Origin of the sequence: Enteractinococcus helveticum (assembly GCF_001657475.1) — a bacterium.
Lineage (GTDB): Bacteria > Actinomycetota > Actinomycetes > Actinomycetales > Micrococcaceae > Yaniella > Yaniella helvetica.
This window is the reverse complement of record NZ_LXEY01000020.1, coordinates 173,014-230,684: the sequence shown is the minus strand read 5'-3', so window position 1 is coordinate 230,684 and position 57,671 is coordinate 173,014. Positions and strand designations below refer to the sequence as shown.

Here is a 57,671-nt window from a genome sequence, read left to right as displayed (position 1 = left end):
GGCGGGTTCTTCTTGGGAGGTCTGGTAGTTTTTGCCCAGGTCCGGGTAGAAGTACTGTTTGCGAGTAAACCGGGATTCCGGTGCGATCGTGCAGTTCAGGGCCAGGCCGAGTTTGATCCCGTAGTCAATACCGGCGGCGTTGATGGTTGGCAGGGTGCCGGGCAGGCCGAGGTCGCCGGCGGTGACATTCGAGTTGGGCTGGTCTCCGAACGCGTTGGTTGCGGTCGAGAACATTTTGGTCTGGGTATTCAGCTCAACGTGGACTTCGAATCCGAGAACGACTTCATACGTTTGCAAGGCTTGTTTCATGATGCTGCTCCTGCCGTGATCTTTTCGACGACGGCGCTAATGCGATACACCAGTTCGTCTGCGTAAGGTGGTGCCGAGATGTGCACGCCGGCCACACTGGCGGCTGGCAAACCGGCCAGGGATGCGCCAACACCTGCGGTGGTCGATTCGTATTCTTCGCCCTGGATCGTTGCGGCTGGTACGGCCAGCGCGTCAACAGTGTTGAAAGCGTGATTGTGCTCGTTGATGATCGCGGTGCGAACACGTTGGGCAGGGCGGAAGTGCGATTCGATCGTGCCGGTGGACAGCATCTGGGTGCCCAATATGACCCGTCGTTTGGTGGCATAGCCAAAGCCTGCACCGCGCGAGGCGGTGATGACGTCTTGGACGGTAGCGTTGGCGGGGGTCACGCGGTTACCGAAACGGATCCCGTCGAATTTGGCCAGGTTGGCCGAGAATTCTGCTGCCCCAATGATGTGGGCGGCCTGGCGAGCCTGGGCCAGGGATTCCAAGGTGACTTCGGTGGTCGTAACTCCGGCGTCTTGTAGCGCACGAACTCCGGCCTGGTAGGCGCTCCAGGCATCATCTGAGACGTTGTCTGGCTGGGTGCCGGTGATGCCAATGGTCACACCGTCTACGCCAGCGTTGGTTCCAAAATCCCATTCGCGCTGCAGGCTGGTGGGGTCCAACTCGTCGGCGCCGACTAACACTTCATGTAGCGCTTTGGCATCTGCGGTGTTGCGTGCAATTGGGGTCACGGTATCCATCGAGGACACCGCGGCTACAAGACCAAAGCGAGAAATGGCACCGTAGGTTGGTTTGACCGCAACAATACCGGTCTCAGCGGCGCTGTGGCGTGCTGTACCTGCGGTGTCAGACACCACGGCAAAGGGGGCTTGGTGGTTGGCCACGGCTTGATGGGCACCGGAGTCGTTGCCCATGCCGAATTCAGCGATCCTGGTCTTGCCCAAAATTGGCAGTCCGGCTTCACGCAAGCGAGTTACTACGGTGGCTTCGTACGGGGAAACCCAGCCTTCCAGGTAGGCCGAGCCTGCAGTAGTTGGCATGTCGGTGGTGACGATCACGTCCGACAGAACCACGGGCACACCGGCAAGCGGGTGGTTGTATTTGCCGGCATCGACGTCGGCAGCAACCGTCAGCGCGTCCTCGCGGTTGACGTGTACAAAGGCATCGGAGGCGGCATCGAGGTGAGCGGTGACGAGCTCGACGGCGGTGGTTTCACCGGCGCGGAGTTGTTCCGCCATCTGGGTGGCGGTTAGCTGTGTGAGACTCATTATTCTCCGTCCAGGATCGCAGGGACCATGAATTGTCCGTCTTGTGCTTGGGGAGCACCGGATAGTGCTTGTTCGTTGGTCAATTCGTTGGCGACCACGTCGGCGCGGAGCACGTTGTTGACGGGCAGCGGATTGACGGTTTCGGCAAGCTGATCATCAGTGGTAACCTCCAGCGATTCGATGATCGGATCAAATTCTGCCGCCAGTTGTGCGCGCTCTTCCTCCGTCAGGGCTATGTGCGCGGTCGCTGCTATGTTGTCAACCATGAATCTCCTTTACTCGAAGTTGTTGAGTTTAACGGGTAGATGTACACCATAAATGTTTCATGTCCTTCTGGGTCATCCGTATAACCGGCGGTGTACAGGTTCCAGTCGCGTTCCGGTGCCCGATGAAATCCCATGGCCTCGTACATGGCTTGGGCCGAGGTCATTGTTGTCATGGTCGTGATCGCCACTTGGTGTAGTCCTTGGGCTTGTGCCTGATCTAAAACGAATTGCACCAGGGCACGCCCGATGCCGCGACCCTGGTATTGGGGTGCTACGGCCAGCATGCGGAATTCACCTTCGTTATCGTAGGCCACCTGAGAGTGCTCTGACCCCGGTGTCACAATATTGACTGCTCCGGCGACTTGACCGTCGACGTCAGCAACATACAGTTCGTGCTGGCGGGCCGCCATGTCCACGAGGATTTGTGCATATTCATCGTCGGGCGCCACGTGACCGGCGGTCACATATGCTGCCGTGGTCAGTTCGCCAATGGCCGGATAATCGTCGGGTGTTGCAGGGCGGATGGTTACCAACGAACGGTCTCCAACTGTTGCTTTAGGCTCTCGACACGGTCGAGCGGTCCGGTTGCCGTGACGGTGACGTTTGTCTCGTTGGCGGTGAAATCCACATGGAAGTCTGCGATGACCAGCCCATCACCCGAACGTGGGAATCGCTGGGACTGTTCGGCGATCCATCCGGCACCATCGGCCGTTTCTACGCTGCCGGTGAGCTGGGTGCGACCCACCGGGTGATTGGGGTCGACGTCAAGCTCATGGTGGGCAATGCCCAACGTACCGGCAAGAGTCCAGTCCGCAGTGGTGTCGGAGACTTGCCATGCAGGACGACGTACGGGCACGCCGGCCTCTTGGGCAATCAGCGCCCCGGCCGCCCAGTCGTATTCTTGTAGCCCGTACTCGGCGTAGGCATCCAGCGTGCCATCGGCGACCATACACAAATCTAACGCGGCGGAACCGGCTCGACGGATATCAGAAAACTCCCCGGCGGTGAGCAGTCGCTGAAGTTGTTCGTATTGGAATCCACGACGTGCGGGGTCGTAGGCAAAACCAGATGCCAAGAGTCGGCCAGAACGTTCCAGCACCGGACCGCCCAGTCGCACCGGTTCGGCTGGGTCGGTGGGCAGACCGACTTCCAGACGACCGGTCTGTGAGGTAAAGGCTCCCCCACCGGCAGTAGCCCACCAGGATCGGCCAAGTGCCGGGGCGACAATCGCTGCGGCAACCCACCGGCCCTGATATTGCACCGCAACCGATGAGCAATAGTGTGGCAGGCCGCGAATGAAATTAGTGGTGCCATCTAGCGGATCGATCGACCAGCGGTACCCGCTGGTTTCTGCCACGGTCGTAGCACCGTATTCTTCGCCGTAGATTTCATCGTGTGGACGATAGGACTGTAAGACGAAACGGATAGCATCTTCGGCCCGGCGATCAAAATCGGTCACCCAATCCGAGCCCGATGACTTGGTCATGGCGCCCAGATCGTCAATGCCCAATGGTGTGAGCGTGTCAGGGCGCTGGGCTAACTGGGCTGCACCGGCTTCTGCTGCGGCACGGGCGACCGCTAAAAATGCCTTCATCGTTCTCCTGCTAGCAGTTCTATAAATCCTTGCTCATCTAATACTGTCACGCCCAGCGACTCGGCGCGGTCGAGTTTCGATCCAGCATTGTCCCCGGCGACCAGGTAGTCCGTTTTCTTCGAGACCGAACCGGTTGCTTTGCCGCCTCGGGTCAAGATGGCTTCCTTGGCCGAGTCACGGGTGAAGCTCTCTAGCGTTCCCGTAACCACGATGGTCAGACCTTCTAGTAGGGTCGAGTCTTCGGTGACTTCATCGGCCATGGTGACCCCGGCTTTGGCCCAGGCGTGGATGACCTCGACTCGCCAGTCGGTATTGAAAAATTCCATGACGGCACTGGCGATGACTTCCCCGACACCATCAACAAAGGTGAAGCGTTCATAGTCTTCTGCTTGGGCGGCTTCACGCAGCGCATCCATCGTGCCAAATGATGCGGCCAGGGCCCGGGCTGCGGTTGGCCCAACGTGCCGGATGGACAGGGCCACCAGAACACGCCACAGTGGCTGGGATTTCGCCTTTTCTAACTCGTCGAAAAGCCGCTTCGTGTTGGCGGTCGGTTGGCCGGTGGTGCGGGTATAGAAATATGGTACGAGTTCCCACTGCCCGGTGGCCTGGCCCTTGGAACGTTTCTCGCGCCAGACTTGGACTTCGGCCAGTTTGGCTTTGAGTTCTTCATCCCCGTTGGTCGCCAAATCAAATAGTTGGCCATCGGAGGTAATGACACCGGGGCCGGTGGGTTCCACACGTCCAGCATTATCTGCCGGATTTGGGCCCGGCCCGTTGGTCAACCAGGTGGCGGCCTCTTCACCCAGCGCTTCGATATCGAATCCGCCACGGGAGGCGGCGTGCTCGATGCGTCCGGTCAGTTGCGCCGGACAGCTTTCGGCGTTCGGGCACCGCAGATCGACGTCGCCTTCTTTCATGGGACGCAATACGGTGCCACACGATGGGCAGTTGGTTGGCATCACGAAATCCACGACGTCGTCGCCACGCAATGGCAGCACCGGCCCGACGATTTCTGGGATAATATCGCCGGCTTTGCGCAACACCACGGTATCGCCAATTTTCACGTTCTTGGCTTTGACCACGTCCTGGTTGTGCAAGGTGGCCATCGAGACGGTCGAGCCGTCAACGAAGACCGGTGGCATGATCGCATACGGGGTCACGCGGCCGGTGCGTCCAACGTTGACGGCGATATCGAGCAATTTGGTGTGTACTTCTTCGGGCGGGTACTTATAAGCAACCGACCAACGCGGGGTGCGCGAGGTGAAGCCCAGTTGTCGCTGGTAGGTCATGTGATCAACTTTGACCACAATCCCGTCAATCTGGTGGACCAGATCATGGCGGTGTTCGCCGTAGTGGTTAATGTATTCGATGACTTTTTCGGCGACTGTGCCGGAGGTCCCGCGAATGAGTTTGGAGTATGGCGAGACCGGTAGTCCCCATTCGGCCAATTTTTCATAGGCTTCATGCTGGGAGGTAATGGTTGCCCCGGTGACGGTGCCGAATCCGTGAACGAACATGGCGAGTCGACGTTTTGCGGTTTCGGCCGGATCTTTCTGGCGCAGTGATCCGGCGGCAGCGTTGCGCGGGTTGGCAAAGGGTGCCAGTCCGGCCTCGGCACGTGCTTCATTGAGTTCGGCAAAGGCTTCCCCCGGCATGAACACTTCGCCGCGGACTTCAAGTTCTTCGGGAATATTGTCCCCGGAAAGTTTGGTGGGGATTTCTTTGATCGTCAGCACGTTGCGGGTGACGTCTTCACCGATCCTGCCATCTCCGCGGGTCGCGGCGCGGACCAAGCTGCCGTTGCGATAGACCAGGTTGATGGCTAGGCCATCGATTTTGACTTCCGTCAGCCAGCCGACGTCGTCGCCGGCACCAAGACGTTCTAGGCCTGCACCAACTCGTGCGAACCAAGCTTCCAGTTCTTCAAAGGAGAAGACATCTTCCAGTGAGTACATCTGTGAGAGGTGTTCCACCGGTGAGAAAACCGCGTCGCCACCGACTTCTTGGGTCGGTGAGTCACCGGTGACAATATTGGGGTGGAGCGCCTCAAGATCTTCTAATTCTCGAAAGAGGGTATCAAAGTCCGCGTCTGAGATTTCTGGTGCGTCGTTCACATAATATGCGCGGCGGTGATGGCGGACTTGGTCTTTGAGATTTTCGTAGTGCTCAAGTAGTTGAGGGTCAGGAGTAGTCACATCAGACATTGTACTGTCAGTGTTCAAGGACTTCAGCGACGATCACTGTGACATTGTCCGACCCGTCGGTTTCTAGGGCCAGTTCCACCAGCTGATCGGCGGCATCTTTGACCGTGGCGGCCGATGCCAGGATTAATCCAATCTCTTGATCTTCAACTTTGCCGGTGAGTCCATCGGTGCATAACAAGAATCGGTCGCCGACTTCGGCATCAAGGAGTACAACGTCAGCCAACAGGCGTAACGCTGAGCCCACGGCACGGGTGATGACGTTGCGGGCCGGGTGTTCGCGAGCTTCTTTGGCGCTGAGTTGGCCAAGTCGGACCATTTCGGCCACCGCTGAGTGGTCTTGAGTCAGCTGGATAAAGGCTTCGTCGTTGGCACGGTAACGGTAGGTTCGCGAGTCGCCGACATTGGCGACGACTAATTGTTCTTTGTCGTGATGCAACACGTTGGTCAACAGGGTCAGGGTCGTGCCGGCACGGCCCGAGGCAATGTCATACACGTTCCGGTTGGCCTCGGTGAGCCATTCCTGCAGGGTGAATAATTCCCACGGCTCGGTGTTGTTGTCCCAGGCCTTGGTGAAGGTATCAACCACCGCTGCGGAGGCGAGTTCGCCGCCGTCGTGGCCACCCATACCATCAGCTACCAGGTAGAGACCATCACGGATGAGGTAGGAGTCTTCATTGAGATCTCGAACGAATCCAACGTGCGTGGCGCCTGCGGCTGTAAAGCGATACATCAGTCAACCTCAATCCCATCTCCGGCACCACGCAGGAGCATTGATGGATTGATAAGTCCAAATCCCCTCACTGACTGCGGTGGCTGTGGAATTAAAATATACCGTTCATCGTCAGCCAACACATTGGCCGTGAGTTGATCGACTAAGACCGTCCCCGGATCTGCCAGGGCCGTGAGCCGGGCGGCGAGGTTGACGGTCGGCCCGTAAATATCGCCCAGTCGGGACAGGACTCGGCCCCACACCACGGATACCCGGGCCGATGGTAGCACCGGGTCGTCGCTGAGTGCCTGTGACAAGGCCAGGGCAATGTCGGCACCGGCTTCGGGGGTTTCGGCGTTGAACAATACTTCGTCGCCCACAGTTTTGACCAGGTGGCCGCCTCCAACCGCGATGATTTCGGCACAGGTTTGTTCGAAGCGCTGCACCATTTGAGCCAGGGTGCGCTCGCTCATGGTGCGCGACAGGGCTGTATAGGACACCATGTCGGCAAAACCAACGGCACGGGCCAGCGGCAGTGGCGTGTCGTCTTCGGTCCCATCGCGGCCTTCTTCCGAGGCCGCCAGTCCGGCTTCGACGCGGACGGTGAGTCGTTGTAGGGCAGAGTTCAACTGACGACGATAGGAATACGTCACGACATCTTCTAAAGATTCGATCACGGATGGAAGCAAGCGCACAACCTCGCGACGTGCCTCGGGGTCGCTAAGACCTTCAGCACTCATCTTGTCTTCGACCAGTGCTTCGATCTGCCACACCACCATGCGGTCGGTCATCTGCCCAATCGAACGAGCGATCGAGATCGCGGTTTCTTCGTTGAGGACATCTTCACGAACCAGTTCCACTATCGTGGCCATTGCGGCGACGTCTTGTTTCGTGAAGACCTTTTCAGTGGCTTGAATGTTCGGAAAGCCCATAGCCCGCCAGATTTTACGCGCCGAGACCACTGAGACGCCGAGTTCTTTGGCGACGTCGCGCGGAGTTAGGAGCCGTGGTCCACCAATGAGTTCCTCATCAAGGACTTTAATCGCTTGAGTCCAACTCTCCGTAAATGGTTCGGCTTCCCCTAATGCTGCGGCGGTCGTCGAGTCCGGCTGCACAATATCCAGCGGCCGGGTTGGTGTTGGGTCGGTCGTCTCTTCACCGGCTGAGTCGTTGCTCACAAGCCCCTACTTTCACTGAGCGAACCGCTGTTGTAGCGGCCATGGGAACCAAATCGTTCCACATCTACCAGGGTCTGAAATTCTGCAATCTCTGGGACATCATGCAATACCCAGGTTTGTCCTCGAGAGTTCATCAAGTGCAAGTCCCCGGATCCACGCCGCCGCTGGCGTCGCTTCTGATAAATGGTCAGTGACACCAAGGAATGTAACGCCACCCAGTGACGCTTAACTGCGATAGCTCCCAGTTTGTGCGCCACCCGGTGCGTAGTGATTTCGTATCGAGACACCAACCATTGCCACACCGGTCGAACAACGGTTAAAAAGATTCCCACGGCGATGATCCCAAGCCCGATGGTGGTCAATGTAGGGGCTGCCGTGCGCAAAAAATCTGGCAGCGCGTAACTGGCCATGACCCCGGACAGGAGCCCCGCGGCACCGGCCCATAAAATAAACTTCCAGGCAGGGCGAATTAACACCGACGGATGCGCACGGGTACGCACCAGTAGGTGTTCACCGGTCACGTAGTGTGATCGCATGCCTCTCCTTGGTCTCGTCTAACCGTTTCACGCCGGTCGTAAATGTACAATATCTGCCGCAAAGATCTCTTGCAGCGTTTCGCCTGCTATTAATAGGCTACCGGTCGGCCCCAGCCCCATGGCGGTTCCGATAACATTTTTACCATCTGGCATGATCGCTTTGACGCGTTGACCAATCGTGCTCATGGTTGCTTCCAGTGGTTTCACATCGGGCTTGGCAATAAAGCGCTCCACCGCATCGATCAGCCGCTGGCGAGCTTCTGTTACGAAGTCTTGGGCTGAAATCTCAACACCGTAGTCTGCCAGGGCGCCAGCTTTTTCATGGCCAGATCCATCGCTAAAGCGTAGGTTGGTGCCAATCCCGACGACGACAGCATGTGTTTCAGGTAGCCACTGGGCAAGAATCCCAGACAGTTTTCGACCGTCAGCATCTAAGACGTCGTTTGGCCATTTGACTGCCGCTGGAACATCCAGCTCACGGAACCAGGACACCAGCGCATCGGCGGTCACCAGGGTCATCATGCTCATCAGCTGGGGCTCAACATTTGGTCGCAGTACAATGGACATGGCTGCGGCAGTACCCGGCGGGGTGTCCCAGGTGCGATCCAGTCGACCGCGGCCTGCGGTCTGGTTGTCAGTGGCGATCACGTCCCCGTGTTTGCGAACATGTTCTGTGCCTGTAGCAAGGTCTTGCGTTGAGGGGGTCTGATCAATCCAATACACGCCCGGGGCAATGCGCCGAGGTTCTTGTTGGGCCACGTACTACAACCTTCATTTAAACAACCGGTAGTATTATCCAGGATACAGGCCATACTCTACCCTGGAGGACCGTTGACCAACCCCGACAAGACTGGTGAGAAGCTGGGCGTTACCACCCCGGATATCACCACTACGGCTGGCAAACTTGAAGACTTTTTCCACCGCCGCGAAGCAGCCCTGCTGCCAACCGGACAAGGACCCGTCGACCGCCAACATGCCAGGGGAAAACAAACCGCTCGAGAGCGCATCCACGCGCTGCTTGATGAAGGATCCTTTGTAGAGTTTGACCAGCTGCGCACCCACCGCACCACCGCCTTCGGTATGGACGCCCGCCACCCAGAAGGTGACGGTGTCATCGCCGGCTACGGGACCATCGACGGCCGCAACGTTGCCGTCTATGCCCAAGACTTTACGGTTTTTGGGGGCTCACTGTCGAAGGTCAACGGCGAAAAGATCGTCAAGACCCAAGAATTTGCTGCCACCAACGGCTTTCCGATCATTGCCATTAATGATGGCGGCGGGGCACGCATTCAAGAAGGCGTCGACTCACTAGCGATGTTCGCCGATATCTTCCGCAACAACGTTATGGCTTCGGGTGTCGTCCCACAGATTTCGATCATCATGGGCCCGGCAGCCGGTGGCGCCGCCTACTCCCCTGCCCTGACCGACTTTGTGGTCATGGTTGACCAGACCTCGCACATGTTCATCACCGGGCCGGATGTTATCAAATCGGTCACCGGTGAAGAAGTCGATATGGAAACCCTGGGCGGGGCACGCCAGCATAACGAAACCTCCGGTACCGCCGCATATATGGCCACCGATGAACAAGATGCGTTTAGCTGGGTATCCGATCTGTTGGATTACCTGCCAGCACACAACTTTGTCACCCAGGATTCGGCTTACCAGCAGGACCTGGAGACCAATGTCGAAGACCTCGCATTAGACACCATCATCCCGGACTCTGCAAACCAGCCCTATGACATGCTGCAGGTCATCGCCACAATCGTTGATGACGGCGCTCTACTGCAAATCCAGGAACGCTATGCCCCAAATGTGATCGTGGGCTTGGGCCGGATCGAAGGTCGCACCGTGGGCATCGTAGCCAATCAACCTTCACAGCTAGCTGGCACCTTGGATATCGCAGCTTCTGAAAAAGCTGCCCGCTTTGTGCGATTCTGCGACGCTTTCAACATCCCAATCGTCACGCTGGTCGATGTGCCTGGATTCCTCCCCGGGGTGGATCAAGAGCACTCGGGAATTATTCGCCGCGGGGCAAAGCTCATCTATGCCTATGCTGAAGCCACAGTCCCGAAAATTACCGTCATCACTCGCAAAGCCTTCGGTGGCGCCTATATCGTGATGGGTTCCAAGAAGCTCGGGGCTGATCTCAACTTAGCGTGGCCGACAGCCCAGATCGGTGTCATGGGGGCCCAGGGCGCGGTCAATATCTTGTACCGCCGTGACCTGGCCGCTGTCGAGGAAGCCGGCGGTGATGTGGAAGCACGTCGTACCGAACTCATTGAAGACTACGAAGCTGCTTTGCTTAATCCGTATGAGGCTGCTGATTCAGGCTACATTGATGCGGTCATCGCTCCATCAGAAACTCGCGTCCAGGTGGTACGTGCGCTGCGCGCCACGGTAGCGAAGCGTGAGTCACGTCCTGCTCGTAAACACGGAAACATCCCACTATGACCCAACCTGAATCAACCGGTATAAAAGTCCACGGCACAGCGCTGTCAGAAGAAGAAACAGCAGCATTGCTGACCGTGATCAACACGCAGCTTGTGGAATTACCGCCACCTGAACCTCCCGTCGATTACTCAACACGGAACCGTGTGATGTCCACGTGGAATTCGGATTCCGGTTGGCACACACCACCTCGGGGCTACTAAAACTCCTCGAGAACAAGGCCTCATGTCCAAGCAGTTGGCTTGTGTGGACATGAGGCCTTGTCGTCCTTGCTATTTTGGCTTGTCTTGTTGAATGATCGCTTGGGCTCGCGTTTCTGTGAACTCTTCTTCGGCCGCGTCTCCGGCAATTGGAGCAACTCCGGGAATACCAACCTCGGTGAGACCAGAGGTCCGCGAGCTGAGTCTGCGTGACAGCATCTGTGCCAGCCAGACCAAGATTGAGTTGATAATGATAAAGATGATGGCCGCGACCACCAGCGCCTGCATAATATTGCCGTAGCCGGCTCCGAGTTGTCGCGAGTAGCGCAACAGTTCCGCAAAACCGATGATATAGCCCAGCGCAGAGTCTTTCAGAATAATCACGAATTGTGAGACCAATGATGGCAGCATCGCGACTAGGGCTTGTGGTACTTCGACGAAACGCAGGGATTTCGTCGTGGTCATTCCAACTGCCAAGGCTGCTTCACGTTGGCCTGCTGGCAGGGATCTGACGCCAGATCGGACAAGTTCAGCAATAACTGCTCCGTTATACAGTGTCAGAGCAATAATCACCGCGTAGTAGGCCGAGTTCCGGGGGTCAATAACAGTCGAGAGGTACTGGGAAATAAAGAAGTGCAGGAATACCATCAGCACTAGCACCGGTACCGCCCGGAAGAACTCCACGATGACCATAGAAATCCATCGCAGGATCCGGATCGGGGCTAATCGTAGGAAGCCGAAAAACAGCCCGAAAATGACCGAGGTCACCACGGCGATGGCGGCGGCCTGCAGGGTAAACGTAAGCCCTGGGATCAGATAGTTGGTCCAGGCATTGAGGTTAATTGCATTCCACCATAGGTGAGGTTGCATCTGCCCTTGGGCTGCAAGTGCGAAATACAGCCAGGCCAACACGCCGATAATCATGAGTGCAACGACGATGTTTAATACGGTAATGATGCGTCGAGAACGCGGACCTGGTGCGTCAAAGAGGACGTATTGGTTACTCATCGGGTCACCGTCAATTTCTCTGATAACCAGGTGGTGAGCAAACCAACTGGGATAACAATCAGGCTGAATCCGATGGCAATGATCATGAAGATGGCAACCATAATATTCGGGTTGAATTCAATCATCGTGCGCATCACACCTGAGGCTTCCATGACAGAAGCTGCAGCAGCCACCGTCGTGTTTTTGATCAAGGCGATCAGAGTATTGCCAATCGGGGTGATCGCCCCTCGCAGGGCTTGTGGAATGATGATCAGCCGAGCTGCGGCAAAGAATCCTAAGCCGATAGAACGTGCTGCTTCGGCTTGACCAAGCGGGACCGTATTGACCCCGGAACGGATAGCTTCGGCAAAGAATGGTGCATGGTAGATCGACAGTGCGATCGTTGCCAACATGAAAAAGTTCGTACCGAAGTCGGGATGCAACGTGATATGCAGCTGGCCCCAGAACACCAGGACGCCCATCACGACTAGTACCGTCAGCGGGACGTTGCGTACCAGGTTGATGAAAGTTGCACTGAGCCAGCTCATGGAGCGCACCGGGGAGATCCGAAACAGCGCGAGGATGACACCGAGTGTGAAGGCAAAGAGAGCGGACCAAAATGCCAGTCTAATGTTGGTCCAGAACCCCTCCCAAATTGGATATTGCTCAAAAAGAAAGAGAATATCTTCCATAGTCGCCTGCCTATTGGAGTGAGCTAGTGAGGAGTGCTGATGAGGATTCGGCACCGTCAGAAAATCCCGGGGTGCCGAATCCTCACTGCACGGAAGTGACGACTAACTCGTTGAATTATTCGCCACAGGTCACGAGCTCAATGTTGTCATTGAGCTCAGCGTTGGCTTCATAGTCGACGCCTTCAGTGTTGGCGGCCAACAGTTCGTCAATCGTGCCGTCGTCTTGGAGTTTCTGAATGGCTTCATTGACTTGCTCACAGGTTTCAACGTCACCTTCTGGAAGTCCCACGCCGTATGGTTCTTCAGTAAAGGGGTTACCGACGACTTTAAACTGGCCTGCATACTCATCGGAGGCCGCAAGACCAGCCAGGATGATGTCATCGGTAGTGACCGCATCAACTTGCCCGGACTGTAAGAAGGTCAAGCATTCGCTGTAGCCGTCTTGTTCGACCAGTTCTACTTCATCTGCGTACATGTCGCGTACGTTTTGAGCTGGCGTGGAACCGGTGACGGAACACAGGTTCCGACCGTTGAGGTCTTCTGGGCTTGTGATGTCATTTTCATCAACGCTCACGAGGATGTCCTGGCCGGCCATGAAGTATGGGCCGGCAAAATCGACGCGCTCGTCGCGTTCATCGGTTATTGAATAGGTGGCAAAGATCATGTCGACCTGACCGTTTTCCAGCATGTTTTCACGCTGTGGTGTGGGTGATTCAACCCATTCGATCTGGTCCTCTTCGTATCCCATCTCGGCAAGCACGGCTTTGGCAACATCAACGTCGAAGCCAGTTGGCGGGTTGTTTCCTTCACGGAATCCCAGGCCTGGTTGATCATATTTGATGCCCACGGTGATGGTGTCACCGCCGCCACCGCCTGCGGCGTCGTCTTCAGCAGAATCCTCCGTTGCGCCCGGAGAACAAGCGGACAGTGCCAGCACACCGGCGGCTCCTAATGCTGCAATCTTCATCCAAGGTGTCTTCATGGTGAGTACCTTTCAGTGCGTAATGAATAGTGACGTGAAGTATTATTCGGTCAAGATTTTTGAGAGAAAGTCTTTGGCTCGGCTGGTTTCGGGGTCTTTGAAGAATTTCTCCGGTGTGGTGTCTTCGATGACGGCCCCCTCGGACATAAAGAGCAGTCGGTCGCCGGCTTTGCGTGCGAAGCCCATTTCGTGGGTCACCACGACCATGGTCATGCCGCCTGCGGCCAGATCGACCATGACGTCCAAGACTTCTTGGACCATTTCTGGATCGAGTGCCGAAGTGGGTTCGTCAAACAGTAGGACTTTGGGTTTCATGGCAAGGGCCCGAGCGATCGCGACACGTTGTTGCTGTCCGCCGGAGAGTTGTGCCGGCAGTTTTCGAGCTTGTTCGCCAACACCTACACGTTCGAGGTATTCCATGGCTTCTTTTTCGGCCTGTTTTTTTGATAGCCCGCGGACTTTGGTCGGGCCAAGCGTCACATTTTCTAGAACGCTTTTGTGCGCGAACAGGTTGAATGATTGAAATACCATGCCGACGTCGGCGCGCAGAGCAGCCAGGGCTTTGCCTTCTTCAGGGAGTCGCTTACCGTCGATTTCGATGTATCCGCCGTCGTCGTCAATGGTTTCAAGTCGGTTGATGGTGCGACACAGCGTGGATTTCCCCGACCCTGAGGGGCCTACAACAATGCAGACTTGGCCTTTGGGGATGTCGACGTTGATATCCGACAGCGCTTGGAAACTGCCAAAATGCTTATTGACTCCGGACATTCGAACTAGCGGTGTTTTGGTGGTCTCAGTTGTCATGATGAGCTCCTACAGAACATCCGAATGCTAGGGGCTAGCACCTCACGCCGATGTGACTTGGATAACATCCTAACAGGTCAGGTCCTCTTTGCCACGGGGCAGTTTTAGAATGGTGAGGGTGATTCTGCGCGTGCGATCCGGCAAACCGGCCGTGCTGACCCATAGGATGAAGCTATGCCTGAAACTTCTCTTGATGCACTGGCCGAGGACTACGCCCGGCAACTAGCTGACCTGTATCCAGTTGCTGCTTCCGAAATTGGGCTAGCTGGTTACGCAGATAAACTATCGGACTACTCGCCCGAAGGCGCAGCAGCGTTGGATGCACTACAAGCCGATGTGCTCCGACGTCTGGACAAGCTCGTGCCGGAGTCAAACCAGGACCACGTTACCCAGGACGCCCTGGTAGAACGGCTGACGGTGGACCGCCAGCTATATGCGACCGGAGTAGTTCCGCTCAATAACATTGCCTCCCCGGTGCAGGATATTCGGGCCACGTTCGATCTGATGCCCACTGAAACCCCTGAAGACTGGAGCAATATCGCAGCTCGGTTGTCCAAGGTCGACACGGCACTGAGCGGTTATCGAGCTCGCCTCAACAAGGCAGTCGAAGACGGCCTGCCACCGGCTCAACGCCAGGTTGAAGCCTGTGTTGTCCAAGCCCAAGCAGCAGCGGAAAACTTTTTCACAGACTTGGTCGCTTCGGCATCCGAGCAGTCCTCTACCTTGCGCACCGACCTTGATCGTGGCGCCCGGCAAGCTGCTGCCGCATATGCGGATTTTGCGACCTACCTCAAAGAAGACTTGCACGATCAGGCGCGATCCTATGATGCCGTGGGTCAGGACTACTACGCCCTTGCCTCGCAGGAATTCTTAGGCTCCAAGGTTGATCTGGCCGAAACCTATGAATGGGGCCTTGCCGAGCTGGACCGTATTGTTGACGAGCAGCAACGCATTGCCGACCTCCTTCAACCGGGGCTGAGCATTGCAGAGGCTCGCCAGGTATTTTCTGCTGATCCGGCTCGTCAGCTCCACGGTACCGAAGCCCTGCGGGAATGGATGCAAGACCTCTCGGATACGACCATTGAGGCCATGAAGCAACATTTTCACATCCCAGCTCCGATGGATTATGTCGAAGCAATGATCGCTCCGACCCAAGATGGTGGGATCTATTACACAGGCCCGTCCGAAGACTTTTCACGTCCCGGACGCATGTGGTGGTCGGTGCCAGAAGGCGAAGATTCCTTTACGACCTGGCAGCAGACCACTACGGTCTTTCACGAAGGCGTCCCGGGACATCACTTACAGATCGCCACCGCCATGCTCAATGCCGACCAGCTCAACTCGTGGCGACGCAACTGGTTATGGGTCTCCGGTCATGGCGAAGGCTGGGCGCTGTACGCCGAAGATCTTATGAAAGAACTTGGCTATCTTGATGACCCTGATGACTACTTGGGAATGCTAGACGCCCAGCGAATGCGAGCTGCTCGAGTGGTTTTTGACATCGGGGTGCACTGTGGGTTTAAGTCACCACAATCATGGGGCGGCAAAACCTGGGATCCCGAGACCGGCTTTGCATTTTTACAAGCCCATCTCAATGAAACTCCCGGCGTCTTAGCATTTGAGTTTGTTCGGTATCTAGGCTGGCCAGGACAGGCACCAAGCTATGCCGTTGGCAAGCGGATCTGGCAACAGATTCGTGCCGCACACGAACAGGCACCAGGGTTTGACCTGAAAACTTTCCATACCCGCGCCCTGCAGTTGGGATCGATGGGCCTGGACACCCTAGAGAGAGCACTACGATGACTATTGAAATCATTCTGGGCTCGGCTTCCAGCGCTCGAGCCGATATTTTGCGCCGCGCCGGTCTGCCATTTCGTCAACGTCCCGCCGACATTGATGAGGAAGCACTGGCAGCAACCATTGCCCTACCGCGAGAACAAGCCCAAGCACTGGCAACTGCCAAAGCTCACGCTGTGGCAGACCTGCTCCTGACAGAACACCAGATCACTCGTCCCACCTATATTATTGCGGCCGATTCGGTCTTCGAATTCGAAGGCAAACCCTACGGGAAGCCACTGCAGCCTGATGTTGCTCGAGCCCGGTGGCAAGCTCAGCGCGGCAAAACCGGCACCCTGCACAGTGGTCACTGTGTAATCGCGATTAAAGATCATCAAAAACGCGAGGTTGCCGAAGAAACCGTGAGCGCCAACGTGTCATTTGCCACGGTCAGCGATGCGGTGATCGAGGATTACATAGCCACCGGTGAGCCCCTCTATGTCGCAGGTGGCTTCACCCTCGAGGGCCATGGTGCCACCATGATCGATCGGGTCGAAGGCGACCCAAATGCCGTGTTGGGACTGTCCTTGCGAGCGATCCGTGAGTTGCTCGAAAGCATGGGCGTTACCCTCACAAAACTGTGGCAGGTAGCCAAGTAGACCACAGTTTTGTAGGTTTCCTACAAGAAAGTGCGCATTTTTAGCTGACTCGGTGCGTCATTCTGTATGGTTTCCACGGATTCGTCCTAAGCTGCTTTAGATGGCAACGATATGCTAACCGTATCGTGCGCCTATTCTGCGGAGCGTTCCAACCAAGGAGTTAAGTTTCTATGTCCATGACCACTGCGTCATCCTCGATGGTCTACCGATCCTTTTCGAAGGTTTTGATCGCTAATCGAGGTGAAATAGCGGTGCGTATTATCCGCGCTGCACAAGACGAAGGACTAGAAGCTGTCGCGATTTATGCCAACCCGGACCGCGATGCGATGCACGTCCGCCTGGCAGACCACGCATTCTCACTCAACGGTGAGACCGTAGCCGACACTTACCTGGCCATGGACAAGGTGCTGAAAGCGGCCAAAGACTCCGGCGCCGATGCAGTTCACCCCGGTTATGGGTTCATGGCAGAAAACGCTGACTTTGCCCAAGCGGTCATTGATGCAGGAATGGTCTGGATTGGGCCTCCCCCGGCGGCCATCCACGCACTGGGCGATAAGGTCGCAGCCCGCCACATCGCGCAAAAGGTTGGTGCACCACTGGCACCCGGTACCGCTGATCCAGTGGAATCCTCGCAAGAGGTTGTAGACTTCGCCGATGAATTCGGTCTCCCACTAGCTATCAAAGCCGCTCACGGCGGTGGCGGTCGCGGCATCAAAGTCGTCCGCCAACGCGCCGAAATCCCGGAGGCTTATGAATCGGCCGTCCGGGAAGCGACCTTAGCTTTTGGCCGGGGCGAATGCTTTGTCGAACGCTTCCTCGATGCACCGCGCCACTTGGAAACCCAGTGCCTGGCAGACCAAGATGGCAACGTTGTCGTCGTCTCCACTCGCGACTGTTCGCTACAGCGTCGAAACCAGAAACTTGTTGAAGAAGCCCCCGCACCATATTTGACCGCAGCACAAGAACAGCAGCTCTATGACGCCTCAGTCGCGTTGCTGCAAGAGGCCGGCTACGTTGGGGCCGGTACCTGCGAGTTCTTGATCGGCCAAGATGGCACAATCTCATTTTTGGAAGTCAACACGCGTCTACAGGTCGAACACACAGTGTCTGAAGAAGTCACCGGCATCGACCTGGTTCGCGAACAGTTCCGCATCGCCCGTGGAGAGCTCCTGGGCTATGAGCATCCAAAGGTCGAAGGCCACTCGTTCGAGTTCCGCATTACTGCAGAAGATCCCGGCCAGAACTTCATGCCCGCCCCCGGCACCATCACCAAAATGCGTCTCCCTGGCGGTCCTGGTGTCCGCATCGACACCGGAGTTGAAGAAGGCGAAACCATCTCGGGAGCGTTTGACTCGATGGTCGCCAAACTGATTGTGACCGGCAAAGACCGCAAAGAAGCTTTGCAACGCTCACAACGTGCCCTCAACGAAATGCGCATCGCTGGCCTTGCAACAGTGCTGCCGTTCCACCGCACGGTCATCCAAGATCCAAACTTTGCGCCAGAGCTAGATCAGCCGGGTCAAAAGATCCCGGCAGAGGGTCCCTTCACCGTCCACACCCGCTGGATCGAGACTGATTTCATCAACGAGCTGCAACCACAATCGGTTGTTTCGGGCATGAATGCTGAGGACGACGTTGATCGTCGGGTCGTGACCGTTGAGGTTAATGGCAAGCGCGTTGAAGTCACCCTGCCAGACTCACTTGCGGGGATCGCTGCGGTTGATGCCAAGCCAAAACGTCGTCGTCCTGGACGTAGTGCCACGGCGAGCAGCGGTGCTTCGGCCGCGTCGGGCGACTCGGTGACTTCTCCGATGCAGGGCACGATCGTCAAACTAGGTGTCGATGTGGGCGATGAGGTCTCTGAAGGAGATCTGATCCTGGTACTTGAGGCCATGAAAATGGAGCAACCCATCACCGCGCACAAGGCTGGCAAGGTCACTGAGCTCAGCGCCGAAGCCGGCGCCACGGTCAATGCCGGTGCGATTTTGGCCACAATCGAAGGGTAATACGGGGTAGGAGTTTGGTAAACGAACTCGCACCCTACCTATAATTAACTGCTTTTCAAGGTGGCGTCTTTGGACGCCACCTGAATTCTTTTTGAACTCACAACAAAGGTATTCCTGATGTCAACGCAATCCGCAATGACTTCGCATGGTGTGCAAGATGATGAGCTGGGCGTTCCCCGCTGGAAAATCATCTTGGCCTCGGTCGTCGGCACAACCATCGAATTCTACGATTTCTATATCTACGCCACCGCAGCGGTATCGGTCTTCCCGCTGATTTTCTTCCCAGGTGGTGACGCGCAAACCGCGCTGCTCGCCTCGATGGCCACCTTTGGTGCAGCCTTCGTCGCTCGACCGCTCGGCTCCATCATTTTCGGTCACATGGGTGACCGTCTGGGTCGTAAGGTCACACTTATCGGGGCGCTGTTGACCATGGGGATTGCAACCTTCATCATTGGTCTGCTGCCAACGTTCTACCAGATCGGCTTATGGGCGCCAGCAATGCTGACGATCATGCGCTTCTGTCAGGGACTTGGGCTCGGTGGCGAATGGTCCGGGGCAGCTCTGCTGGTCACCGAAACCGCCAAACCAGGCAAGCGAGCCACCGCGGCCATGTGGCCACAACTGGGTGCTCCGTTTGGTTTCCTGTTGGCCAACGGTTTCTTCCTGATCCTGACGCTGGCTTTCGGATACAACTCTGCCGAGCACGGCGACAACCACGTCTTTATTGACTGGGTCTGGCGTGTGCCGTTCTTGGCGTCGATCATCATGGTAGCCATCGGTCTCTGGGTACGTGTTTCACTTGAAGAAACCCCTGTTTTCAAGCGCGCTATCCAAAAAGACGAGCGCGTCAAGGCGCCGTTGAAAGATGTTTTCCGCAAAAACTGGTGGCAGCTGATCCTGGGTACGTTCATCATGTACGCGACCTACGTGCTGTTTTACCTGATGACCACCTGGATCCTGTCCTATGCCATCGGTGCACCCGATGCTGGCGGTCTGGGTACTTCCTACAATGATTTCTTGGTCATCCAGCTCATCTCGATTCTGTTCTTCGCCGCATTCGTTCCAGTAGCCGGTATTTTGGCCGACAAATTCGGACGCAAGCCAACCATGCTCGTGATCACCGCGCTAATGGTCGCCTTCGGCTTGCTGTTTGGCTGGTGGCTCAATGCTGACATCATCGTCAATGCTGATGGCAGCCTCAACACCATGCGCATGGTGTTGTTCATGATCGTAGGTATGGCCCTGATGGGTCTGACCTTCGGCCCAATGTCAGCAATCCTGCCTGAACTGTTCCCAACGGAAACCCGTTACACCGGTTCCGGTATCGCGTATAACGTTTCCTCGATCCTTGGTGCCGCACTGACCCCGTTCATCGCCACCTGGCTCATGGGGAACTTCGATGTGTCCTATGTCGGCTATTACCTGGCCGCTGCATCAGTCATCACGCTGATCTTCTTGGCGCTGAGCCCGGAGACCAAATACCGTTCGCTGTCCAACCTGGAACAGGACGAAATTCAGCGCACACACTAAGTTTCGAATGCTCGAACTTTTCAAAGCCCCGGACGCATACTGCGTCCGGGGCCTTGACATTCCACGACAAACAGACGTGAGTCTTGTCACTTTCGAAGCCCAGTGACCACATTTTCATGTCGCATTGGCCCGCCTGCCACGTCGTCGTTACCATGATCCGGCACATTGATAACGGTGTGCCGTTCTGGCACGAAGGAGTCGACTCCTTCTCCAGCTTCCCTGAAGGCAGCGAAACCACCACTTACGGCAACCTAGATCGCGACACCAACCAACACGTATCTGGACGAGAATACAGCTACCATCGAGACTCGTGCGATCAAGAAATCCATTGGGGTGACAGTGAATCTCCCAGAAGATGGTCTGGTCACCGACGGATTCGTTGACCTCCAGCTGCGGGGTCTGTCCTTCTCCGAGGGCCCTGGCATTACCGACGAAGTCACAGTGACCGTTGGCGATGAGTCAGCCACCGCCGAGGTTGAGAACTCCCTGGAGCTCAGCGATACCGTACGCAGCGACGGCGTGGGTACCGCAACTGTCCGTGTGCCAGTTGCTATGGATGCTTTGAGCGCAGAGAGCCATAGCCTGCCAGTCACCGCCACCACGAGCTTCGGTGCGGCCGTAACCGAGGACGATGGTTTGAGCGTCTTCCTCCGCACCGATGCAGCTGAGACCCCTACTGAGGAACCCTCGGTGGAACCAAGCGACGAACCGACCCAGGAACCAAGTGAAGATCCTGAGCTGGCTCGCTGGCCTCAACCGGGGCTTCGATTGGTATCGCAGTGCTGGCAGCCCTGGCGCTGCTAGGCACCGGGACCTTCCTGGTTGCTCGCCGTCGTGCACAACGCTAAGAGCCCCTAGCTACTGAAACCGCCCGGTACTCCTGCTCACAGCAGGGGTCCGGGCGTCTTCGTGTTGAAACGTCGTGACCTATTTGGAGTAGTTGGACGCGTAATTCAAAAACCACTTCAGTACGTCGGGTTCAGCAGCAGTTTCGGTGGCGACCTTTTCTGGGGTCATACCCTGAAAAACGCGTTTGATCGGAACCTCCATCAACTTGCCGGTTTTGGTCATCGGCACACCGGGAGCGATGATGATCTCATCGGGCACATAGCGTGGTGACAGCTCGGTGCGGATCGCCTCAATGACTTTGGCTTTGAGTGCCTCAGGATCGATCTGGGGATCGCGCGGGACGACGAACAGTGGCATGTAGTAGCCGCCGTCGTCGAGTTCTGCACCGATAACCATCGAGGCGGTGACCTCATCGAGGGCATCCACGACCTGGTAGAGGTCGGAGGATCCCATGCGGATGCCGCCGCGGTTCAGTGTGGCATCTGAGCGACCGTGAATGACAAAGGACAGCCGATCGGTTTTCGTGGCGAAGTCGCCGTGATACCAAATGTGCGGGTCCTGGCTGAAATAGGCGTCGCGGTAGCGGGCGCCGTCGTTATCATTCCAAAAATACAGCGGCATGGTCGGCATGGGTTTAGTGATAACCAACTCGCCGACCTGTTCTGTTACGGGGGTGCCGGTTTCGTCATAGACGTCGGCGGCCACACCGAGGGCTGGGCCCATCAGTTCGTTGATGCGCACCGGATCCATGGGGTTGGAACCGACAAATACCGAACATACGTCGGTGCCACCGGAGTCGGATCGCAGGCGCAGATTGGGGCTGACGGCGTCATAGACCCATCGCCAGGTGCGCGCCGGTAGCGGTGAGGCGGAGACGAGGATATCGGTTAGGTGCGACAGGTCGTAGTGGTCTTTGGGGATGAATCCGGATTCCTGGACGCCGGTGAGGATCGCGGCACCGCAGCCGTAGAAGGCCACCTGTTCGCTGGCCAGGATCTCAAATTGGCGCTCGGGTCCCCCGGCGAAGACCGCCCCGGAATAGGTTACCGCTTTGGCTCCGGTGATCAGGGTGGCGACCTGCATATTCCATAGCATCCAGGTGGTGGAGGTGCAGATGTAGACGGGTGCGCCTTGGGGCACTCGGTAGTGCAAGCCAAAGGATTTCGCGATCTCTAAGACGGTGCCGCCGTGGCCCTGGACGATCCCTTTGGGCGTGCCAGTGGTGCCCGAGGAATACAGCACCCACAGCGGGTGGGAGAATTCGACCGGTTCAAATACCGGTTCGCGCGGCTGGGCGATGATGTCAGCGTAGCGGGTGGTGCCGACCTGGTGTTGCGCCGTGATCTCGGCGACGGTGTCGCTCACGTCGGTGCCGGCATTTTCGACCAGGATGTGGTGACCCACCGAGTCCAGTTGGGTCAGCAGCGCATCCAGATCATCGGTTTGGTTGCGAAGTTTTCCGCCGAGTTCTAGGGCGTCGATCGTGATGAGGACTTTGGGTGCAAGCTGTTTGAATCGACTCACGATCCCGGTGACGCCGAAGTCGACGTTGACCACCGACCAGATGGCACCCACCGCTGCAGTACCCAGGAGTGCCACGATGGCCTGTGGAATATTGGGGATGGCTGCTGCTACGACGTCGCCGGGGCCTACGCCAGTGCTGCGCAAATGGTGGGCAAAGGCGCCAACCTGTTCGTTGAGTTGTTTCCAGGTCAGCACGGTGCGGTTGAGGGATTCATCGAGTCCGACGACGGCTTCGGTATCGGCCAACTGGCGTGCGTGCCGCAAAACGTTTTCCGCATAGTTGACCTTGGCACCTTGGCCCCATTGGGCATCGGGCAGCTGCCCGGTCAGCAGGGCTGAGGTAGGTTTTTGGCCGATCACCTCGAAGTAGTCCCAGATTTCTGTCCAGAACAATTCAAGGTCTTCCACGGACCACTGCCACAGATCCAGATAGGTCTGCAGAGCCAAACCGTGTTTGGTGTTCATGGCTTGCATGAACTGGTACATGGCGGTGGCCTGCACCTGGTCTTGCGTGGGCTGCCACAAAATATTGTCAGTCACGATATCTCCCAACGACGTACGAGATCATCATGGTTTTCAGTGTAGTCCTTGGCCAAGCCCCAGCGCAGCCGGGTGTGCCGGACGACGCCGTTAGAACTGTTCGCGCTTATGCAACTGGCGAGCCACTTCCGCCACGGTGCCCGACAGCGATGGATAAATAGTAAACGTCTCGGCCAGGTCATCGACGTGGAGTTTTTGGGACACGGCCAGCGACAACGGGTAAATCAGATCCGAGGCCCGCGGGGCCACAATGACCCCGCCCACGACGTGGCCGGAGCCGCGGCGGGCGAAGATTTTCACGAACCCTTCTGTGACGTTCATCATCTTGGCGCGCGCGTTGGAGGCCATGGGAATCATGTACTCATCGACCTGGTAGTCGCCGGATTTGACCATCGCATCGGTGATGCCCACCGTGGCAATTTCCGGGGAGGTGAAAATATTGGAGGCCACCTGGTTACGGGAGAACGGTTTGACGACGTCGCCCAGAATGTGGTTGACAGCGATGCGTCCCTGCATGGCAGCAACCGAGGCCAGCGCCAGGCGTCCGGTGCAATCCCCGGCCGCATAAACCCCCGGCACCGAGGTGCGTGAGACCGCGTCAATCTTGATGTGGCCCGTCTCGGTGACGTCCACCCCAATGTTGGCTAACCCCAGTTCCGCGGTATTGGGGATCCCACCGACGGCCAGTAAACAGTGGGAGCCTTCGACGTATCCTCCCGAGGACAGTTCCACGCGCACACCGTTTGGTATCCGGGTGACGCCTTCGGCGCGGGTACGGGAAATCACGTTGACCCCGCTTTCGGAGAACACTTCCTCCAGCACCTGCGCTGCGTCGGGGTCTTCACCCGGTAGCAAGGTCTCACGCGAGGACACCAGGGTCACATTGGACCCCAGCAGTTGGTAGGCCGATGCGAATTCGGCACCAGTGACGCCGGACCCAACTACGACCATGTGTTCGGGCAGTTCGTTCATCGCATAGAGCTGTTTCCAGTTGAAAATGCGTTCACCGTCAGGCTTTGCGGTCGGTAGTTCACGTGGTGAGGCACCCGTGGCGATCAGTACCGTGTCAGAGGAGATCTCTTCGACATCGCCCTCCATGGTTTTGACTTCCACAACGTGGCGATCCACGAATCGGGCCTGACCCATAACAATGCGCACCCCGTTGGCTTGCAGGCCACGGCGAATATCTTCGGACTGGTCCGAGGCCAGGCGCAGCAGACGGCGGTCAATGAGCTCGATGTTGGATTTAACCGAGTGCGCATCAAATTCCAGCCCCAGGCTTGGCGCGCTCATCACGCGTCGTCGCGAATCAGCCGAGGCGATGAGAGTTTTGGATGGCACGACGTCGGTCAACACAGCTGACCCCCCGATCCCGTTGCGTTCAATCAGTGTGACATCGGCACCAAATTTCGAGGCCACCAGGGCGGCTTCGTAGCCGCCGGGGCCACCGCCGATGATCGTAATGGACGGACGCGGGACAATTTCTAGAGTGCTCACGGGTTCTATTGTGGTCTGTTTTGCGTCAAAATGCACAATCACACGCGTGCGCCAGGTGTTTCGTTGGTTTTGATCTGTCGCGGCGATACAGTGGGGGCTGTGAACGATACGACACAATTTTTATTCGGAGATCATCCAGGCTTTGAACTCGCCCGCCAGGCAGCGGCCGTTTTGGCCGACACATTGGGCACGGACCGGCACGATATCGGGGTGGTGTTGGGCTCCGGCTGGGCACACACGATTGACTCCCTTGGCGAAGTGGTGGCCGAAGTCCCGTTCAGCGACATCCCTGGACTGGACGGCGACGGCGTGGCTGGCCACGTGCAGATGGTCACCTCGGTCCGGTTAGCCAATGGTCGCCGCGCGCTGGTGTTCGGTTCGCGCACCCACTTTTATGCCAACCGTGACGTTCAGGCCGTGGCTCACGTGGTTCGCACCATTGCCGCAACCGGGGCCGAGGTCGTCGTGCTGACCAACGGTTGCGGCGGGCTTGATCCTCATCTCACCCCGGGCACCCCGGTGCTGATTGCCGATCACATCAATCTCACCGGCGTGACCCCGCTGGCCGGCCCAGAGTTTGTTGACATGACCGATGCTTATGCCACCCGGTTGCGTACCATCGCCAAGCAGGTCGATCCACATTTGACCGAAGGTGTCTACGTGCAATTCGCCGGTCCTCAGTATGAGACCCCAGCCGAGGTGGCCATGGCCGCCAGGCTCGGAGGGGATCTGGTGGGAATGTCAACGGCGTTGGATACTATCGCCGCCCGGCACGCCGGTTTGGAAGTCTTGGGTGTCTCGCTGGTGACCAACCCCGGAGCCGGGATCACGGAGGCTCCGCTGTCCCATGAGGATGTTATCGCTGCCGGGGAGGCCGCCGCGCCGCGGGTTTCAAAGCTGCTTGCCGATATTATTCAGGCAATCTAGCATGACTGATCCGATTGCAGCAGCACGTCACTGGCTCACCGTCGATCCAGAAAATGCTGGAGTGTTGACCCAAGAAATTCAGGCCGCTGACGCCGGGGACGAGACCGCACTTGCCGCTTTGACAGCACGCTTTGCCGGGTATCTGACGTTTGGCACCGCTGGGCTTCGCGCCCCACTGGGTCCGGGCACCGCGCGCATGAATCGCGTCGTCGTGCAGCGCGCAGCCGCCGGCATCGCAGATTTCGCCAAGCAACACGTCCAGACGCCTTCGGTAGTGATCGGCTACGATGCGCGCCACGGGTCAAAAGACTTTGCCATTGATTCTGCGGCTGTGCTCACCGCGGCGGGATGTCGAGTCCGGCTGCTGGCGGTCAGGACGCCGACCCCGGTGTTGTCATATGCGTTGAAACATTTTCAGGCCGACGTCGGTATTATGGTGACCGCCTCACATAATCCGCCGGCCGATAACGGTTACAAGGTGTACCTTGGCGCTCAGCTGGTGGCAGCCGACGATACTGCCGGGGCATACGGGCAGCTGACTGCACCAACCGATCAGATCATCGCCGGTCATATCCACCAGTGGAATACCGCTGATCACCTGCCACCGCGAACAGCTAACGGCTGGCAATACGTTCCAGACACCATCATCGATGACTACGTCATGGCTGTAGCCCAGTTCGTTTCGGAACTTTCACCAGCGAACACACACCGTGGTGATCTGAACGTCGTCTATACAGCCATGCACGGCGTTGGCGCCGCAACCTTTACCAAACTCCTCGAGGCCACCGGCTTTAATGCCCCACAGCTTGTGGCCAGCCAGACGGAGCCGGATCCGGCGTTTCCCACCGTGGCGTTTCCGAACCCAGAAGAACCCGGGGCCTTAGATGAAGCATTTGCCACCGCGGCTCAGGAGCAACAAGTCGATGTGATTGTGGCTCATGATCCCGATGCCGACCGGTTGGCCGTCGCACTCCGGGTCGACGGGCGATGGCAGCGGCTCTCCGGTGATCAGGTCGGCTTGTTGCTGGGTGCCAGGCTCATGCCGTATCTGACACGTCATGATCTAGCCACAGCAAATTCGATTGTGTCAGCACCGCAATTAGCTCAGTTGGCAGCCCAACACGATGTCCATCATGAAGTGACCCCGACGGGCTTCAAATGGATTTGTCGGGTCGATCGCCTCGGCTACGGCTATGAAGAAGCACTCGGTTACGCAGTGGCCCCACATCTGGTCAACGACAAAGATGGACTGTCCGCAGCCGTCGTGCTCCTTGACCTTGCAGCCGAACTCAAAGCTGCTGGTTCAAACTTATTGACGTATCTGACGCAGCTGACTGATCAGCTGGGACCAACCTTGACCGATATGGTCGCGGTGATGGTGCCCTCCCCCAGTATTGGCACGCTACTTGTGAACGACCTGCGGGCCAATCCGCCGAAATTATTAGCGGGCTTAGCCCCGGTCACAACCGTCGATTATCTGCAGCCCGATGCCGATCTGGCGCAACGCTACGGCCCCATGAACATGCTGGCATTTTCTACACAAGGATCCCTGTCCGCTCGGTTGATGATTCGTCCCTCAGGTACCGAGCCGAAGGTCAAATGCTATGTTTCGGTGACCGCTACCCCCGGGACCGCATTAGCGACCGTACGCTCGGTACTGCAGCAATTGCGGGACGAAGCAGCCACCCTGGTCCAAGTCAAATAAGGAGACTCCGTGTCCGATACCGCCCCACTGAGCCCAACACAAGTGGATGAACTCAATAGCAGCCAGCTGGCGTTGATGATCGATCACACCCTGCTGGCGCCCACCGCCACGGCCCAAGATATCGACAAACTCTGTGACCAAGCCGCCGAATTTATCACAGCCTCGGTGTGTGTGCAGCCCATTTGGGTGGCGCACGCTGCCAAACGACTTGCTGAATCACCGGTCAAGATCTGTACGGTGATCGGTTTTCCATCTGGAGCCCAGACCCCAGAGACCAAGGCCTTCGAAACGGCCCAGGCCATTGCCAATGGTGCCGAGGAGGTCGATATGGTGATCAACCAGTCTGCAGCGCTGGTTGCCGATAAGGCCGGGCTGGTGCATGATATTCGTTCCGTCGTGGAAGCCGCAGCCGGGCACGACGTGATCGTCAAAGTCATCTTAGAGACGGCATCGCTCACGGAGCAGGCGAAGATCATTGCTTGTGAAGCAGCCGTTGAAGCCGGTGCTGATTTCGTTAAGACCTCCACTGGATTCGGACCCGGCGGTGCGACAGTGGCAGATGTGACACTGTTGCGCCACACCGTGGGTGATGGTCTTGGCGTCAAAGCTTCCGGAGGCATCCGCACCCGGCAAGATGCTATCGAGATGCTCAAAGCTGGCGCAACCCGGCTCGGAGCCAGCTCGACTTACGCTATCCTTAGTTAACAACACATCATCGCACCGTCGCCCAAGCTATGCTGGCGACAGTAGAATTTCTGAAAGAACGAGGTGTCCCCCTTGATTCGTGACGGTAAACCGGCAAATTTCTCCGGTGAAGGCAATACGGCTGGTAACTGGCTGATCTTCGTCATCACAGTCATCCTGTTCGTTGTTGGCCTGTACATGTTCAACCTGCTGTCATTTGAAAACGTCTGGGTTCCAATGCTTGGCGTGCTGATTCTGACTTCTGTCGCATACTTTATTCCGAAGCAAATCATCGGACGTTCCAATACCGTTGATGCAGAGTTCGTGACTGATCCAGCTCACGAAACCAACTCTCCTAATCTCTAAAAAGGGCTCTTATACAGAGTTAGCTAACAGCATCCGGGGTCTGTTGCCCCGGGTGCTGTTGTGTTTATCACCAAATGAATATCTCACACCGAAACCTCGGCATCGACGCACTGCGCGTCTTTTCCATAGCCATGGTGATCCTGGGGCACTCGGGAACCTTTGACGGTTCCAGCCTGCTGTCCGTATGGCGGATGCCGTTATTCTTTATCCTGTCAGGGCTCTTTTTAATCCCTCACCGGCGTTCACTTCGTGTAGAAGTCGCCCGCCGCTGGGAAAGCCTCATCATCCCCTACCTTGCATGGTCCATGATCATTACCCTGATCGTGATTGCTATCAAATGGGATTCACCAGCAGATATGCTGCACCACCTATACACCGGTTGGCGCGGCGGCACAGGACGCTCGGCCTTTTGGATGTCGTCATGGTTCCTGCTGACCTTGGCTTTCTCAGCGATCATTCTGCGCTATCTGGAGCGTTTCGCTCGCTGGGTTGCCTGGACAATCAGCATCGCAGGGTTGGTTGCGTCGCGCATTTTCGTCTATCTCCAAGACATTGACGTACTGGATGGTCATCCGTTTGCGCAGCTGCCGCTGCGGTTAGGTATCAGTCTGCCGGTGATCTTTTATTTACTGATAGGCCAAGAAATCCGCTCCCGGATCATGCCAGTGGTACAAGAGCTCTCGACGACCAGAGCCACATCAATCGGCGTGGTATTAGTCATCGCCCCACTTGTCCTGGCACACCACTTCAGCATTCCGGCACACTACATTCACGCAGGGCGATTTGGTTGGCCATTCATCACCCCGGGCATCGCGGTGACCGTGACCATCGGCTTTTTGATGATTTTTTCAACCGGCGTCAACCGGTTGCTGCACCGATGGACGCTGCTGGGACAGATCGTGGGTCGACTCGTGCGGACCGGTTCGACAGTAGTGCTATCACATGGCTTAATCCTATTGTGGATGCACGCAATTGGCTTCAATTCCAATTCCTTAGGCGATCTTTTCATCCGCTTTGGGGTAGCCTTGACCACAGCGTTTGCCGTGGGGCTACTTTTGAACATGACACCGGCGGCTCGTGCGCTGTCTGGAGTACCTCAGGAACGACCACTTCGGGTAACAATTGCTGCCTAATAGTTGAAACGGATTTATGACCACCACCCGCCCAGCTCGTAACGTCGGAATCGACCTACTTCGTGTCTTTTCCATCATTATGGTGGTGGTTGGTCACGCCGGTTACTTTCCCAACGCGGAATTGCTCACCATCTGGCGGATGCCCTTATTCTTCATGCTCTCCGGGTTCTTCTTCACACCGGGACGCACACTATTCTCGGAATTTAGCCGACGCTGGGACACACTGATCGTCCCCTATCTGGCCTGGTCAGTGATCATCTCAGTGTGGCTCATTGTTGCGGAATGGGGACAACACGACGTTATCCTCGACCATTTACATACCGGCTGGTCTGGTGGGGCACGGCAATCAATCTTTTGGATGGCCGCCTGGTTCATCACGACCCTGGCCGGTGCCACCCTACTGCGCCGATTTTTAGAGCCCCTGGGCTCAGCTGTGGTCTGGACCGTTGCCATCCTCGGGGTGCTCACCTCGTATGCCTGCTACCGGTTAGTTATCAATGGCGTATTCGAGACCCATCCACTAGTAGAAACACCACTTCGACTCGGCCTGGCCTGGCCTGTGATGTTCTATTTGCTCGTCGGAGAACAGCTGCGAAAACTCCTCATGCCACTGGTGCGTAGATACTCCTCCCACGTCTTGGCCACCCTCGGTCTGGCGTTAGTCGTAACCGCACTGGGGATCACGTACGCAACCGAGGTACGCGCCCATTACATTCAGGTCGGAGACTTTGGCACGATCCTGCTGACACCACTGATTGCCACCGTGGTGACCGCAGGCTTCATCTTGATTTTTGCTACCTGGGTCAACGATGGGCTACAAAAATTCCCGACCGCCCAGGCGAGCGTCTCACGTCTGGTACGCACCGGCACGGCTGTGGTGTTTTTCCACGGACTGGTGTTGGTATGGATGCACCAAAATGGCTTCGGCGACGATTCACTGACGCACCTGTTACTGCGCATGGGGGTTGCCTTGGTCATCTCGTTTATCGTCGGGTTGCTAATCAACACGACGCCGGCCGCACGGCTCCTCTCGGGGGCACCTCGGGAATCGGGACTCTTACGGTCCCGGATAAAGGTTTAGTTCTCCCCGAAGATATTCGCTAAGAACTCGCCAGCCCATTCCAACAGTTCGGCATCGACGAGGTCTTTGCCGGTCACCGCCTGGGTCTTTGGTCGGGGCACCATGATGGCTTTGAGTGGGGCCCGATGCACTGCCCCTGGATACATCCGCTTCATGCGCATCGCGCGTGAATCTGGCAGTTCCTCCACCGGTCCGAACTTGATATTCTTGCCCATCAGCATGACCTCGTGGACACCATATTCGCGAGCGGTGTTTCGGAAGTTGGCTACCGCCACCAGGTTCTGTGCGGCCTCGGGCAATTCACCGTAGCGATCTTGCAGCTCTTCAACGGCAGCCTCCACGGCTGCTGTGTCGGATGCCTGGGCCAGATTGCGGTAGGCCTCCAGTCGCAGTCGCTCCCCCGGTACATAGTCGTGCGGCAGGTGCGCGTTGACGGGCAACTCGACTTTGACTTCTGGCGGTGAAGTATCTTCTTCGCCCTTGAAATCGGCGACGGCTTCTCCCACCATGCGGATATACAGGTCGAAGCCAACCCCTGCAATGTGACCGGATTGTTCTCCGCCCAGCAGATTTCCAGCACCACGGATTTCAAGGTCTTTTTGCGCCAACTGCAGGCCCGAACCCAGCTCATTGTGGGTGGCCACAGCTTTCAGACGTTCCATCGCGGTTTCATTCAGTGGTTTGCCGGCGTCATACAGGAAGTAGGCATACGCACGATCTCGGCCACGCCCAACGCGACCGCGCAGCTGATGCAGCTGGGAGAGCCCGTAGCGATGCGCGTCTTCAATGATCAGGGTGTTGGCGTTGGCAATGTCGAGTCCGGTTTCGATAATCGTAGTAGAGACCAACACGTCGTATTCTTTTTCCCAGAAATCGACCATGATCTGTTCCAGCGTGGACTCGGACATGCGACCGTGGGCAACCGCCACCCGTGCTTCAGGGATTAATTCCTGAATGCGTGCCGCAACCTTGTTAATGCTGTTGACCCGGTTGTGAACATAGAACACCTGGCCCTCGCGCATCATCTCACGACGGATCGCCGCGGTGATTTGTTTGTCCGTGTATGGGCCAACGTAGGTCAACACCGGATGGCGCTGTTCCGGCGGTGTGGCCAAGGTAGAGGTCTCACGAATCCCAGTCATCGACATTTCCAAGGTTCGTGGAATCGGGGTCGCCGTCATAGCTAACACATCAACGTTGGTACGCAGCTGTTTGAGTTTTTCTTTATGTTCGACGCCGAAGCGCTGTTCTTCGTCAATGATCACCAGGCCAAGGTCTTTGAATTGGATCTCATCGGATAGTAACCGATGGGTGCCGATGACCATGTCCACGGTCCCTTCGGCCAGCGCGTCGATCGTCTCGCGAGATTGTTTGGCCTTTTGGAATCGTGACAGGGCACGCACCGTTACGGGGAACCCGGCGAAACGTTCGGCAAAGGTTTCGGTGTGCTGACGGGCCAACAGGGTGGTGGGGACCAATAATGCCACCTGTTTGCCGTCCTGGATCGCTTTGAACGCGGCGCGGACGGCGACCTCGGTTTTACCAAAGCCGACGTCACCGGCAACCAATCGGTCCATGGGCACTTCGGCTTCCATGTCCTGTTTGACTTCTTCAACCGTCGTCAACTGGTCGGGGGTCTCAATGTGCGGGAAAGCTTCTTCCAGTTCCGCCTGCCACGGGCTGTCGGATGAGAACGCGTGGCCGCTGGTGGCCATGCGGGCCGAATACAGCTGGATGAGTTCTTTGGCGATCTCTCGGGTCGCTCGGCGCGCTTTGGACTTGGTCTGAGCCCAGTCTGACCCGCCCATTTTCGACAGGGTTGGTGTATCGCCACCGACATATTGGCTGACCTGGTCAAGCTGATCGGTGGGCACAAACAGCCGGTCACCGGCACCTCCGCGTTTGGAGGGCGCAAACTCTAAGACTAGGTATTCGCGGTAGCCTTCTTCACCGGCAGTCGAGCGTGCTCCAGCCACTTTGCGGCGCTGCAGCTCAATGAATTTCGCAATCCCGTGTTGATTATGAACAACGAAGTCACCCTCTTCAAGCGCTAATGGGTCGACTGCGTTGCGGCGTTTGCGCGCCAGGGAGCGTTTCTCACCGCGCTGGGTACCTGCGGCCTGACGACCAAACAGGTCGTATTCGGTCACCACGGCGAAGCGGTGGTCAGCCCAGGCAAACCCAGCACCCAGGCTGGCGACAGTGATTTGGATGTGGGCTGGTTTGGCTTCGGTGATGCGTTCAACCACGGTTGCAGTGTGGCCTGCCTCGTTGAAGATCTCGGCCAGACGACGTGCAGGACCTGGTCCGTGGGTGGCCACAGCAATGGACCAGTTGTCTCGGATGCGATTCCCCACATGTTCCATCAGCGCCGGAACATCGCCAGCAAATTGTGCCGGGGCAGTAAATCCGGTACGCAGCGCAGTGGCATCAAAGGTGTCATCCGTGTCGAAGGCAGTAAACTGCCACCATCCTTGATCGCGTTCCAGCGCCAAAGTACGGGTATCTCCCAGGGTGGCGAAGCCGCCGGCTTCTTGCTGGTTTTCTACCGGGGCTGCCAGGCCTTCACCGGCCGCTGCCCACGCTGCAGCCAAGAATTCCTCATTGGTCGTCAACAGGTCATGAACCCGAGACCGTACCTTTTCAGGTTCAACCACGATCGTGACGGAGCCTTCCGGCAGGACATCGAGGAACGATTCCATCTGCGTGACTAACGGTGCCAGCGATTCCATCCCCTCAACTGCCACCCCGTTGGACATTGGTTCAAGGATTTCCAACACGTTGGGCATCGAGACCTGGAGGTCTCGAGCCTTCTGCTGGACGTCGTCGGTCAACAGCAGTTCACGACACGGCGGCGCATACATCGACGTCGGGGTAGCCGAGCCGTCGTCGGAGGTATCGACTAACGAACGTTGGTCGGCAATGGAGAAATACCGGATCTCTTCGATTTCATCGCCGAAGAATTCAATGCGGTACGGATGGTCTTCGGTGGGTGGGAACACGTCGATGATGCCACCCCGGACGGCGAATTCACCGCGGCGGGAGACCATATCAACACGCGTGTAAGCTGCGTTGGCCAGGTCTTGGACAACCTGTTCGAAGTCATAAAATTCGCCGGTGCGTAATAGGACCGGTTCCAGATCCCCGAGGCCCTTGACGATGGGTTGAACGATGGATCGTACCGGGGCGGTCACGACACGTAGTGCCGGTTGTCCATCACGTCCTGGGTGAGCCAATCTGCGCAATACCGCCATGCGTTCGCCCACGGTATCGCTGCGCGGTGACAGTCGCTCATGTGGCAGGGTCTCCCATGACGGGAAATGCGCTATCGCATGAGCATCCATCCAGGCGCCCAGTCCTTGGGCAAGATCTTCTGCTTCACGGGCCGTCGCCGTCACCAGCAGTACCACGGGTGCCGCGAAGGAGGCGTCCTGTAAGGAGTCTGCTAGAGCAGCCGTGACGGCTTCGCGGGCGCCGTCGGGAAGAGTCAGCGAGAGGTCTTTGGTTCGGTCGGGCCGGGCAATAGAGGTCCGCATGGCGGCTACGGCAGAATCGGCTTGGAGGTGGTTTCTCAGCCCTGATAACACAGCGTCTTCAGACAAAATTTAACTTCCCGTTTTCTGGTATGAATCACAACCGGCGCACCCTTTAGCATAACGGTTTTCCCAGGTGCATCGTTTACACTTGCGTTCTATCCACTGTTAGCGAGCAGCAGAGAGTGAGCCCATGGCTTTTCAAGAATCCACCATCGTTTCCCACCCTCCACAGAAAGTCTTTGAAGGGTTAATCAACCGGGAGTTCCAACAGCATGTTTCCGATGGATTCCGTGCCGACATCGACCAATTCATGGTCACTCCGGCACAGCCTACCCCTAGTGACACCGCCCAGGTGACGATTCATCGCAGCATTGACGGCGAGCAGATCGTCAACCGGTTGCCCTCCGCTGTCCAGCGTTTCGTCAAGGGTCGGGTACAAGTTGAACAGTCAGAAGCGTGGTCGGCAGCTGGCGATGATGGTTCACGCAATGCCAACGTCACGATTAAGGTGCCATTGGCCAAAGCGACCGGCACTGCCACGATCAAACTGACCCCAACTGACGATGAGACGGGCACCGTGGTTGATATTGCCGGTTCTGTTGATTCCAAGATCCCCTTCATGGGGTCCAAGATCGCTCAGATGGCTGAGCCGCAGGTTGGCAAAATGCTCACCGGTATGACCTCAAAACTGGATTCCTGGCTGAATCAGCACTAAGTACTATGCGTTAAGACACAAAGGGCGGGGTGATGCTGAAGCAGCTCATCCCGCCGTTTGTGTTGTTTATGCTTTTTGATGGAACTGATTTTGGGTGGTGGTCAGTCCACGCTCAATGAGCGATTCCACAGCATCGGCAGCCCGATCGATGTGCAGGGCAAGCGTCTGTTGCTCGGTTGAAGAAAATGGGCGCAGCACGTAGTCTGCTGGGGCCATTCTGCCAGGTGGACGCCCGATACCGGCGCGGACCCGCAAGTAGTCTTTCGTGCCGATGGCCTGGGAAATAGATTTCAGCCCGTTGTGGCCACCTTCTCCCCCGCCGCGTTTCAAACGCAGCATGTCGTAGTCCACGTCGAGTTCATCGTGGACGACGATGAGATTTTCGGGACCGACGTTGAAGAACTTCATCAGTGCTGCAACCGGTTTGCCCGACAAGTTCATGTAGGTGGCCGGTTTGGCCAGGACAATCTTTGGTCCACCGATGCCTAACCGAAATTCTGCGACCGCAGCACCGGCTTTATGGGTGCTCCAACGTTCGGCATTTCGTGCGGCAAGTTCGTTGACCACCATATGCCCGATATTGTGTCGGGTGGCGGCATAGCGGTCTCCGGGATTACCCAATCCCACCACCAGTACAGGACCGGTGGTGGGATCAAGTGTTCCGATAGTGCGAGTCGTCAAGGGCAGACTTACTCGGCGGCTTTTGCAGCAGCTTCTTCAGCTACGGTTGGCACTTCGCCTTCGGCTGCTTCGGCGTCTTCGCCAAGATCCTGCTCAACGATTTCATCGACGGTGGCGATGAGGAAGTCGTCTTCAAGATCGATGGTTACGCCTTCTGGCAGGATGACGTCTGGTGCGTACACGTGTTCACCGGCGGTACGGCCGGTCAGATCGATCTGAACGGTCTCTGGCAGATCCAGTGCGTCTGCTTCAACTGGGATAGAGGTAACGTCCATGACGTGAGCGTGGTCTGGTGCTGGTTCACCAATAACGTCAATCCAGACGTCAACGGTGACGCGTTCGCCGCGACGCACGAGGATGAGGTCGACGTGGTCGACTTCTTCTTTCAGTGGGTTGCGCTGGATGTCTTTTGGCAGCGCCATTTCTGAGTTGTCGCCTTCGGTCAGGCGAAGCAGCTGGTTCGGGTTACGCAGTGCCAGGAAGCCTTCGTGGCGTGGCAGCAGCAGGTGACGTGGTTCTTCACCGTGACCGTAGAGTACGGCAGGGATGTAGCCGTCACGGCGTGCACGGCGGGATGCGCCTTTACCGAAGTCGGTGCGGGTTTCAACTGGCAATTCGATGTAGTCAACAGCCATGGGATTCCTCCTGTAGTTCGTACGGTGCGTTGAGCACTCGTGGTTTCCAGGCAGGAACTGCAAAACATCTTGATGGTGTTTGCAAAGCCTCGTCGATCACGGAGTGGGTGAGACTCCCTCGCCTGGGCAACGACTCACTACTATAGCACTGGTATATGGCTTTAACGAATTTGACCGCCACCAAAACTGGCAGCGGTCAAATGCGAAAAAGCTAGCGAGTTAGGCGTTGCCGTCGAACAGGCTGGTCACGGAGCCGTCTTCGAAGACCTCGCGAATCGCGTTGGCCAAGATTGGGGCAACCGACAGCACAGTGAGGTTGTCGAAACGCTTTTCTTCTGGAAGTGGCAGGGTGTTTGTTACCACGACTTCCGAGGCGCCGGAGTTTGCCAGGCGTTCTGCTGCAGGATCCGAGAAGACGGCGTGGGTGGCAGCAATAATGACTTCTGCGGCACCGGCTTCTTTCAGGATTTTCACGGCACCGGCGATTGTGCCTCCGGTGTCGATCATGTCGTCGATCAGCACGCAGACGCGGCCTTCGACTTCACCGACCACAGTCTTGGACTCTGCCTTATTTGGCTGGCTGAGGTCACGAGATTTGTGCACGAATGCCAGTGGTGCACCGCCGAGTCGTTCGGCCCACTGTTCCGCTACGCGAACACGACCGGTGTCTGGGGAGACCACGGTGACGTTGTTGACGTCCACACGGCCACGAATGTAGTCAGCCAGGATCGGGAAGGCGAACAGGTGGTCGACAGGACCGTCGAAGAAACCCTGGATCTGCGAGGTGTGCAGGTCCATGGACATAATACGGTGGGCACCGGTTGCCAGGTAGAGGTCAGCGATCATGCGAGCCGAAATTGGTTCGCGTCCGCGGCCTTTCTTATCTTGGCGGGCGTACGGGTAGAACGGCGAGACCACGGTGATGCGACGTGCGGAGGCGCGTTTCATGGCATCGCACAGCAGCAGCTGTTCCATGACCCAGTTGTTCATCGGTGCCGGGTGAGCTTGGATGATGAATACGTCTTTACCGCGAACAGATTCGCCGGGGCGGACGTACATTTCACCGTTTGCAAAATCGTATGCATCCAACGGCAACAACTCGGTGCCCAGGTGTTCGGCGATTTCTGCGGCAAGCTCCGGGTGTGCGCGACCCGAGGCTAACACGAGTTTCTTGTTCTCATTGGTGACGATTTCGCTCAACCAAGTTCTCCCTAGAACGTACGGCGTGTTTTGTTGTTCTAACTGTAGACCGTCCTACAGTACTCCAACAGTCTGTTGGAAAACTTATGATTTGTCGCGTGCTTTCTGAGCAGCTTCGGCTGCAGCAGAGCCGGCACGACGTTCGAGAACCCAGTCTTCGATAATGCGCTGGTCCACAGCATTCATTGTCAGGGCACCAGGCGGCACGTTCTTCCGCACGACTGCACCGGCGGCGGTGTATGCACCATCGCCGATCTCGACAGGAGCGGTGAACACGGTATTGGATCCGGTGCGAACTTCAGCGCCGATTGTGGTGCGGTGCTTGTTGACGCCGTCGTAGTTGGCAGTGATGTTGCCACATCCGATATTGGTGTTTTCGCCGATGTCAGCGTCGCCGGCATAGCCCAGATGCGAGAGTTTTGCACCGCGGCCGATGTTGACGTTCTTGGTCTCGTAGAAGGCACCGATTTTGCCGTGTTCGCCCAGGACCGTGCCGGGACGAATGTAGGTGAATGGTCCAACGTTGGAACCTGGTCCGATAATCGCCTGGGTGGCTACGGTCCGACGGACGGTCGAGTTTTCGCCGACTTGAACGTCGTTGAGCGTGGTGTCGGGACCAATGGTGGCACCATTGGCAATGGTGGTTGTGCCATGCAGCTGGGTGTTGGGTTTAATCGTGACATCTTGGGCCAGTTCCACATCAACATCAATCCAGGTCGTGGACGGATCGACGATGGTGACCCCGGAGCGCATCCAGCGTTCTGCGACGCGTCGGTTCAATTCAGCACCGAGTGTCGCTAACTGAACACGATCGTTGACGCCTTCGACTTCCATCAAATCATCTGTCACATATGCGGCAACGCGGCCGCCTGCTTCGCGGGCCAGGCCCAGTACGTCGGTGAGATATTTTTCGCCTTGGACGTTATCCGTGGTCACCTGTGCCAGGCTTTGACTCAGGACTTCACCGTCGAAGGCATAGATTCCGGAGTTGATTTCGCTGATATCCACCAGTGTGCTGTCGCCGGTTTCTTCGGCGACTTTCAACGCGTCTTTGTGTTCGACGATCTGTGTCACCAGGCCACTGTCGTCGCGCACAATCCGGCCGTAGCCAGTGGCATCAGGAACATTGGCGCTTAATACAGTTACTGCGTTTCCGGCATTCTGGTGTTCGGTAACTAACGCTGTGAGTGTTTCAGGGGTCAAAAGTGGCACATCGCCGTATGTTACAACGACGGTCCCGCTGACTGAGCCGATCGCTTCCAGGCCCTGTTCGACGGCGCGTCCGGTGCCTGGGATCTCGTCTTGATCGGCAATGACCAGATCGGAATTGTGAGCCAGCAGGTGCTCGACGACGCGTTCGCGTTCATGGCGCACAACGGCGACGAGATGTTCTGGTTTGAGACTGACAGCCGCATCCAGCGCATGACCAACCAAGGAACGACCACCAATGGAGTGGAGCACTTTGGGAAGCGAGGATTTCATTCGAGTGCCGGCGCCTGCGGCCAGCACGATAACAGCCGCGGGAGAAGAAGAATTCAAGGAAATCTCACCTTTGATCGTAAGACACTATTTTCTCAACCGCGATGCGGCAGTTCCGCCCCTAGGATTCGAACCTAGACCACACAGCTCCAAAGGCTGGCGTGCTGCCATTACACCAGGGCGGATCACTGATTGATCATCAGCACCTGAAACATTGTGCCACATTTGGCTACAAATTCCGAATTCGACCGCGTTGAGTGACAAAACGTTGTCACCAAACCGGTTATTGGCCAGAGACCTCGGAGACTCCAGCGTCACGCAGGGATTCAACGAGCTCTGCTTTGCGCATGTTCGACCGTCCGGGGATGTCGTGTTGCTTTGCCAGCTCGTAGAGTTCCTCGACGGTACGCGCTTCTAGCGCCATGCCCACGGCTGGTTCTGACTGCTCTTCAATGTCATGTCCGGCGACGTCATGGGTGATTGCCGATGTCGTGACGGCTTCTTCCAAATCTGCGTCGTCGAGGTTATCGCCCGAGGCGAGTTCTTCTGGAATTTGGGTGTCGGCGGGGAGTTGCCCCCAAAGATTCTCATGCTTGCGATCTTTGCGAATCATATTTGCCGCATAGGTTCCAAGAATGACGCCGGCAACGGCGAGCGCGGCGAGCCCGAAGAGTTTGCCGACCCGAGATGAACGTTTGGACTGCTCAGATGAAGTCATGTCTCCATTATGACGCATCAGCTCACAACGGTGGCAGCACGTGCCTGACGGCTGGTGTTACCTGGAAAGAAAATTGCGGTGCAAACAAAAAATTTCGCTCGCACCGCAATATCGCTTTTTGTTGCTGATTATTCAGTCAGTTTATTGACGATGGCCTCGTTGAAGGCCGGCAGGTCCTTCGGGGTACGGGAGGTGATGAGATTGCCGTCCACCACGAGTTCTTCGTCGGACCAGTGTGCACCGGCATTGCGCAGATCGGTTTGCAGGCTTGGGTAACTGGTCATATTACGGCCTTGGGCGACGTCTGCTTCAGCTAGCATCCAGGCCGCGTGACAGATCGATGCAACCGTTTTATTTGCATCAAAGAATGCCTTGGTGAATTTCACGGCATCTTTATTCATCCGCAGCTGGTCAGCGTTTTTCGTTCCTCCGGGAAGAACGAGTGCATCGAACTCGTCAGCGTTGGCGTCCGCAACGTTGAGGTCTACTTTTTGAGAGTGGTCCTTACCGGATACCTCGTCAGACTCCGGCGAGACCAGGACGGCTCGTCCACCGTTTTCGACCACGGTGTCCCACGGTGAATACAATTCAGAAGGCTCATAACCGTTGGTGACCAGAAATGCTACGCGACGTCCTTGTAGGTCGCTCATGAATTCACTCCTATCGATTGGGTGTCTGCTTAACCGTAACGAGCTTCAGGAGTGTTTGAAAGGTCGGGCGGTTCGCGGAACGGGAAGGTGTTCACGACCCCAACCGCTTCCATCATGGCGAAGACCGTCGTGGGACCAACGAAGCGAAAGCCAAGGCGTTTCAACTCCTTGGCCAGTGCCACAGATTCTTCCGACTGGCTGGGTGGTTGCCTTCCGCATCAAGGACCGGGTCTTCTTGCTGCTGGTAGGACCAGATGAGTTTGGCAAGCCCACCTGCGTCTCGAAGATTGATGGTTGCCTGAGCGTTGTTGATGACGGCCAGGATTTTTTGACTGTTGCGAACAATGCCTGCATCCGCCATGAGTCGCTCGATATCTTCGTCGTCGTATCGTGCGACAACACCTGGGTCGAAGTCATGAAACGCTTGGCGGAAGGCAGGGCGTTTCTTCAGAATGGTCAGCCAGGATAGTCCTGCTTGAAAACCTTCTAAGCTGAGTCGTTCAAACAGGCCCTGTTCATCACGAACCGGCTGTCCCCACTCGGTATCAAAATAATCTTGGAGCAAAGGATGCGATACTGCCCAGCGGGGCCGGACGATACCGCCTTCCTCAATAATGACGTTGACGTATTCAGGGTGTTGGCGGCTCAGGATTCTCACCTGCTTCTAGTGCTAGTACATAGTGTTTGGCCCGTGGGGTGCCATTGAACTCTCCGAGTGTGCCGTCTGATCTGACCACGCGGTGGCAGGGCTGTAACAGGGGCAGCGGGTTTCTGGCACAGGCACTACCGACCGCGCGGGCAGCACCGGGTTTTTTCAGCTCGGTAGCAAGTTGTCCGTAAGTGCGTGTTTGACCGCAGGCAATGGTGACCAGATGCTGTTGCACTCGGGTCATAAATCGGTCGGTGGTGTTCCTGTGGATGGGCACATCAAAGCTCTGACGTGTGCCAGCGAAATATTCATTGAGTTGCTCGGCTGCAAACGCCAGAGCGTCATCGTCATATTCGACTGACAGCCCAAATCTGGTGCGGAGTTGTTCTAGGACGCGCTCAAAATTCTGATTCTTAAAGGCCACTTGCACAATGTCCTGATCGATGGGCGCCACCAGAAGCGGTCCGATCGGAGACGGCACAAATGCATATCGAATGGTCGTTGCGGGGATGGTTTCTGGCATTGCGTGTCACCTCATTTACATGCTGTTAGCAAGTATGCACGCATTCGACGCGACCTCCGTGAATGCGTGCGCTGTCTGTGGATAACACCGAAAACTTGGTTGACAATTCCCTGAGAGACACCTCATACTTACTTAAAGTCAATGTGACCTTAAGTCGTTCTGGTCAGTTTCTAATCGCAATGAGGTACCTGTGTGGTGAATCTTTCGGCGCCAAGCGCTTCCGAGCGCCGGTTCATGCCACCGGCAGTCGCTGTGTCGACGGTCGCGTTTGCACTGCATCCACCGGTGGATGCCAATATTGCCGACCCGAGTTCTGGTGAGGTGATCTCCACCTGGGGTGAATACGCTGGCCGCGAGGGTGCGCGCGAAGAAAACCTGACCACTCTGTGGATTCCATTAGTGCGACGGACTCGTCCGCCCTTCGAGGCGCGTTGGGCACTGCCCGGTGGTCCTCTTCCCTGGGATGAAGATCTCGACCAGACGGCGGCACGCACCCTGCATGAGGCTGTGTTGCGTTCCCCCGGGTACCTCGAACAGCTCTATACCTTCGGCGCGACGACTCGGTCGGCTACCGCCCAGCGCCTGGTGACGGTGGCCTATTGGGGACTCTATGGACAACCTGATCTCCGTGTCCCACCGACAACCGAATCATTACGTGATGTGGCCGGTGACGTCGCCTCGGCAACCCAAGATGCGGTCACGGAATTCTCTCAGGCGCTGATCGCCACAGCCGATGCCAACGTCGCCTGGTTTTCCATCGACCGCCTACCGAATCTGGCGTTTGATCACACCGACATCGTCGATTATGCGGTGTGGCGACTACGTCAGCGCACCGCATATTCCATGGTCGCCCACCGATTCTTAGGCGAAGAATTCACTCTGGCCCAGATGCGTCGCGTGCATGAAGCCATTCTTGGCGAACAGATCGATCCAGCAAATTTCCGACGCGACATGTTAGCCCAGGGACAACTGGTAGATACCGGCCGGGTAGAACAAGGCACCCCGCACCGGCCTGCCAGACTGTACCGATTCAAAGACCAACCCGAACAGTAATACCCCACGAACACTGTCTTTCCTTCAAGGAGTCTCATGACGAGCGTAGCTAATCTCATTGCCTCAGCAGCCGGTGCCGAACAGCGCAACCGCACCGCATTAGGCGACACCATTGCCGTTGGTGTTCCCGCGGACATCACCACCACGTGCGACAGTCAGTTGACCACCGAGCCCTGGCACATTGACCGCCAACAGGGTTACGGTCCTGGAGCATCAACCGACGACGTCGCCCCGCCCACGACCCCGCACCAGGGTCCGATTCCACCCGAGTACACGCAGGCCTCCGAATCTGAACTTGATGCACGCATCACCGCGGCCAAAGCCACGCTTGGGGATCGCCTAAAAATCCTGGGGCACTTTTATCAGCGCGATGAGATCGTCAAATACGCTGATTTTGTGGGCGACTCATTCATGCTGGCCCAAGCGGCCAAAGACCATCCGGAAGCTGAAGCATTCGTATTCTGTGGTGTCCACTTCATGGCAGAAACCGCCGATATTCTGTCGCAAAATCACCAGTCGGTGATCCTGCCAAACCTGGCGGCCGGTTGTTCCATGGCCGATATGGCCACGATTGACCAAGTCGAAGAGGCCTGGGAACAACTCACCACCGTGCTTGGAACCTCAGACGACGACCAGGCCGAGCTCATCCCGGTGACGTATATGAACTCTTCTGCTGCGATCAAGGCGTTCTGTGGTCGCAACGGAGGCATTGTGTGCACCTCATCAAATGCCGCCACCGTGTTGGAATGGGCTTTTGAACGCGGCAAGCGCGTCATCTTCTTCCCCGATCAGCACCTGGGACGAAACACCGCTAAGGCAATGGGCATGACCGAAGAGCAGATGCCGCTGTGGCGCCCCTATTTGCCCCTGGGTGGCAATACCCAACAGCAACTCATCGATGCCAAAGTCATTTTGTGGAATGGGTTTTGTTCGGTACACAAACGCTTCACCGTCGCCCAGATCAACAAAGCGCGTGCTGACTTTGACAACGTTCAGGTCATTGTGCACCCGGAATGCCCGGCCCCGGTGGTCGAAGCCGCTGACGGCGTCGGCTCCACCGAATACATCCGCAAAGCCATCGAAGCCGGCAAACCCGGTGATGTCTTTGCCGTGGGCACCGAAATCAACCTGGTCAACCGCTTGCAAGCCCAACACCCAGAGATGACCATCTTCTGCCTGGATCCGGTAGTGTGTCCGTGCTCAACGATGTACCGCATCCATCCGGCCTATCTGGCCTGGGTATTAGAAGCACTCGTTGCCGGTCAGATCCCGAACCAGATTTCGGTTGAGCCGACGGTGGCGGCCGATGCCGAGGTCGCACTGGAACGCATGTTGGCGGCTCGGCCGTGATCGTCGTTGTTGGCGCAGGCGTCGCCAGTCTGACGGCGGTCAATCGCCTGGTCAAAGCCGGCGCCGACGTCACCCTGGTAACCGCCGGACGGTTTGGCCATGATGCCATCTCAGCGGGAAACACCGCCCTGGCCCAAGGTGGCATTGCCGCAGCCCTGGGTGCCGATGACACGCCAGCACTGCATGCCGCCGACACCATACGGGCCGGCGCCGGTTTGGTGGATCCACTAATCGCTCAGTTCGTGGCAACCGAGGGCGCACAGCGGATGCGTGACCTGCTGGAGGCCGGCTTTGCCGCCGACCGGAATGCCGATGGCACCTTAGCTTTCGGTCTCGAGGCTGCCCACAGCACATCACGCGTGGTGCACGCCGGTGAAGATAGTACCGGTGCTGCCCTGTCGAGGTTTTTGACCGCGCAGGTCCAACACCATATTGATGCCGGTGCGGTGCAGTTGGTGGAACAAGCCAGCCTGCAGCACATTCATACTGCGGCGAACCACGTCTGCGGTCTCACCGTGCGCCTTCCCGGTGGTTCTACACGGCTTGGCGCCGAGGCGATGATTCTGGCAACCGGAGGATTCGCCGGCCTGTATTCCAACACGTCCTCCTCAGCAGCAATCACCGGCCACGGTGTGCTGGCTGCTGCCCGTGCCGGGGCGGTATTAGCCGATATGGAATTTGTACAATTCCATCCCACCGTTATTCCGGGGACCGGTCAGCTGATCTCCGAAGCGGTTCGCGGTGCCGGCGCCGTGCTGCGGGATCCCACCGGCAAGCGCTTCATGCCGGCAGCGCATCCAGATGCCGAACTGGCACCCCGCGACGTCGTCTCCCGAGCCAGTGCCCAAGTCATGCGACACGTTGGTACGTCGTCGGTGTGGCTGGATGCCACGGTGATCGAACAGCGCCACGGGCCTGGCACCCTGGCCCGACGTTTTCCAGTGCTCACCCAAGCACTGACGGTCCTAGGGATTGACTGGAGTTGCGAGCAGGTGCCAGTGGCCCCAGCGGCGCACTATTGTATGGGCGGGGTGGCTACGGATACTGCGGGCCGAACGTCAGTGGCCGGTCTATATGCTGCCGGTGAGGTAGCGTCAACGGGTTTCCACGGCGCCAATCGCCTGGCCTCAAATTCACTGTTAGAAGGGCTCGTGTTCGGTACTCGTGCCGCCGGCGCCGCCTGCGCCGACACTGCCAGCGCTCGTTGGCAGCCCGATGCAGGGTTCAGCAAACTGGTCGCAACCGCTACCGAGGTTGCAGGAGCCACGACACCGCGCATCGATTCGCCACAGCAGCTGCGCAAGCTGCAACAGGTAGTCGATACTCACCTTGGGATTACCCGCACCGAAGCTGATCTGAACGCAGCGTTGAGGCAGCTTGAAACGATTCGCCACCCAATGGGTGATCTCGTGCGGGTCATGGCAACCGCCGCCCTACGACGCACCGAATCCCGCGGCGGACACTGGCGCGCCGACTTCCCAGCCCAAGACCCCACCCGGGCGTGTCGAACCGCCTGGCGCCTGACCACTGCGCCGTCTGAATCCGATGATCAGACACAAACCACACGGACCAAGGAGACCCCTGTTCATGTTGACGCCTAAACTCATCAGCGATGCGGTAGCCCGTGCGCTCGCCGAGGATACCCCGTGGGGTGATGCCACCGTGGCCGCCTCCATCCCAGCCAGCATGCCATTTCACGCCCAGCTCGTTGCTCGCGAACCTGGGGTCTTTGCTGGCGGTGCGGTGCTGGTTGAGACCTTCCGCCAGGTGGACGCAAACATTATGGTGACCGATCTGCTCGACGACGGCACCAGCTTTACCACCGGCACCGTACTGGCCTCGGTCTCCGGCCCGGCCGCAGGCATTTTGACCGCCGAACGCGTGGCTTTGAACTTCACTCAGCGCCTCAGTGGCATCGCGACATTGACCTCGCTATTCGTCAACCAGGTTGCCACGGTTGCAGCTCAGGCTCGTATCGCCGATACCCGCAAAACCACCCCCGGGCTGCGAGCGCTGGAAAAACACGCTGTGGTCGCCGGGGGCGGAGTGAATCACCGGTTTAGTCTCTCGGATGCGATCATGCTCAAAGACAATCACCTGGCAGCCTTGGGCGCCACCCACGGCGAGGGGCTCACCGCCGCGATCTGTACGGTCAAAGCCTCCGTGGGGCATACAACACCGATCATTGTCGAAGTCGATGAACTGGCCCAGATCCAACCGGTGCTCGCGGCGGGGGTCACCGGGATTTTGCTCGACAATTTTTCCCTGGAGGATCTCCGTGCTGGCGTGGAATACATTGCGGGGCGCTGCATCGCCGAGGCCTCGGGTGGAGTGAATCTTGATACGGTGGCAGCAATTGCTGAAACTGGCGTGGATATTATTTCCGTTGGGGCCCTCACCCACGGTGCTACCGCGCTTGATCTTGGATTGGATGCTGTCTGATGTTCTACCTCGATGCCGCCGCTACTGCCCCGTTGCGGCCCGAAGCCAGGCACGCCATGCTGGCGGTGTTAGAGCGCGGACCTGGCAACGCTTCTTCGGTGCACACGCCGGGGAAAACGGCCAAGGCGACCCTGATGCATGCCCGCCAACAAGTTGCCCAAGCGTTTGGGGCACGCGCAGCGGAAGTCGTGTTTACCGCCGGGGGCACCGAGGCCAATAACTTGGCGCTCAAGGGTATTGCGACCGCCACCCCGCGCGGCAAACACATTGTCACCACGGCCATCGAACACTCTTCCATTCGAAAATCATGTGAGTTCCTGGCTCGCGTTGGTGGTTTTGAGATCACCGAAATCGGGGTGGACTCAATGGGTCGCGTGGATCAAGCCGCTGCCATCGCAGCAATCCGCCCTGACACCACGCTGGTCTCCATCGGCCTGGCCAACGGTGAGATCGGCACGGTGCAATCCATTGACCGGATCGCCCAGGCTGCCCGAGCCGTCGGTGCCGTTATGCATACCGACGCCGTCCAAGCCGCAGCCTGCCTGCCCGTGAGTTTCGCAGCCGACCAATGGCCCGGCTCCGCCGTCGATGCGATGTCCGTGGCCTCACATAAATTCGGTGGCCCCCAGGGCGCCGGGGCGCTGATGATTCGCAGCGGCATTGCATTTGAGCCCCTGTTACACGGAGGCGGGCAGGAATCCGGGCACCGGGCCGGCACCGAGAACCTGGCAGCGATCGCCGGCTTTGGTGCAGCTGTAGCTGCGGTCATGCCAACCGCTGGTACCCGCGCCCAAGCGATGATGGCTCAGCGCGATGAGTTTGTTCAGCGCATCACCCAGGCGATTCCCGGAGCCAAGCTCACTGGCCATCCCACTGAACGCACCCCACATCACGCATCGTTCGTCATCGAGGGCTTCTCCGGTGAATCCATGCTGGTCGACCTGGACGTAGCCGGCATTGCTGCCTCCTCCGGTTCGGCCTGTTCGGCAGGGAAGAAAGAGCCCTCCGGCATCCTATTGGCCATGGGCTATGACCCGGATGTGGCGGTCACCGCGCTGCGCTTTACCTTCCCGGATCCACTCGATGACGACGCCTTCGAACAGCTCGTGAAAACCACGCTGCGGGTTCTTGGCCAGCACGCTGCTACGGCCCGGTGACGACGATGCGTCGGCTACAGCACCAAGGCCTCCTCCGCGGCACAGTGTTGCTCGCCGCGGTGCTGGGTCTGGCGCTGTCCGGGTGCAGTAGCCCCGATCACCCGGTCACGTCCCCAATCAATAACGACCCAGGCGCCACGCAACCGGGACAACCCAAGGACGAGATACCCCGCGATGATCTGACGCAAGAACGCGTCGTGGTCTGGGACACCGCCGAAGTCATCGGCGAAACGAAAGTTCGTGTCGCTTTTTGGGCCGGCACGCACCGGTGCTTCGGTTCGCGCTACGAGGTGGCAGAAACCAACCAAGAGATCGCCATCACCGTCATCGAAGGCACATTGCCCGACGCCCCACAAGCCTGTACCGAAGAGGCCCGACTCGCCACCCTGGTCGTGAATACCTGACAGCCCGTCGGCGAACGCCGCATTATGCCGCTACCCGACCCACAACTTGACCCCTGACGGGAACGAAAAAGCTCACCGGCCCTTGTGGCACCGTCGAAACCACACGTAGGGTACTAATCAGCACTACCTCACCGTTGCACACGTCTCGTGGAGTACCCAATAACCCCCACCCAGCCGCTGACTGCAGTGGCAATGTGCTCCTCGGGACCGCAGTCTCAAGGAGCAGATGATGGCCGAAAACCCCACGATCCGCGAACTCAGCCACGAAGACCGCAGCTTTGATCCACCCGGCGAATTTGCGGCCCAAGCCAATGCCACCGCCAAGCTCTACGACCAGGCCGATGCCGACCGGTTGGGCTTCTGGGCAGACCAGGCCCAGCGCATCAGCTGGGACACCGCATTCGATGACGTCTTAGATTGGTCGGATGCCCCGTTTGCCAAATGGTTTACCGGCGGCAAACTCAATGCGGCATATAACTGCGTGGACCGCCACGTCGAAGCCGGCATGGGCGACCGGGTCGCCTACTATTTCGAGGGTGAAGGCGGCGACACCCGCACCATTACCTATCACGATCTGCTGCGCGAAGTTTCCAAAGCCGCCAACGCGCTGATTGAACTGGGCGTAAAAACCGGCGACCGCGTGGCCATCTACATGCCCATGCTTCCCGAAACCGTGTTTGCAATGCTGGCCTGCGCCCGAATCGGAGCACCACACACCGTGATTTTCGGTGGTTTTTCGGATAAGGCCATTGCCGACCGGGTGCGCGACTGCGGGGTGGAAGTGGTCATCACCTCCGACGGCGGCTACCGCCGGGGCAAAACCAATGCGCTGAAAGCCACGGTGGATAAGGCTCTAGAAGACATCCCCGAAGTCCACACCGTACTGGTGGTCAAACGCACCGGCCAGGAGATTGACTGGCACAACGATCGCGACCAGTGGTGGCACGACGTCGTCGATAAACAATCCGAGACGCACGAACCAGAATTTTTTGACGCCGAACACCCGCTGTACATCATGTACTCCTCGGGCACCACAGGCAAACCCAAGGGCATTATGCACACCACGGGCGGGTACATGGTCGGGGTGGCCTATACCCACTGGGCGGTGTTTGATATTAAACCCGAGACCGATATTTACTGGACGGCCGCCGACATCGGCTGGGTCACCGGGCACTCCTATATTGTCTATGGGCCACTGGCCAATGCCACCACCTCGGTGCTGTATGAGGGTACCCCGGATACTCCGCACCGGGGTCGCTGGTGGGAGATCGTGCAAAAATACGGAGTGACCATCCTGTACTGTGCCCCCACCAGTATTCGCACGTTTATGCGTTGGGGCCGTGATATCCCGGCCGAATATGATTTGTCCTCGCTTCGGCTGCTGGGCAGTGTGGGCGAACCGATCAACCCCGAAGCCTGGATGTGGTACCGCGAGCACATCGGTCAGAATACGTGCCCGATTGTTGATACGTGGTGGCAGACCGAAAACGGGCACATTCTCATTAGTGCCCTGCCCGGGGTCACCGCAACCAAACCCGGGGCCGCAATGCGTGCCCTACCCGGGATCACCGCCGATATTTATGATGAGGCCGGCAACTCGGTAGAGCCCGGCAACGGCGGGTATCTGGTGATTACCGAACCCTGGCCGGGCATGCTGCGCACGCTATGGGGTGATGAAGAGCGCTATAAGAACACCTATTGGTCGCAGTATCCGGGTGTGTATTTTGCCGGCGACGGCGCGAAATACGATCAAGACGGCGATATTTGGGTGCTGGGACGCGTCGATGACGTGCTCAATGTTTCCGGGCACCGGATGTCCACCGCTGAAATTGAATCTGCTCTGGTGGCCCACGCAATGGTGGCAGAGGCCGCCGTGGTGGGTGCCCAGGATGAAACCACCGGTCAGGCCATTGAGGCGTTTGTGATTCTGCGAGAAAGCGCCAAGGAACATAACCACGTCGTGGGGATGTTGCGTGATCATGTGCGGGCGGCGATCGGGCCGATCGCCACGCCGCGCTCAATCACCGTGGTGTCTGACTTGCCCAAGACACGCTCGGGTAAGATCATGCGGCGCCTGCTCAAAGATTTGGCCGAGGATCGGGAAATTGGTGACACCACCACCCTGGCCGATGCTTCGGTGATGGACACCATCCAGCAGCAGGTTCGCGCAGCTCGCGGTAGCTAACGCGCTGGCAACGGTATGAGCCTTGGGATGAGCCGGATGCAGACCACCATGATGCATAACTCCACGAGAGTTTGCGTGACAACGACCAGCGGGGTCAGCGCGTAGTCACCGGGCAGGGCCAAGACGATTGGCAGAACAACCAAAGAATTCCTGGTGACTCCGCTGAACACCAGCGCACGTTGCTGCGGTACCTGCATCTTGGTTCTCCGGGCCACACCCCAGCCGATGAGTATCATCAGCGCCACGAACAGGACAAAAACCGGAATACTCAACAACAAGTCCAAGACCCGCTCGTGTACCGCAGAGATTTGCGATGCAACCACGATGGCCAAAGTTAATACCATGAGCGGCACCATCACAGCCGTACCGCCAGATTCGACCCTCCCTACCCATACCCACCTTTTAGCGGCCAGTTGAGTGACAGCAGCGACGACCAGTGGAACAAGAATGATCCAAATAAACGCCTGGAGCAATGGTCCAACGATCCCGACGCCGAAGAATTGATCGCCGAGAAACAACCAGAGATACACCGGTAGCAAGAGCACCTGAACAACCACGAGCACGGGTGCTGCAGCCAGCAAGCTTTTGGCATCGCCCCCGGCCAATTGTGCAAACACAATGACGTAGTCAATACACGGAGTCAGCAGAACAATTAACACACCCAAAAGGACCACGTGGTCGTGGGCCACGAGGCGTGAGACCAGAAAAACCACGACGGGAACGAGCAAAAAATTCAGCACGAATGTTGTGCCCAAAAATGGTGGGATTGCGGCGGCGGCTTTGAAGTTGCTGATCGGGATGCCCACGAAGGTGACGTACAGCAGCAAGCCCAGTGCCGGATAGATCAGCGTTTCGGCCATCGAAGCAGCAGCGGAAAAGGCTAACCCGAAGATCGCGCCTGCTGCAATACCACCCAGATACAGCCACACTTGGTGGCGTTCAAAGCACGTAATCAATGAGTGCATCTCCCTGGTACCCCTAACCGAGTTCGACCAGTAGCACCCCGGCCATGATCAAGACCAGACCAAAGATCATGCGCGGGGTCAGGGGTTCTTTCCAGATGATGCGCGCCAGCAGGGCGATCAGTGCAACGCCAACGGCAGACCAGATGCCATACGCAATGGCCACCGGCATGCCGTATGAGATCGTGACCGCAAGGAAAAAGAACGCTAGTGCGTAGAACACGGCCAGCGGAAGGATCCAGATTTTCTTCCGAAAGCCATCTGAAGCACGCAAGCTCAGGGTTGCGATGATCTCGGAAACGATGGACAACGATAAAAACAGCCAACTCATGAATCCAACACCTCGGCTGCACTTGGATCACGTTGCCCGGTTTGGACGATGAACACCCCGGCCATGATCGTGACAATACCGATGATCGCGATAAAACTCAGGGTTTCTCCGAACAGAATGGCGCCCAGCACCGCGACCAGCGCGACCCCGGCGGCAGCCCAGATCCCATATGCGATACCTATGGGGATGCCTCGCCCCAATGCAAGCCCCAATAAGGTGAAGGCAATAACGTAGCCGATGACGACCCCGATTGCGAAGATGGGTTGATCGACGGCTGCCCGCAAGCACATGGTGCCAAGAACCTCGGCAACAATAGCCCCGAGAAGTAACAGCCAGCTTTTGAGCATGTGGGGGTCCCCAACTTTCGCGATGAATCCAGGATTACTCTATCAATCGCGGTTGACCAGCGCGGGGCGGGCTGACATGTTGTTTCGTTGCCTCGGCTGTGGGCTAAACGCCAGGATGAGCAGCACAAATCCAAAGATACTCAGTCCTACCCAACCGGTGACCGTGAGCCGTTCACCAACGATCACCACCGCCAACACCGTGGCCACGGCTGGTTCAATCAGCGTCAGGGTCGTCGCCGAACTCGCCGGAATCTTCGACAGGCCAAATCCGAAGGCTACATAACCTAAGAACATCGGCACCAGCGCCATATAAGTGCCCACCGCAAATGCCTCGGGTGTGGCCAGCAACGGTGCGCCGGTGATCAGCAGCACCGGCACCAGGCTTGCTCCGCCCAGACCAAATACCGAACCCATCGCAGCGGCTCGGCCAACGCCGTCGAGCATTAATCGCTGCACAACCCAGGAATACAGCGCATAGGCCGCTGCCGCAACCAGGCCTAACCCGATACCCAATGCAGTAGCATCGCCACCGGCCACATCATCACGTTGGGTAGAAACAATTAACAAGATACTGCCGGTGACACCCAGCAAAGCTGCCAGATACCACCAGTTGCCCAGACGACGGCGATCAACCACCCGTTCCAAAATACCGGATGCCAACGGTGCTGACGCCAATGAAATGACCGTGCCGATGGCGACACCGGCCAAATGCATTGACGAATAAAACGCCAGCGGATACACAAAGACAGCTGCCGCACCCGTTGCTACGAGTTTCCAATGCGCTTGCAGATGCAGCCTAGAGCGGCGCAACGCGGGGACGGCCACGAGGGCTTGTAGTAGTCCGCCGATGCCAAGTGCCGCAGCGCCGACCGCTAGGGGCCCGACGTCGGGAGCAAACGTTGCCGCCGTGCCGGTGGTCCCCCACAAAAACGCCGCAATAAGTACGGCGGTCATACCCCACAAACGATCACGATTCACTGGCTCTCTCCCATCATCAGGAAGATACCACAGGCTTGCCACTATCTATGCTGACCTCGCGATATCTATCAATCCGCGAGGCCAGCCTGTATGTTAGCTGTGAGATGTCTGATAAATCCCTCTCAGAAATCGCTCACGCTCACCTTTGAAAGACACACACCATGACATTGACCCCTGGCCCACCCCCGCCGCGACCGCAATCGTCCGGCAAGATGCAATCCGCCAAGAAGCCTCGCACATGGCCCTGGATCGTTGGCATTGTCGCAGCACTTGGTATTGGTGGAGCGGTCGGTTACGGCAGCACACCGGAACCTGAAGTCATCACTACAGAAGTTGAAATCGAAGTTGAACCTGCGGATATGGACGAGCGCCGGGCCATACTTGATGAACGCGAAGAAGAGCTTGAACAGCGCAGCAGCGAGTTGGATGAACGCAGTGGCGAACTGGATACTCGAGATGAAGAGCTGCAGACCTTGGCATCTGAACTTGATGAACGCGACGAAGCGCTCACTGCCACCGAAACGGAAATCGAAGAAAATACTATTCCGGGTTCGGGCGTCTATCTCGTAGGCGAAGACATCAAACCGGGTACCTACCGGTCAGACGGTGGTCGGTGCTACTGGGCGCGCCTATCGGGGACCAGCGGCGAATTTGAACACATCATCGCCAATGACAATGTCGAAGGCACTGCCTACGTCACCATTGCGACATCAGACGTGGCATTTGAAACCTCGCGCTGCGGAGAATGGACACTGCAATAACATCGTGGCTCCATGGCACCGGATGGATCGCTAAGATTTATCCCAAACGCCCCCGAGCGATGGACAGGAACGGTGCCCTATGCCCGAAGGTGATTCCCTCGTCCGGTTAGCCCATCGGCTCCGGCCGGTCATGCAAGACCAGGTCATCCAACGTAGTGACTTTCGTGTTCCACACTTGGCGACGGTGGATTTAGCAGGCTGGTTCGTAGTGGATATCCGAACCGATGCGAAATACCTCTCAGTCACGATTGCCGCGGATGCGAACAGGACCGATGGATCCCAGCACCTCGTGATCGTGTCGCATTTGGGAATGGACGGCGCTTGGCACATTGATACCCGACCGTCGTATCGGACGCGCTGCATTTTAGCATTTGAGGAACATACCGTCGTGGGCAACAGCTTGGCCAAGCTAGAAATGTTTTCACCAGAAGAAGCCAGGCAGTACCTGGCATTCCTTGGTCCAGATCTGCTGGATGAAGCCTGGAATGATCCAACACAGTATGACCACCTGGTAACGCAGTCGTTACACAACTTTCGCGCAGCCCAAGACCAACCCATCGCTACTGCCCTGTTGGACCAACGGCTGGTGTCGGGCATTGGCAATATTTATCGGTGCGAAGTGTTGCTATTAGCCGGGATCAATCCGCATCGTCGCGTCAGTGAGCTCAGTAACGAACAACTTATAGGACTGGTGCTGTTGGCAAGAGAGCTTATGGGCATCAATGTGCCACCGCGAGCGCCCAAGAGAGCCCGACGGCGCACCGTGGATGTTCGCCCCGATGAACACGCCCCCTTTGGAGTTCGTGTCGCCACAGCGGTGGAACAGGCACGGGCGCAGACCGATCGTCGTCGTGCTCGTAATGATCCGAATTTCTGGGTCTACGGGCGTGAACGTCAAGGATGTTTAAGGTGTGGCGGCCCCGTCCGGCTGGAAAAACTCGGTCCCAGTGCAGATACAGAACGGGATCTGTACTGGTGCCCGAATTGCCAGCGTGGTTAGGGCCGCAGGAATCGTTGTTACTGGGCTTCTACGCGTTGCTGGTGTTTTCCAGGTTTGCGACTGAGTTTGGATGGCCACCAGATAGCACGACCGATGTCGTAGGTCAGCGCGGGGACAAGCAGCGAGCGGACGATAAAGGTATCGAGCAGCACGCCGAAGGCAACAATAAAGGCCAGCTGCACTAAGAACAGAATCGGGATAACCGACAGGGCCGCAAACGTTGCTGCCAGGACCACACCCGCCGAGGTAATAACGCCACCGGTGACGGTCAGGCCACGCAGCACACCTTCGCGGGTGCCATGTTTCAGTGATTCCTCTCGGACGCGGGTCATCAAAAAGATGTTGTAATCAATACCCAGCGCGACCAAGAAGACGAATCCGTACAGTGGCACGGCCGGATCAGCGCCGGGGAAGTCGAACAGGTGGTTGAAGACCAAGGCCGAGACGCCCATGGCGGTACCAAATGAGATCACCGTGGTGGCAATCAGCAACGCGGGCGCCAGAATGGAGCGCAACAAAATCATCAAGATCACAAAAATGACCGCCAAAATAATTGGGATGATTAGGTTGCGGTCGTGAATCGACGCATCGATAGTGTCCACATCGGTCGCCGTAACGCCACCAACCATCGCGCTCGGAGCGGCGTCGGCGAAATCAGCACGCAGATCACGCACCGTCTGGGATGCTTCGGTGGAATCGGCAGGCACTGACATGGTACCTTGCAGCAACACGTTACCCTCAACCACAGTTGGCTCAGGTGCCGGGGTTCCGGGTGGGCCGAAGGCTTGGATACCGTCTGCGGTCACCGATGCGGTGCCACTTGGTGAGTCTTGGCTGGTGATGGAGACATCTTCAATGACTGGATGCTCCAGCATCACATTTGCGACGTCGTCGAGTTCGTCCTCGCTCGCAATGATTTGAACCGGGCTGCCGGATCCGCCTGGGAAGTGCTCGCCGAGGGCTAGTTGTCCATCCCGAGCTTCGGAAGCACCCAGCACGAGTTCTGATTGGGCCACACCGTCGGCCTTGAGCTGCGGAACGAAGGCAGCACCGGCAAGCAAGACCAGGGTGGTGACAATCCAAATGACGCGCGGGCGCTTCTGGACCCTCCGAGCGATCTTCGGCCAAATGCCTTGTAATGGAATACCGTGTTCGGCGGCGACCGTTTCTGGATCGTATTTAATGCGTTTGGGCCAGAATGCTGCCCGACCGAAGGCAAACAGGATGGCCGGTAGCAGAGTCAAAGCAGACAGCATGGCAAAGACAATGCCGATCGAGGCTACCGGGCCTAAGGTACTGTTGGATTTCAAGTCACTGAGCAGCAACATCAACAAACCTGCGATGACGGTACTGCCGGATGCCAGGATAGGTTCCACCGCACCTTTGATGGCTCCCCAGATTGCCGACCATTTATCCTCGTGGATCCGCAGTTCTTCACGATAGCGGGCGACCAGCAACAGCGAGTAGTCGGTGGCAGCACCAATCACCAGAATAAAGAGAATGCCTTGAGTCTGGCCACTGAGCAGGATGATTTCCCATTTGGCCAGCCACCAGACCGTCAGTAGCGCGGCACACAACGCAAACATACTCGTTGACAGCACCGCGATCGGCAACAAGAACGATCGGTAGACAATGATCAAAATGATGAACACGGCAATCAGTGCCACGCCCAGCAATAGGCCATCGATACCAGCGAAGGCTTCACCGAGATCGGCACTGAAGCCCGCTGGGCCGGTGACATAGACGGTCACACCATCTGGAGCCTCGGCTCGGAGTTCGTCACCGAGTGTGGCAACGACATCACCAATGTCGGCGTCGGAATTGATCGGCACAAAAGCCTGCACCGCAAGGCCATCATCTGAGGGGATAGGCGGCGAGACCTCGTCTTCGATGTTGGCAAGTTCTGGAACACCTGCCAGCTGGTCGCCAATCTGTCCTAACTGTTCTTCGGTCAGTTCCTCATCGGCAACGAAGAGCACCACCGCTGGGATGCCGTCGGAGTCTGTGAATTCATCTTGCAGTTCCTGGACCTGTGTCGCATCAGCCGATTCGGGCAGGTAGGTGGTCTGATCGTTGGAGGAGACCTCATTGACTTTCCCGAAATATGGGCCGCCAATGCCTGCTGCCGTGAGCCAGATCAGAATCAACACGGCAGGCAAGAAAATGCGTAACCACTTTGGAACCCTACGGTGTGGTCGGTTTGCCTGCCCGTTGGGAGGTTCAGGGTCGTCCTGCCGAGAGTTGACGGCAGTGGTCGAGTCGTGGTGCATGCGGATGTCCATTCGACGAGGTGGGTGGTTGGATTTCAAAACTTGCATGTTGTGCACGCCCAGCGACGTAGCTGGCGAGCGGTTCAAGGCTGATCTAACCGCTCGCTCCTACGCGCAAGCGTCCATGTTGTTGCTACGGGTCGAACGCAGTGTGGTTGTTCAACGAGACATGCCACAGGCAAGCTATAGGGTCAATCTCTCGGAAAGTCAGCTCGTGTTCGTCTCGTTGTTTTTGCCGTGTGGTATGCCAAACTGCCGTAGGCTTGGCAACGCGAGGCCACAATACAGGGCGAGCCGACCGGAGTTCTATTGCTCCCATTGGTGCCTCCGCCGTAGCAGTCAAGTAGTTAGTTGAGATATATTACTAGCTAATCTAGCAATTAATTTTGGTCGAGCAAAGAATGGGAGCAATATTTCCTCATGGTCGAAAAATCTGAGGACCCAACGCAGGGTGTATCAAATCTTTATGCACTGGATGCCTCTGACCCAAATGCTCGACTGATTGACCGCACAGGCCATTCAGCCGCCGACATCGAGCACATCGGTGAACTCATGGCCGCTCTAGCGCAGCTGCGAGAAGCAGAACAACGGCTTACCGAAGCGTCCCAGCGCTACATGAAGCTTGGATCAACCGATATGAAAGCGCTGCATTTTCTCATCGTCTCCCAGAACACTGGCACCATCGCCACGCCGGGTGCCATCGCCGTGCATCTGGATATTTCAACCGCTTCCACGACCAAGCTCTTGGATCGCCTCGAAGCTGCCGGCCATATCATCCGCGCACCGCATCCGCATGATCGACGAGCTCTGGCCATCTCGATTACCCACGAAACTTATGAAGCCGCTGTTGAAACCGTTGGACGACAACAGGCCAAACGTTTCCATGCCGCTGCTCGACTCACACATGACGAACGTGACGTGGTCATACGGTTTTTGCAGGAGATGACCCAGGAAATCACGGTTCACGAAGATCAGTGGAATCCCCCAGAACCTTAACAAGGCAATCAAAGCCTAGGATGAGGCCATGGCTGTATATCGTGATCCCGTTGACGGCAGTTCGTATGATCTTGATCAACCTCGGTGGCGATCTGACGCAGGTCGGCCACTATGGATCGAACCAGGTAGCGGCCTGACACCGGCAGACCTCAACCATTCGGCCGACTCCATTTGGCGCTATCAGGC

At 57.4% G+C, this 57,671-nt stretch carries 55 protein-coding genes, 1 tRNA gene and 1 pseudogene (2 of these 57 only partly in view); 26 read left to right on the top strand and 31 right to left on the bottom strand.

All coding sequences use genetic code 11. The features are described from left to right. The 10 genes in view from gatB to A6F49_RS10275 are tightly spaced (at most 27 nt apart) and all read right to left on the bottom strand, a layout consistent with a single transcriptional unit that may run on beyond the window. Positions 1-309, bottom strand: partial view of an Asp-tRNA(Asn)/Glu-tRNA(Gln) amidotransferase subunit GatB gene (gene gatB / locus A6F49_RS10320; RefSeq protein WP_043056817.1) — the 5' end (the start) only. 1,167 nt of this gene lie to the left of the window's left edge; only the first 309 of its 1,476 coding nucleotides appear in the window; the start codon lies at positions 307-309; its stop codon lies beyond the left edge, outside the window. Then, positions 306-1,583 carry an amidase gene (locus A6F49_RS10315; RefSeq protein ID WP_043056816.1) on the bottom strand — a complete coding sequence of 426 codons (1,278 nt, stop codon included), beginning with the start codon at positions 1,581-1,583 and terminating at the stop codon, positions 306-308. Before A6F49_RS10315 ends, gatB begins: the two co-directional genes overlap by 4 nt. Next, positions 1,583-1,849, bottom strand: coding sequence for an Asp-tRNA(Asn)/Glu-tRNA(Gln) amidotransferase subunit GatC (gatC, locus tag A6F49_RS10310; RefSeq protein ID WP_043056815.1), 267 nt, complete (start codon positions 1,847-1,849; stop codon positions 1,583-1,585). The genes A6F49_RS10315 and gatC overlap by 1 nt, the downstream gene beginning before the upstream one ends. Further along, entirely contained in the window at positions 1,834-2,382 is a 549-nt protein-coding gene (locus A6F49_RS10305) for a GNAT family N-acetyltransferase (RefSeq protein WP_043056814.1), read from the bottom strand. Before A6F49_RS10305 ends, gatC begins: the two co-directional genes overlap by 16 nt. Continuing rightward, a complete protein-coding gene (locus A6F49_RS10300; RefSeq protein ID WP_067605753.1) occupies positions 2,376-3,443 on the bottom strand; it encodes an inositol monophosphatase family protein in 1,068 nt (355 codons plus the stop codon). The genes A6F49_RS10305 and A6F49_RS10300 overlap by 7 nt, the downstream gene beginning before the upstream one ends. Further along, complete coding sequence (gene ligA, locus A6F49_RS10295; RefSeq protein ID WP_067605750.1) at positions 3,440-5,650, bottom strand: NAD-dependent DNA ligase LigA; 2,211 nt, start codon at positions 5,648-5,650, stop codon at positions 3,440-3,442. The genes A6F49_RS10300 and ligA overlap by 4 nt, the downstream gene beginning before the upstream one ends. A gap of 7 nt (positions 5,651-5,657) precedes the next feature. Further along, entirely contained in the window at positions 5,658-6,380 is a 723-nt protein-coding gene (locus A6F49_RS10290; protein ID WP_043056812.1) for a PP2C family protein-serine/threonine phosphatase, read from the bottom strand. Continuing rightward, a complete protein-coding gene (locus A6F49_RS10285) occupies positions 6,380-7,537 on the bottom strand; it encodes an adenylate/guanylate cyclase domain-containing protein (protein WP_082911725.1) in 1,158 nt (385 codons plus the stop codon). Before A6F49_RS10285 ends, A6F49_RS10290 begins: the two co-directional genes overlap by 1 nt. Continuing rightward, positions 7,534-8,073, bottom strand: coding sequence for a PH domain-containing protein (locus A6F49_RS10280; RefSeq protein WP_043056811.1), 540 nt, complete (start codon positions 8,071-8,073; stop codon positions 7,534-7,536). Before A6F49_RS10280 ends, A6F49_RS10285 begins: the two co-directional genes overlap by 4 nt. 27 nt (positions 8,074-8,100) lie before the next feature. Beyond that, positions 8,101-8,832, bottom strand: a complete 732-nt coding sequence (locus A6F49_RS10275) for a biotin--[acetyl-CoA-carboxylase] ligase (protein WP_043056810.1) — start codon at positions 8,830-8,832, stop codon at positions 8,101-8,103. A gap of 72 nt (positions 8,833-8,904) precedes the next feature. Here A6F49_RS10275 and A6F49_RS10270 point away from each other — a divergent pair, with 72 nt between their 5' ends. Both A6F49_RS10270 and A6F49_RS10265 read left to right on the top strand, forming a co-directional pair. Beyond that, the gene (locus A6F49_RS10270; RefSeq protein ID WP_235604963.1) at positions 8,905-10,524 is read left to right on the top strand and encodes an acyl-CoA carboxylase subunit beta; all 1,620 of its coding nucleotides are present in this window, start codon (positions 8,905-8,907) and stop codon (positions 10,522-10,524) included. Then, positions 10,521-10,724: a hypothetical protein gene (locus A6F49_RS10265; RefSeq protein ID WP_043056809.1), complete on the top strand. Its 204-nt coding sequence runs from the start codon at positions 10,521-10,523 to the stop codon at positions 10,722-10,724. Before A6F49_RS10270 ends, A6F49_RS10265 begins: the two co-directional genes overlap by 4 nt. Positions 10,725-10,793: 69 nt before the next feature. Here A6F49_RS10265 and A6F49_RS10260 read toward each other — a convergent pair whose 3' ends face one another. The 4 genes from A6F49_RS10260 to A6F49_RS10245 form a co-directional block, all read right to left on the bottom strand. After that, positions 10,794-11,729: an amino acid ABC transporter permease gene (locus A6F49_RS10260; protein ID WP_043056808.1), complete on the bottom strand. Its 936-nt coding sequence runs from the start codon at positions 11,727-11,729 to the stop codon at positions 10,794-10,796. Continuing rightward, positions 11,726-12,400, bottom strand: coding sequence for an amino acid ABC transporter permease (locus tag A6F49_RS10255; RefSeq protein WP_043056807.1), 675 nt, complete (start codon positions 12,398-12,400; stop codon positions 11,726-11,728). The genes A6F49_RS10260 and A6F49_RS10255 overlap by 4 nt, the downstream gene beginning before the upstream one ends. 115 nt (positions 12,401-12,515) lie before the next feature. Continuing rightward, positions 12,516-13,382: a glutamate ABC transporter substrate-binding protein gene (locus tag A6F49_RS10250; RefSeq protein WP_043056806.1), complete on the bottom strand. Its 867-nt coding sequence runs from the start codon at positions 13,380-13,382 to the stop codon at positions 12,516-12,518. A 42-nt stretch (positions 13,383-13,424) separates the two neighbouring features. Further along, positions 13,425-14,186, bottom strand: coding sequence for an amino acid ABC transporter ATP-binding protein (locus A6F49_RS10245; protein WP_043056805.1), 762 nt, complete (start codon positions 14,184-14,186; stop codon positions 13,425-13,427). Between the two features lie 174 nt (positions 14,187-14,360). On the opposite strand from A6F49_RS10245, the gene A6F49_RS10240 reads away from it, so the two are divergent. From A6F49_RS10240 to A6F49_RS18880, 6 genes are all read left to right on the top strand, one after another. Next, positions 14,361-15,989 carry a DUF885 domain-containing protein gene (locus A6F49_RS10240; protein ID WP_043056804.1) on the top strand — a complete coding sequence of 543 codons (1,629 nt, stop codon included), beginning with the start codon at positions 14,361-14,363 and terminating at the stop codon, positions 15,987-15,989. Continuing rightward, positions 15,986-16,621: a Maf family protein gene (locus A6F49_RS10235; protein ID WP_043056803.1), complete on the top strand. Its 636-nt coding sequence runs from the start codon at positions 15,986-15,988 to the stop codon at positions 16,619-16,621. The genes A6F49_RS10240 and A6F49_RS10235 overlap by 4 nt, the downstream gene beginning before the upstream one ends. A gap of 176 nt (positions 16,622-16,797) precedes the next feature. After that, positions 16,798-18,627, top strand: a complete 1,830-nt coding sequence (locus A6F49_RS10230; RefSeq protein WP_043056856.1) for an acetyl/propionyl/methylcrotonyl-CoA carboxylase subunit alpha — start codon at positions 16,798-16,800, stop codon at positions 18,625-18,627. A gap of 117 nt (positions 18,628-18,744) precedes the next feature. After that, entirely contained in the window at positions 18,745-20,157 is a 1,413-nt protein-coding gene (locus A6F49_RS10225; protein ID WP_043056802.1) for an MFS transporter, read from the top strand. A 333-nt stretch (positions 20,158-20,490) separates the two neighbouring features. Beyond that, the gene (locus tag A6F49_RS18475) at positions 20,491-20,961 is read left to right on the top strand and encodes a hypothetical protein (protein ID WP_043056801.1); all 471 of its coding nucleotides are present in this window, start codon (positions 20,491-20,493) and stop codon (positions 20,959-20,961) included. After that, a complete protein-coding gene (locus A6F49_RS18880) occupies positions 20,937-21,005 on the top strand; it encodes a hypothetical protein (RefSeq protein WP_407643838.1) in 69 nt (22 codons plus the stop codon). The genes A6F49_RS18475 and A6F49_RS18880 overlap by 25 nt, the downstream gene beginning before the upstream one ends. Before the next feature lie 79 nt (positions 21,006-21,084). Here the strand turns inward: A6F49_RS18880 and A6F49_RS10215 are convergent, their stop codons facing one another. Then, the gene (locus A6F49_RS10215; RefSeq protein WP_235604962.1) at positions 21,085-23,070 is read right to left on the bottom strand and encodes an acetoacetate--CoA ligase; all 1,986 of its coding nucleotides are present in this window, start codon (positions 23,068-23,070) and stop codon (positions 21,085-21,087) included. Positions 23,071-23,160: 90 nt separating this feature from the next. Then, the gene (locus tag A6F49_RS10210; protein WP_043056854.1) at positions 23,161-24,567 is read right to left on the bottom strand and encodes an NAD(P)H-quinone dehydrogenase; all 1,407 of its coding nucleotides are present in this window, start codon (positions 24,565-24,567) and stop codon (positions 23,161-23,163) included. A gap of 99 nt (positions 24,568-24,666) precedes the next feature. On the opposite strand from A6F49_RS10210, the gene A6F49_RS10205 reads away from it, so the two are divergent. The 6 genes from A6F49_RS10205 to A6F49_RS10180 all read left to right on the top strand — a co-directional run bounded on the left by A6F49_RS10205 (position 24,667) and on the right by A6F49_RS10180 (position 30,463). Then, positions 24,667-25,494, top strand: a complete 828-nt coding sequence (locus A6F49_RS10205; protein ID WP_052504673.1) for a purine-nucleoside phosphorylase — start codon at positions 24,667-24,669, stop codon at positions 25,492-25,494. Between the two features lies 1 nt (position 25,495). After that, positions 25,496-27,199, top strand: coding sequence for a phospho-sugar mutase (locus tag A6F49_RS10200; RefSeq protein WP_052504668.1), 1,704 nt, complete (start codon positions 25,496-25,498; stop codon positions 27,197-27,199). Between the two features lie 75 nt (positions 27,200-27,274). After that, entirely contained in the window at positions 27,275-27,904 is a 630-nt protein-coding gene (gene deoC, locus A6F49_RS10195) for a deoxyribose-phosphate aldolase (RefSeq protein WP_043056852.1), read from the top strand. A 72-nt stretch (positions 27,905-27,976) separates the two neighbouring features. Continuing rightward, a complete protein-coding gene (locus tag A6F49_RS10190; RefSeq protein WP_043056799.1) occupies positions 27,977-28,249 on the top strand; it encodes a hypothetical protein in 273 nt (90 codons plus the stop codon). Positions 28,250-28,323: 74 nt separating this feature from the next. Further along, positions 28,324-29,382, top strand: coding sequence for an acyltransferase family protein (locus A6F49_RS10185; protein ID WP_043056798.1), 1,059 nt, complete (start codon positions 28,324-28,326; stop codon positions 29,380-29,382). A 16-nt stretch (positions 29,383-29,398) separates the two neighbouring features. Then, positions 29,399-30,463, top strand: coding sequence for an acyltransferase family protein (locus tag A6F49_RS10180; protein WP_052504667.1), 1,065 nt, complete (start codon positions 29,399-29,401; stop codon positions 30,461-30,463). Here the strand turns inward: A6F49_RS10180 and mfd are convergent. Then, positions 30,460-33,999, bottom strand: coding sequence for a transcription-repair coupling factor (gene mfd / locus A6F49_RS10175; RefSeq protein WP_082911730.1), 3,540 nt, complete (start codon positions 33,997-33,999; stop codon positions 30,460-30,462). The two genes, A6F49_RS10180 and mfd, sit on opposite strands and share 4 nt — an antisense overlap. 190 nt (positions 34,000-34,189) lie before the next feature. Between mfd and A6F49_RS10170 the strand changes: the two genes are divergently transcribed. Beyond that, entirely contained in the window at positions 34,190-34,714 is a 525-nt protein-coding gene (locus tag A6F49_RS10170) for a DUF2505 domain-containing protein (RefSeq protein WP_052504666.1), read from the top strand. A gap of 66 nt (positions 34,715-34,780) precedes the next feature. Here A6F49_RS10170 and pth read toward each other — a convergent pair whose 3' ends face one another. The 9 genes and pseudogenes from pth to A6F49_RS10125 all read right to left on the bottom strand — a co-directional run bounded on the left by pth (position 34,781) and on the right by A6F49_RS10125 (position 41,249). After that, on the bottom strand, positions 34,781-35,395 hold the full coding sequence (gene pth, locus A6F49_RS10165) for an aminoacyl-tRNA hydrolase (RefSeq protein ID WP_043056796.1): 615 nt from the start codon (positions 35,393-35,395) through the stop codon (positions 34,781-34,783). Between the two features lie 8 nt (positions 35,396-35,403). After that, positions 35,404-36,030 (bottom strand): 50S ribosomal protein L25/general stress protein Ctc, encoded by a 627-nt coding sequence (locus tag A6F49_RS10160; RefSeq protein WP_043056795.1) that lies wholly within the window; start codon positions 36,028-36,030, stop codon positions 35,404-35,406. 219 nt (positions 36,031-36,249) lie between these two features. Continuing rightward, positions 36,250-37,230, bottom strand: coding sequence for a ribose-phosphate diphosphokinase (locus A6F49_RS10155; RefSeq protein WP_043056794.1), 981 nt, complete (start codon positions 37,228-37,230; stop codon positions 36,250-36,252). 84 nt (positions 37,231-37,314) lie between these two features. After that, positions 37,315-38,775 (bottom strand): bifunctional UDP-N-acetylglucosamine diphosphorylase/glucosamine-1-phosphate N-acetyltransferase GlmU, encoded by a 1,461-nt coding sequence (glmU, locus tag A6F49_RS10150; protein ID WP_043056793.1) that lies wholly within the window; start codon positions 38,773-38,775, stop codon positions 37,315-37,317. Positions 38,776-38,822: 47 nt separating this feature from the next. Further along, positions 38,823-38,894, bottom strand: a tRNA-Gln gene (locus A6F49_RS10145). A 98-nt stretch (positions 38,895-38,992) separates the two neighbouring features. After that, a complete protein-coding gene (locus tag A6F49_RS10140; protein WP_043056792.1) occupies positions 38,993-39,427 on the bottom strand; it encodes a Rho termination factor N-terminal domain-containing protein in 435 nt (144 codons plus the stop codon). Positions 39,428-39,555: 128 nt separating this feature from the next. Next, the gene (locus A6F49_RS10135; protein WP_043056791.1) at positions 39,556-40,077 is read right to left on the bottom strand and encodes a type 1 glutamine amidotransferase domain-containing protein; all 522 of its coding nucleotides are present in this window, start codon (positions 40,075-40,077) and stop codon (positions 39,556-39,558) included. A gap of 29 nt (positions 40,078-40,106) precedes the next feature. Beyond that, a pseudogene (locus A6F49_RS10130) lies at positions 40,107-40,726 on the bottom strand (DNA-3-methyladenine glycosylase I). After that, positions 40,707-41,249 (bottom strand): methylated-DNA--[protein]-cysteine S-methyltransferase, encoded by a 543-nt coding sequence (locus A6F49_RS10125; RefSeq protein WP_043056790.1) that lies wholly within the window; start codon positions 41,247-41,249, stop codon positions 40,707-40,709. Before A6F49_RS10125 ends, A6F49_RS10130 begins: the two are co-directional and overlap by 20 nt. Before the next feature lie 192 nt (positions 41,250-41,441). On the opposite strand from A6F49_RS10125, the gene A6F49_RS10120 reads away from it, so the two are divergent. From A6F49_RS10120 to acs, 7 genes are all read left to right on the top strand, one after another. Then, positions 41,442-42,302: an NUDIX hydrolase gene (locus A6F49_RS10120; RefSeq protein ID WP_052504665.1), complete on the top strand. Its 861-nt coding sequence runs from the start codon at positions 41,442-41,444 to the stop codon at positions 42,300-42,302. 36 nt (positions 42,303-42,338) lie between these two features. After that, positions 42,339-43,652, top strand: coding sequence for a quinolinate synthase NadA (nadA, locus tag A6F49_RS10115; protein ID WP_082911723.1), 1,314 nt, complete (start codon positions 42,339-42,341; stop codon positions 43,650-43,652). After that, the gene (locus A6F49_RS10110; protein WP_043056789.1) at positions 43,649-45,253 is read left to right on the top strand and encodes an L-aspartate oxidase; all 1,605 of its coding nucleotides are present in this window, start codon (positions 43,649-43,651) and stop codon (positions 45,251-45,253) included. Before nadA ends, A6F49_RS10110 begins: the two co-directional genes overlap by 4 nt. Beyond that, positions 45,240-46,094, top strand: coding sequence for a carboxylating nicotinate-nucleotide diphosphorylase (nadC, locus tag A6F49_RS10105; RefSeq protein WP_043056788.1), 855 nt, complete (start codon positions 45,240-45,242; stop codon positions 46,092-46,094). The genes A6F49_RS10110 and nadC overlap by 14 nt, the downstream gene beginning before the upstream one ends. After that, on the top strand, positions 46,094-47,251 hold the full coding sequence (locus A6F49_RS10100; RefSeq protein ID WP_043056787.1) for a cysteine desulfurase family protein: 1,158 nt from the start codon (positions 46,094-46,096) through the stop codon (positions 47,249-47,251). Before nadC ends, A6F49_RS10100 begins: the two co-directional genes overlap by 1 nt. 5 nt (positions 47,252-47,256) lie before the next feature. Next, complete coding sequence (locus tag A6F49_RS10095) at positions 47,257-47,655, top strand: hypothetical protein (RefSeq protein WP_082911722.1); 399 nt, start codon at positions 47,257-47,259, stop codon at positions 47,653-47,655. A gap of 226 nt (positions 47,656-47,881) precedes the next feature. After that, positions 47,882-49,840 carry an acetate--CoA ligase gene (gene acs / locus A6F49_RS10090; RefSeq protein ID WP_201120288.1) on the top strand — a complete coding sequence of 653 codons (1,959 nt, stop codon included), beginning with the start codon at positions 47,882-47,884 and terminating at the stop codon, positions 49,838-49,840. Here the strand turns inward: acs and A6F49_RS10085 are convergent. The 4 genes from A6F49_RS10085 to A6F49_RS10070 are packed head-to-tail and all read right to left on the bottom strand — an operon-like array spanning position 49,837 to position 52,458. Beyond that, a complete protein-coding gene (locus A6F49_RS10085; protein WP_043056785.1) occupies positions 49,837-50,805 on the bottom strand; it encodes an arsenic resistance protein in 969 nt (322 codons plus the stop codon). The genes acs and A6F49_RS10085 overlap by 4 nt on opposite strands. Before the next feature lie 13 nt (positions 50,806-50,818). Beyond that, positions 50,819-51,133: a DMT family transporter gene (locus tag A6F49_RS10080; RefSeq protein WP_043056784.1), complete on the bottom strand. Its 315-nt coding sequence runs from the start codon at positions 51,131-51,133 to the stop codon at positions 50,819-50,821. Then, complete coding sequence (locus A6F49_RS10075; RefSeq protein WP_043056783.1) at positions 51,130-51,480, bottom strand: DMT family transporter; 351 nt, start codon at positions 51,478-51,480, stop codon at positions 51,130-51,132. The genes A6F49_RS10080 and A6F49_RS10075 overlap by 4 nt, the downstream gene beginning before the upstream one ends. Positions 51,481-51,522: 42 nt before the next feature. Then, complete coding sequence (locus A6F49_RS10070; protein WP_043056782.1) at positions 51,523-52,458, bottom strand: DMT family transporter; 936 nt, start codon at positions 52,456-52,458, stop codon at positions 51,523-51,525. A gap of 161 nt (positions 52,459-52,619) precedes the next feature. Here A6F49_RS10070 and A6F49_RS10065 point away from each other — a divergent pair, with 161 nt between their 5' ends. Both A6F49_RS10065 and A6F49_RS10060 read left to right on the top strand, forming a co-directional pair. Continuing rightward, the gene (locus A6F49_RS10065) at positions 52,620-53,219 is read left to right on the top strand and encodes a hypothetical protein (RefSeq protein ID WP_052504664.1); all 600 of its coding nucleotides are present in this window, start codon (positions 52,620-52,622) and stop codon (positions 53,217-53,219) included. 79 nt (positions 53,220-53,298) lie between these two features. Continuing rightward, complete coding sequence (locus A6F49_RS10060; RefSeq protein WP_043056781.1) at positions 53,299-54,219, top strand: DNA-formamidopyrimidine glycosylase family protein; 921 nt, start codon at positions 53,299-53,301, stop codon at positions 54,217-54,219. 17 nt (positions 54,220-54,236) lie between these two features. Here A6F49_RS10060 and A6F49_RS10055 read toward each other — a convergent pair whose 3' ends face one another. Then, positions 54,237-56,489: an MMPL family transporter gene (locus tag A6F49_RS10055; RefSeq protein ID WP_043056845.1), complete on the bottom strand. Its 2,253-nt coding sequence runs from the start codon at positions 56,487-56,489 to the stop codon at positions 54,237-54,239. A 420-nt stretch (positions 56,490-56,909) separates the two neighbouring features. Here A6F49_RS10055 and A6F49_RS10050 point away from each other — a divergent pair, with 420 nt between their 5' ends. Both A6F49_RS10050 and A6F49_RS10045 read left to right on the top strand, forming a co-directional pair. Next, on the top strand, positions 56,910-57,485 hold the full coding sequence (locus A6F49_RS10050; protein ID WP_043056780.1) for a MarR family winged helix-turn-helix transcriptional regulator: 576 nt from the start codon (positions 56,910-56,912) through the stop codon (positions 57,483-57,485). Positions 57,486-57,513: 28 nt separating this feature from the next. Beyond that, positions 57,514-57,671: the 5' portion of a threonine synthase gene (locus A6F49_RS10045; RefSeq protein ID WP_043056779.1), read on the top strand. The gene runs 991 nt beyond the window's last position; the window shows 158 of its 1,149 coding nt (coding positions 1-158); it begins with the start codon at positions 57,514-57,516; the stop codon falls past the right edge of the window.

Coding starts and splice junctions, on each gene's coding strand:
- A6F49_RS10230 (WP_043056856.1), top strand. CDS start 16,798: ATGACCACTGCGTCATCCTCGATGGTCTACCGATCCTTTTCGAAGGTT.
- A6F49_RS10290 (WP_043056812.1), bottom strand. CDS start 6,380: ATGTATCGCTTTACAGCCGCAGGCGCCACGCACGTTGGATTCGTTCGA.
- A6F49_RS10300 (WP_067605753.1), bottom strand. CDS start 3,443: ATGAAGGCATTTTTAGCGGTCGCCCGTGCCGCAGCAGAAGCCGGTGCA.
- gatC (WP_043056815.1), bottom strand. CDS start 1,849: ATGGTTGACAACATAGCAGCGACCGCGCACATAGCCCTGACGGAGGAA.
- A6F49_RS10255 (WP_043056807.1), bottom strand. CDS start 12,400: ATGGAAGATATTCTCTTTCTTTTTGAGCAATATCCAATTTGGGAGGGG.
- A6F49_RS10085 (WP_043056785.1), bottom strand. CDS start 50,805: ATGCACTCATTGATTACGTGCTTTGAACGCCACCAAGTGTGGCTGTAT.
- A6F49_RS10095 (WP_082911722.1), top strand. CDS start 47,257: ATGCGTCGGCTACAGCACCAAGGCCTCCTCCGCGGCACAGTGTTGCTC.
- A6F49_RS10080 (WP_043056784.1), bottom strand. CDS start 51,133: ATGAGTTGGCTGTTTTTATCGTTGTCCATCGTTTCCGAGATCATCGCA.
- A6F49_RS10260 (WP_043056808.1), bottom strand. CDS start 11,729: ATGAGTAACCAATACGTCCTCTTTGACGCACCAGGTCCGCGTTCTCGA.
- A6F49_RS10180 (WP_052504667.1), top strand. CDS start 29,399: ATGACCACCACCCGCCCAGCTCGTAACGTCGGAATCGACCTACTTCGT.
- A6F49_RS10240 (WP_043056804.1), top strand. CDS start 14,361: ATGCCTGAAACTTCTCTTGATGCACTGGCCGAGGACTACGCCCGGCAA.
- A6F49_RS10315 (WP_043056816.1), bottom strand. CDS start 1,583: ATGAGTCTCACACAGCTAACCGCCACCCAGATGGCGGAACAACTCCGC.
- A6F49_RS10185 (WP_043056798.1), top strand. CDS start 28,324: ATGAATATCTCACACCGAAACCTCGGCATCGACGCACTGCGCGTCTTT.
- nadC (WP_043056788.1), top strand. CDS start 45,240: ATGTTGACGCCTAAACTCATCAGCGATGCGGTAGCCCGTGCGCTCGCC.
- A6F49_RS10125 (WP_043056790.1), bottom strand. CDS start 41,249: ATGCCAGAAACCATCCCCGCAACGACCATTCGATATGCATTTGTGCCG.
- A6F49_RS10140 (WP_043056792.1), bottom strand. CDS start 39,427: ATGACTTCATCTGAGCAGTCCAAACGTTCATCTCGGGTCGGCAAACTC.
- A6F49_RS10065 (WP_052504664.1), top strand. CDS start 52,620: ATGACATTGACCCCTGGCCCACCCCCGCCGCGACCGCAATCGTCCGGC.
- deoC (WP_043056852.1), top strand. CDS start 27,275: ATGATCGATCACACCCTGCTGGCGCCCACCGCCACGGCCCAAGATATC.
- A6F49_RS10265 (WP_043056809.1), top strand. CDS start 10,521: ATGACCCAACCTGAATCAACCGGTATAAAAGTCCACGGCACAGCGCTG.
- A6F49_RS10075 (WP_043056783.1), bottom strand. CDS start 51,480: ATGCTCAAAAGCTGGCTGTTACTTCTCGGGGCTATTGTTGCCGAGGTT.
- A6F49_RS10055 (WP_043056845.1), bottom strand. CDS start 56,489: ATGCACCACGACTCGACCACTGCCGTCAACTCTCGGCAGGACGACCCT.
- A6F49_RS10245 (WP_043056805.1), bottom strand. CDS start 14,186: ATGACAACTGAGACCACCAAAACACCGCTAGTTCGAATGTCCGGAGTC.
- A6F49_RS10250 (WP_043056806.1), bottom strand. CDS start 13,382: ATGAAGACACCTTGGATGAAGATTGCAGCATTAGGAGCCGCCGGTGTG.
- A6F49_RS10235 (WP_043056803.1), top strand. CDS start 15,986: ATGACTATTGAAATCATTCTGGGCTCGGCTTCCAGCGCTCGAGCCGAT.
- nadA (WP_082911723.1), top strand. CDS start 42,339: ATGACGAGCGTAGCTAATCTCATTGCCTCAGCAGCCGGTGCCGAACAG.
- A6F49_RS10280 (WP_043056811.1), bottom strand. CDS start 8,073: ATGCGATCACACTACGTGACCGGTGAACACCTACTGGTGCGTACCCGT.
- A6F49_RS10170 (WP_052504666.1), top strand. CDS start 34,190: ATGGCTTTTCAAGAATCCACCATCGTTTCCCACCCTCCACAGAAAGTC.
- A6F49_RS10200 (WP_052504668.1), top strand. CDS start 25,496: ATGACTGATCCGATTGCAGCAGCACGTCACTGGCTCACCGTCGATCCA.
- A6F49_RS10050 (WP_043056780.1), top strand. CDS start 56,910: ATGGTCGAAAAATCTGAGGACCCAACGCAGGGTGTATCAAATCTTTAT.
- A6F49_RS10160 (WP_043056795.1), bottom strand. CDS start 36,030: ATGGCTGTTGACTACATCGAATTGCCAGTTGAAACCCGCACCGACTTC.
- acs (WP_201120288.1), top strand. CDS start 47,882: ATGATGGCCGAAAACCCCACGATCCGCGAACTCAGCCACGAAGACCGC.
- mfd (WP_082911730.1), bottom strand. CDS start 33,999: ATGCGGACCTCTATTGCCCGGCCCGACCGAACCAAAGACCTCTCGCTG.
- A6F49_RS10060 (WP_043056781.1), top strand. CDS start 53,299: ATGCCCGAAGGTGATTCCCTCGTCCGGTTAGCCCATCGGCTCCGGCCG.
- A6F49_RS10135 (WP_043056791.1), bottom strand. CDS start 40,077: ATGAGCGACCTACAAGGACGTCGCGTAGCATTTCTGGTCACCAACGGT.
- A6F49_RS10100 (WP_043056787.1), top strand. CDS start 46,094: ATGTTCTACCTCGATGCCGCCGCTACTGCCCCGTTGCGGCCCGAAGCC.
- A6F49_RS10225 (WP_043056802.1), top strand. CDS start 18,745: ATGTCAACGCAATCCGCAATGACTTCGCATGGTGTGCAAGATGATGAG.
- ligA (WP_067605750.1), bottom strand. CDS start 5,650: ATGTCTGATGTGACTACTCCTGACCCTCAACTACTTGAGCACTACGAA.